General features: G+C 33.1%; 43 protein-coding genes and 2 tRNA genes (1 of these 45 running past the window's edge). 11 read left to right on the plus strand and 34 right to left on the minus strand.

What is annotated here, in order from left to right:
* From ACGH47_RS10210 to ACGH47_RS10230, 5 genes are all read left to right on the plus strand, one after another.
* On the plus strand, positions 1-1,044 hold a 1,044-nt coding region (locus tag ACGH47_RS10210; protein WP_411623357.1), incomplete at its 5' end, for a DUF2345 domain-containing protein.
* Positions 1,045-1,072: 28 nt separating this feature from the next.
* Complete coding sequence (locus ACGH47_RS10215) at positions 1,073-1,954, plus strand: hypothetical protein (RefSeq protein ID WP_411623358.1); 882 nt, start codon at positions 1,073-1,075, stop codon at positions 1,952-1,954.
* A 119-nt stretch (positions 1,955-2,073) separates the two neighbouring features.
* A complete protein-coding gene (locus ACGH47_RS10220) occupies positions 2,074-3,921 on the plus strand; it encodes a hypothetical protein (RefSeq protein ID WP_411623359.1) in 1,848 nt (615 codons plus the stop codon).
* Between the two features lie 88 nt (positions 3,922-4,009).
* Positions 4,010-4,273: a PAAR domain-containing protein gene (locus ACGH47_RS10225; protein WP_267378314.1), complete on the plus strand. Its 264-nt coding sequence runs from the start codon at positions 4,010-4,012 to the stop codon at positions 4,271-4,273.
* A 3-nt stretch (positions 4,274-4,276) separates the two neighbouring features.
* Entirely contained in the window at positions 4,277-5,530 is a 1,254-nt protein-coding gene (locus ACGH47_RS10230) for a hypothetical protein (RefSeq protein WP_411623360.1), read from the plus strand.
* Positions 5,531-5,718: 188 nt separating this feature from the next.
* On the opposite strand, the gene ACGH47_RS10235 is transcribed toward ACGH47_RS10230, so the two are convergent.
* The 18 genes from ACGH47_RS10235 to yajC all read right to left on the minus strand — a co-directional run bounded on the left by ACGH47_RS10235 (position 5,719) and on the right by yajC (position 27,133).
* A complete protein-coding gene (locus ACGH47_RS10235) occupies positions 5,719-6,681 on the minus strand; it encodes a TrbM/KikA/MpfK family conjugal transfer protein (protein WP_411623361.1) in 963 nt (320 codons plus the stop codon).
* Between the two features lie 206 nt (positions 6,682-6,887).
* Positions 6,888-7,325 carry a hypothetical protein gene (locus tag ACGH47_RS10240; RefSeq protein ID WP_065559001.1) on the minus strand — a complete coding sequence of 146 codons (438 nt, stop codon included), beginning with the start codon at positions 7,323-7,325 and terminating at the stop codon, positions 6,888-6,890.
* On the minus strand, positions 7,306-8,319 hold the full coding sequence (virB11, locus tag ACGH47_RS10245) for a P-type DNA transfer ATPase VirB11 (protein ID WP_081299148.1): 1,014 nt from the start codon (positions 8,317-8,319) through the stop codon (positions 7,306-7,308). The genes ACGH47_RS10240 and virB11 overlap by 20 nt, the downstream gene beginning before the upstream one ends.
* Positions 8,316-9,416: a TrbI/VirB10 family protein gene (locus tag ACGH47_RS10250; RefSeq protein WP_411623362.1), complete on the minus strand. Its 1,101-nt coding sequence runs from the start codon at positions 9,414-9,416 to the stop codon at positions 8,316-8,318. The genes virB11 and ACGH47_RS10250 overlap by 4 nt, the downstream gene beginning before the upstream one ends.
* Before the next feature lie 9 nt (positions 9,417-9,425).
* Positions 9,426-10,298, minus strand: a complete 873-nt coding sequence (virB9, locus tag ACGH47_RS10255; protein ID WP_267378325.1) for a P-type conjugative transfer protein VirB9 — start codon at positions 10,296-10,298, stop codon at positions 9,426-9,428.
* A 5-nt stretch (positions 10,299-10,303) separates the two neighbouring features.
* Positions 10,304-11,002 carry a virB8 family protein gene (locus ACGH47_RS10260; RefSeq protein WP_267378327.1) on the minus strand — a complete coding sequence of 233 codons (699 nt, stop codon included), beginning with the start codon at positions 11,000-11,002 and terminating at the stop codon, positions 10,304-10,306.
* Positions 11,003-11,155, minus strand: a complete 153-nt coding sequence (locus ACGH47_RS10265; protein WP_267409141.1) for a hypothetical protein — start codon at positions 11,153-11,155, stop codon at positions 11,003-11,005.
* Positions 11,152-12,021, minus strand: a complete 870-nt coding sequence (locus tag ACGH47_RS10270; RefSeq protein ID WP_411623363.1) for a type IV secretion system protein — start codon at positions 12,019-12,021, stop codon at positions 11,152-11,154. The genes ACGH47_RS10265 and ACGH47_RS10270 overlap by 4 nt, the downstream gene beginning before the upstream one ends.
* A gap of 147 nt (positions 12,022-12,168) precedes the next feature.
* Complete coding sequence (locus tag ACGH47_RS10275; RefSeq protein ID WP_267378332.1) at positions 12,169-12,921, minus strand: type IV secretion system protein; 753 nt, start codon at positions 12,919-12,921, stop codon at positions 12,169-12,171.
* Positions 12,918-15,752, minus strand: coding sequence for a VirB3 family type IV secretion system protein (locus ACGH47_RS10280; protein ID WP_411623364.1), 2,835 nt, complete (start codon positions 15,750-15,752; stop codon positions 12,918-12,920). The genes ACGH47_RS10275 and ACGH47_RS10280 overlap by 4 nt, the downstream gene beginning before the upstream one ends.
* A gap of 11 nt (positions 15,753-15,763) precedes the next feature.
* Positions 15,764-16,036: a TrbC/VirB2 family protein gene (locus tag ACGH47_RS10285; protein WP_267378338.1), complete on the minus strand. Its 273-nt coding sequence runs from the start codon at positions 16,034-16,036 to the stop codon at positions 15,764-15,766.
* Positions 16,037-16,051: 15 nt separating this feature from the next.
* Positions 16,052-16,681: a transglycosylase SLT domain-containing protein gene (locus ACGH47_RS10290; RefSeq protein WP_065559009.1), complete on the minus strand. Its 630-nt coding sequence runs from the start codon at positions 16,679-16,681 to the stop codon at positions 16,052-16,054.
* A 382-nt stretch (positions 16,682-17,063) separates the two neighbouring features.
* Positions 17,064-18,794: a hypothetical protein gene (locus ACGH47_RS10295; protein ID WP_267378341.1), complete on the minus strand. Its 1,731-nt coding sequence runs from the start codon at positions 18,792-18,794 to the stop codon at positions 17,064-17,066.
* A 1,219-nt stretch (positions 18,795-20,013) separates the two neighbouring features.
* A complete protein-coding gene (locus ACGH47_RS10300; RefSeq protein ID WP_267378344.1) occupies positions 20,014-23,148 on the minus strand; it encodes an autotransporter outer membrane beta-barrel domain-containing protein in 3,135 nt (1,044 codons plus the stop codon).
* Positions 23,149-23,664: 516 nt separating this feature from the next.
* Positions 23,665-23,740 (minus strand) — tRNA-Ala (locus ACGH47_RS10305).
* A 126-nt stretch (positions 23,741-23,866) separates the two neighbouring features.
* Positions 23,867-24,853: a protein translocase subunit SecF gene (gene secF, locus ACGH47_RS10310; RefSeq protein WP_411623370.1), complete on the minus strand. Its 987-nt coding sequence runs from the start codon at positions 24,851-24,853 to the stop codon at positions 23,867-23,869.
* A 30-nt stretch (positions 24,854-24,883) separates the two neighbouring features.
* Positions 24,884-26,740, minus strand: coding sequence for a protein translocase subunit SecD (gene secD / locus ACGH47_RS10315; RefSeq protein ID WP_411623365.1), 1,857 nt, complete (start codon positions 26,738-26,740; stop codon positions 24,884-24,886).
* A gap of 60 nt (positions 26,741-26,800) precedes the next feature.
* On the minus strand, positions 26,801-27,133 hold the full coding sequence (gene yajC / locus ACGH47_RS10320) for a preprotein translocase subunit YajC (protein WP_065558440.1): 333 nt from the start codon (positions 27,131-27,133) through the stop codon (positions 26,801-26,803).
* 515 nt (positions 27,134-27,648) lie between these two features.
* Here yajC and ACGH47_RS10325 point away from each other — a divergent pair.
* Entirely contained in the window at positions 27,649-28,713 is a 1,065-nt protein-coding gene (locus ACGH47_RS10325) for a tetratricopeptide repeat protein (protein WP_267351487.1), read from the plus strand.
* 34 nt (positions 28,714-28,747) lie between these two features.
* On the opposite strand, the gene ppc is transcribed toward ACGH47_RS10325, so the two are convergent.
* Positions 28,748-31,393: a phosphoenolpyruvate carboxylase gene (ppc, locus tag ACGH47_RS10330; protein ID WP_411623366.1), complete on the minus strand. Its 2,646-nt coding sequence runs from the start codon at positions 31,391-31,393 to the stop codon at positions 28,748-28,750.
* A 355-nt stretch (positions 31,394-31,748) separates the two neighbouring features.
* On the opposite strand from ppc, the gene ACGH47_RS10335 reads away from it, so the two are divergent.
* From ACGH47_RS10335 to ACGH47_RS10355, 5 genes are read left to right on the plus strand one after another with little or no spacing between them, the layout of a single operon-like run.
* Positions 31,749-32,240, plus strand: a complete 492-nt coding sequence (locus tag ACGH47_RS10335) for an NADH-quinone oxidoreductase subunit J (protein ID WP_267360822.1) — start codon at positions 31,749-31,751, stop codon at positions 32,238-32,240.
* A 1-nt stretch (position 32,241) separates the two neighbouring features.
* Complete coding sequence (nuoK, locus tag ACGH47_RS10340) at positions 32,242-32,544, plus strand: NADH-quinone oxidoreductase subunit NuoK (protein ID WP_267351481.1); 303 nt, start codon at positions 32,242-32,244, stop codon at positions 32,542-32,544.
* Positions 32,541-34,388 carry an NADH-quinone oxidoreductase subunit L gene (locus ACGH47_RS10345; RefSeq protein ID WP_267351479.1) on the plus strand — a complete coding sequence of 616 codons (1,848 nt, stop codon included), beginning with the start codon at positions 32,541-32,543 and terminating at the stop codon, positions 34,386-34,388. Before nuoK ends, ACGH47_RS10345 begins: the two co-directional genes overlap by 4 nt.
* 17 nt (positions 34,389-34,405) lie before the next feature.
* Positions 34,406-35,953 carry a NuoM family protein gene (locus tag ACGH47_RS10350; RefSeq protein ID WP_267351477.1) on the plus strand — a complete coding sequence of 516 codons (1,548 nt, stop codon included), beginning with the start codon at positions 34,406-34,408 and terminating at the stop codon, positions 35,951-35,953.
* 6 nt (positions 35,954-35,959) lie between these two features.
* A complete protein-coding gene (locus ACGH47_RS10355) occupies positions 35,960-37,768 on the plus strand; it encodes an NADH-quinone oxidoreductase subunit N (protein ID WP_411623367.1) in 1,809 nt (602 codons plus the stop codon).
* Positions 37,769-37,851: 83 nt separating this feature from the next.
* Here the strand turns inward: ACGH47_RS10355 and ACGH47_RS10360 are convergent, their stop codons facing one another.
* From ACGH47_RS10360 to mrcB, 15 genes are all read right to left on the minus strand, one after another.
* A complete protein-coding gene (locus ACGH47_RS10360) occupies positions 37,852-38,862 on the minus strand; it encodes a hypothetical protein (RefSeq protein ID WP_267351473.1) in 1,011 nt (336 codons plus the stop codon).
* A gap of 124 nt (positions 38,863-38,986) precedes the next feature.
* The gene (locus ACGH47_RS10365) at positions 38,987-41,683 is read right to left on the minus strand and encodes an inverse autotransporter beta domain-containing protein (RefSeq protein WP_411599811.1); all 2,697 of its coding nucleotides are present in this window, start codon (positions 41,681-41,683) and stop codon (positions 38,987-38,989) included.
* A gap of 404 nt (positions 41,684-42,087) precedes the next feature.
* On the minus strand, positions 42,088-43,605 hold the full coding sequence (gene purF, locus ACGH47_RS10370; protein ID WP_411590599.1) for an amidophosphoribosyltransferase: 1,518 nt from the start codon (positions 43,603-43,605) through the stop codon (positions 42,088-42,090).
* An 18-nt stretch (positions 43,606-43,623) separates the two neighbouring features.
* Positions 43,624-44,109 carry a CvpA family protein gene (locus ACGH47_RS10375; RefSeq protein WP_411597324.1) on the minus strand — a complete coding sequence of 162 codons (486 nt, stop codon included), beginning with the start codon at positions 44,107-44,109 and terminating at the stop codon, positions 43,624-43,626.
* 70 nt (positions 44,110-44,179) lie between these two features.
* Positions 44,180-44,773, minus strand: coding sequence for an SPOR domain-containing protein (locus ACGH47_RS10380; RefSeq protein ID WP_267351465.1), 594 nt, complete (start codon positions 44,771-44,773; stop codon positions 44,180-44,182).
* Positions 44,754-46,058: a bifunctional tetrahydrofolate synthase/dihydrofolate synthase gene (gene folC, locus ACGH47_RS10385; protein ID WP_411623371.1), complete on the minus strand. Its 1,305-nt coding sequence runs from the start codon at positions 46,056-46,058 to the stop codon at positions 44,754-44,756. The genes ACGH47_RS10380 and folC overlap by 20 nt, the downstream gene beginning before the upstream one ends.
* 3 nt (positions 46,059-46,061) lie before the next feature.
* Positions 46,062-46,967: an acetyl-CoA carboxylase, carboxyltransferase subunit beta gene (gene accD, locus ACGH47_RS10390; protein WP_267351462.1), complete on the minus strand. Its 906-nt coding sequence runs from the start codon at positions 46,965-46,967 to the stop codon at positions 46,062-46,064.
* Between the two features lie 289 nt (positions 46,968-47,256).
* Positions 47,257-48,795, minus strand: a complete 1,539-nt coding sequence (gene murJ, locus ACGH47_RS10395; protein ID WP_267351461.1) for a murein biosynthesis integral membrane protein MurJ — start codon at positions 48,793-48,795, stop codon at positions 47,257-47,259.
* A 211-nt stretch (positions 48,796-49,006) separates the two neighbouring features.
* Positions 49,007-51,121: a TonB-dependent receptor gene (locus tag ACGH47_RS10400; RefSeq protein ID WP_411623368.1), complete on the minus strand. Its 2,115-nt coding sequence runs from the start codon at positions 51,119-51,121 to the stop codon at positions 49,007-49,009.
* A 427-nt stretch (positions 51,122-51,548) separates the two neighbouring features.
* A tRNA-Lys gene (locus ACGH47_RS10405) sits at positions 51,549-51,624 on the minus strand.
* Positions 51,625-51,760: 136 nt separating this feature from the next.
* Positions 51,761-52,495 carry a tol-pal system protein YbgF gene (gene ybgF, locus ACGH47_RS10410; RefSeq protein WP_267351458.1) on the minus strand — a complete coding sequence of 245 codons (735 nt, stop codon included), beginning with the start codon at positions 52,493-52,495 and terminating at the stop codon, positions 51,761-51,763.
* Positions 52,496-52,553: 58 nt separating this feature from the next.
* Positions 52,554-53,033 (minus strand): peptidoglycan-associated lipoprotein Pal, encoded by a 480-nt coding sequence (gene pal, locus ACGH47_RS10415; protein ID WP_267351457.1) that lies wholly within the window; start codon positions 53,031-53,033, stop codon positions 52,554-52,556.
* A gap of 172 nt (positions 53,034-53,205) precedes the next feature.
* Entirely contained in the window at positions 53,206-54,516 is a 1,311-nt protein-coding gene (gene tolB / locus ACGH47_RS10420; protein WP_411590616.1) for a Tol-Pal system beta propeller repeat protein TolB, read from the minus strand.
* Positions 54,517-54,912: 396 nt separating this feature from the next.
* Positions 54,913-55,725 carry a bifunctional DNA-formamidopyrimidine glycosylase/DNA-(apurinic or apyrimidinic site) lyase gene (gene mutM / locus ACGH47_RS10425; protein WP_267351453.1) on the minus strand — a complete coding sequence of 271 codons (813 nt, stop codon included), beginning with the start codon at positions 55,723-55,725 and terminating at the stop codon, positions 54,913-54,915.
* 10 nt (positions 55,726-55,735) lie between these two features.
* Positions 55,736-57,671: the 3' portion of a bifunctional glycosyl transferase/transpeptidase gene (gene mrcB / locus ACGH47_RS10430; RefSeq protein ID WP_411623369.1), read on the minus strand. The gene runs 404 nt beyond the window's last position; 1,936 of the gene's 2,340 nt are visible here — the last part of the coding sequence; its start codon lies beyond the right edge, outside the window — the gene reads right to left on this strand; its stop codon occupies positions 55,736-55,738.

Genomic DNA, 57,671 nt, shown 5'->3' on the forward strand with positions numbered 1-57,671 from the left:
AACAAACTGCGCATGGATGACAAACGTGGGCAAGAACATATCAAGCTTGCCACTGAGTACGGTAAAACCCAGCTCAATATTGGTCATTTAGTGGATAGCGAAAAACAAAAACGTGGTGAAGGCTTTGAGTTACGCACTGATGAATGGGGGGCTATACGAGCAGGTAAAGGGGTTTATATCACAACCTATAAGCGAGAGGGAAATCAAGGGGTCAAAAAAGCAAGCTTAGATGGAGATGAAACTTCAATTTTGTTAAAAACCGGATTGAGCGTATCAAAACGATTATCGAAACGTTCTGATAGTCATCGAGCAGGTATTCTTGAAGGTTCGGATACCTTAAATGAGTTTGTTAATTATACAGTAACTGGTATGAATGAAAATTTAGCTTTTACTCAACCAAGTATAGTGTTATCAAGTCCTAAAGGCATAGCCTCAGTAACACCTGACAGTATTTATCAATTTGCTGAACAAAATATTTTATTAACAAGTAAGCATGATACTAATATTGCAGCAAATAATTCAATTCATACCAGTGCTGGCAGGGAATTTTCTGTTTTTGCAAAACAAGATATTAAAATTTTTAGTGGTGAAGCAAAAGTACAATTACAGTCTCATAATGACAACATTGAAATTATTGCAGATAAAACGCTAACCATGACAAGTAATGATGACAAAATTAATATCAATGCGAAAATAGAGATAACAATTGCATGCGGTGGAGCCTATATTCGTATAGCCGATGGAAATATAGAATTGTATGCACCGGGTATTATTAAACATGGTGCACAATCTTATCCCTATACTGGTCCCCAAAAAATGTTACCAACACTCTATTCATTTCCTAAACAGCAACCCCAACCTCCTTATGTTAGACAATTTGTTTTAGTCGAGGAAGGCACTAACAAACCAATCATTAACCGAGAGTACCAAATTTTAAATAGATCCAATCAGGTTATAGCTGAAGGTAAAACTGATGTACAAGGTAAAACTCAAGTTGTGACATCGGGATATGAAGGAGATAACGTCACATTTAAATATAAATAAGCATTAAAAAGAAGCATAGGAGTTTTTTATGAATTGCATTGGAGCAACATCACTGACTTGTCAAGCTTCAAGTGGTGATAACACAATAGAAACGACAGTAATTGCAGGGACAAGGAAATTAGAAAATATTTTAATACGGCGCATTCCTCAAAGAGGAGCGTCAGCAGGTCATTATTGGATAGAAATTGTTCACAAGGATGAAGATGAAATGGATGCTTTTATAATAGAAGCTAAACAGCAAGGCTTAAAAGAAAAAGATTTAAAAATATTTAATAAAACGCCGACTAAAATAAACGGTTTCCGAGAAAGTTATGGTTGGTATCCAATATCCAGTAACCCTATTTACAATTTTAGTTTTACAGGCCTAGTTACTTTTAATTCTAGAGCTATAAAGAATGATGGTTGTCTAAATGGCGATCATGTTGATAGAAGAGTAGAAGACAAAAACCTTGAGCTAGATTATAAAATTGATCGAGATGCCGGTAGAAGCAAACCTGAGAATGATCTGTCAACAATTGCATTTGATTGCATGCAACATCGACGTTTTGATTTAGAAGAGCCTATTGATTTAACAACCAATCCTTACTTATTACCTGATGACTTGCGAACAGAAGAACAGGTAATAGAAAGTATTAGAAATTTTGCTCAAGAATTTGAAAAAAACGAAGAAGAATGGAGTTTCAATTTTGATGGTTTTGACGAAACAAATTGCCATACTCTATTGTTTTTACTACTAGCTAGTTGTGATTTAGCAGATCCTGATGGAATCGGGCAAGGTTTGGATAAACATTTCATAAAATATAAACAGTCTTTAGATTCTAAATCAGAACTTGATGAAAAATATGAAAATAGAAAAAAATTAATTGATAATTTGTTAAAAACATCGCAATCATTAAATAGTGATTATTAGGGTTATCAATTCTATATTTAAAAATAATTAAGGATTATATGAAAACTTCCCACAAAATAAATTTATTACTCTTAATAGTTAGCATAGCAATTATTAAATCAGTTTTTGCGGAGATAACAATGAAACAACAATTTGAAATTATAAATCAATTAAAAATACAAGCAATTGAACCAGATAAAATATACTACCAGATAGATTTTAATTACTTTAGTAGTAAAGAAAATAGTTTTCCTCAACAAAAATTATATTCCACGATTGATAATGCTTTGGATATTAATTATTCAAAAAATCCTATACCAGCACAAAAGATTGCACAGATTAAGTTAAATAATAATTATCAATATTATGATGTATTAAAACAAGATAGAAATATTATAGAAATCTTATACCCGACTGAAACTTTTCAAACTCTTGACGATGGTATCCATTATTATATTTTGGATAAAGATAATCGATTACAAAAGAAAGAAAACTTTAAAGATGTCTTTGAAGAACCATGCTACCTTCGTGTTGAAAAACTAAATGGAAAAGTGATTAGTATCCAAAAGCGGCCTATAAGTTCGATTAGCCATTTTAGTTATGATTACTGGCCTAATCAAAACCTAAAATACATTAAATTAGAAATATTTAATAATCAGAATAGTATGATCTATCTATCGGAAAAATTTTATGATGAAAACGGAAATAAGTTAAAAGGTAATCAGCATAATCTATTAACTCACCAAACCATGCGTTATACCGAAATCAACAAAGATCACATTAAACGTATTGAAGAATATTTTGATAATAACGGTATTATGACCAATCATGTGACTTATTTCGATAGATCTAAACCTTTTCCTCGACTTGAAAATAAGCAATTTGATAGTACAGGGAAAATAAACAAAATCACAGGTCATAAACCGAATGAAATATTTGATGATAGCGCAAATGATTTAGTAGAACCTTCCCCTTATAATACATTAATTATGGATGTTGAAAAAACTAGCGGGTTTTTGACAAGGAAATTATTTAAACGTACCTATGATATTGATACTACACAATGGGATAAGGAAGCAATAAACCGCGCCAAGTTTTTAGGAATTAAACCCAGCCAAACCTATTATACTAAATTGCCTTACACTTATTTTTCAGATGAGCGTTATAAAAATTTTCCTCATCAAAAGCCATTAACTTTAATTGAAGCCGAACATCAACTATCTAACGCAAAATACTATGATTTAATCAAATTTGAAGTGGGCGATAACTATCAATATAAAACAATTGTTCGAGAAAAGTGGCAACAAACAGCTATCACTTTACCGTTAGAACAATTTAAACCTCTTGAAAACGATATTTATTTTTTTGTTATAGATATTAACGGGCAATTGACCCAGTTAAAAAATATTGAACAAGCAGTTGCACAAAATAGTTACATACGTGTAGAAAAAGAGATGGGTAAGGTAGTTTCGATAGTAAAAAAAACACAGATTTATAAAGTATTAAATGAGTTTGAATATAAAGATAATAATTTAAAAAGTAGTAAATTTACTGTACTTAAAAGTGTCGTTCTCCCCCATTTTGTTATCGAGTCAAAATATGAAGATGAAAGAAATATTGTAACATATCAACAAATTAAAAACTCTCAAGGTATTATTATTAGAACTTATAATTATATTAATAATGACCAACTTATTGCCGTATCAGATCACTTTGATGATAACGGTATAAGAACTAATCATCTTGAGTTAAAATTAGATGAGTCATACGATAAAATTTATGAAAAAAATCAATTTGTTGATGAAAAAGGAAACTTGATAATCACTATTGATTATTCAGATAAGGAAAGTAAAGATAACTCAATTATTAAAGGTAGAAATACGCCTCAACCATACGATAAATTACCCTTTATTCCTGATATGTTTGAGGAAGTTATTTTTGATTGTTATTTAAAACAATTGAAAACTTTGAGAGACAACAATAATTGAAAAATAATAAACTTATTAAAATGAAAAATAACAATAACTTTTGTGTAGGACGAAATACGAACCTCATAAATTTAAAGGAAATAAAATAATGAGAAATGTTATACGATTAGGTGACTCAACAAGTCATGGCGGTAAAGTTATTTCTGCTTCTTCAACACTTCTAATTTTGAATAAGGGTGTTGCCAGACTTGGCGATATGGTAGCTTGTCCGATTAAAGGTCATGGTGTAAATCCAATTATAGAAGGAGATAGCTCTTTTATTGAAAATGGTAAACCTGTCGCTTTTCATGGACATAAAACAGCATGTGGTTGCTGTTTAATCTCTTCACTTGACAACTTTGGAAAAGAATAAATTATGCCTATCGATTTAAATTTATTACCTAAACCTTTGACTTTGAAAAAAGGGTTGTCTCGTCTATTTTGGTGCATTACCTTAGTAGTATTTATAATCATTAGCGTGATTTTAATTTGCTTAAATCAACCAAATTATAGGATCGGAATTGAGCATATCATCATTGCGGTTATTTTTGCTTTTATAGGTTGGATAATACTATTATTAATATCATTGTTATTTCGTGGCTATAAAGAGTTCTATGTTGAAGGTTGGAATAAATTACGTGAAGATCGAAAACAAGAATTAATTGAATTTGGTCAAAAACCGGTTTATGTCATTTTTAATCAATTACATTCTGAATTCGGTGATGAAGATCATGCACAAGCCTTGATAAATGGTTTGCTATCCATTGACGCAAAAACAGCTTTACCATCCAGTGATTATAATAATCCTATTATCCATTCAAGATTCAAATTTAACAATCTGAAAAATAGTGATTTTAGTCTTAAAATAGATGAACTATTTAATGAATTACAAGAAGTTATTTTTATTTTAAATAGTAAAGTGTTCCAAAAAAAACAGAAGCATATTAGAATTTTTATCGATGTGCCTATCTCCTCTGAATTAATCAAACTAAGTTGGGAAAAAAAACTAGGTTTAACCTCTTTTTTTGACTCTTGGAGCGTAGTTGATGTAAAAGAGAGCTCCATATTTTTAGATAGTTGGTTAGATAATTCTGAGAATAACGATCATATATTATGTTGTATAAGTCTACATTTGTATGATTTTCCTCATTCATATAGTTCTGAGGCGATGACAAGTATGATTTGCCTAGGAAAAAATATTTTCCAATCTGATAGTACTATCCAATATATACGTGAAAATAAATTAACAGTTGCTGCTTTGCATCGTACACAAGAAAGCGATAATCTCGATGATACACTTGAATATGCAGAACTATGGGGTGATTTTAATATTGAAGAAGGTAATCAACATCCAATTGGTGCCATATGGTTAAACAAATTAACATCTGATATTAATGTGCGTGTTTTATCTCGATATGTTGATAAGGCTTGCTCTATTGACAACATTTATCATATCAATACAACATTTGGCATTCCAGGTGAGTGTGATTATTGGGTGGGTTTAGCATTTGCTATTGAACACGCTTCATTTATTAATGAAAAACAATTAGTTATTGGAGAAAAACAAAATAGGTTTCATGCAACGATTATTGAAGGAATAGATATTGAAAAAGAAAATAATATATTATAAATATTTTTTATCGAGTTGAAAAACACGTATTAATAAAAGTGTAGTAAGAAGTTAAAACCAACAAAGTTAATCCTTAGTGTTAAGGATTAACTTTTTAGTTTTCATTAACAGTCATTATCAATTTTTGGTTGTTTAAATTGAAAGTTTGCTGTTTATATTTTCATGTCAGAAATCATTTAAAATTTAGCTTAATTTTCATCTTTCCAACATTTTTTGGTAATTGGGTAATGTTTAAAATAACCATAACCAAAATTTATTTTTTCCATATGCCCTTTATTTCCTTGACTCTTCCATGCATCATATTCTTTTTTCGGATTTTTACCTCTAATTATTATCGCACTGTAACCTCGTCGCCAATCTTTGTTTGAGTAATAGGTTCCATCACAATGATAGGTAGGTAGTTTGATATCAGAATAGGCATGGTTGGCTAATGCTTCACAGTAATCTGGTAATTTTGCAATGGTTCTTATACTATCCCCTTTTTTATCTTGCAAGTTGTTTAATTCGTCAGCTGTACAATCTGTTTTTTGGTTTGGAATAATATCGTTGACTAGGTTATTTAAATTTTGGTCATCATTATCAACCGGACACATTGCTAAAAAAGATTTTCTTGCTGTTAGCGTTTTTGTCCAATTGAAAATCCCTCTGGTAATTACTTTTATTGAGAAGAATTTTTTAAGATAAGATGTACATTCACTCGGCCTTGTTACTGAAGATAAACATAAAATAACACCACAAGCTAGTGCTTGGTCATTAGAAAGATCTTTTTGGTTTATATTAAATCGATTTTTTTTGTCATTAGTAAAATGAGTCAGGTTATCTGATATTCCCACGTTTTCGCGATAGTTTATATCGTTTGTGTTAGCAGGACTTGAGCTTGTAACTATTTTTGATTCTTTAGTTTCGGCAAGCCTATCGATTATACTTCTGTCATCTTCTTTTAAAGATGGGTTGTTTTTTTCAATGAGTTGTATTTTCTCTTTTAGATCGCTAGCTTTGAGCTGATCTGTTGGCGATATATGTTCTTTTGACATAATTGTTTTATATTCAAACCGGTATCTATCTAAGTCTTCTTTTTCATCAGCAAAACTGTTTAATGAAAAAAAAGCAGTCAATATGATAATTGTCTTGAAATAGTTTATTTTTTTCATAATATTACCTGCTTTTATAGTAATTGAATGTTATCAATTTCGTTTTTTGATATACATTTGTGTTTCATTGTTTTGTTCATTGAATAACATCTTTTAATACGCTTATTATTCGTTATTTTTAGATGTTATCGCTGGTTTTATTTAGTTTTATTATTTTATTGTTTTCCTATTCCCATGTTATTTTTTAATAACATATGTTTTAAATTTTATTTTGATTTTACAATCTTATCCCCCTGTTTTCCTGAAAATATAAATGTGACAAATTCATTTTTATCAACCATTTCTTCTGTTACAAATTGGCATTTAATCCCTATTTTTCTGAAATAATTTTCATAGAGATAAATATTTTTTTTGTTGCCAATTATTTTTATTGAATCGGCATGAGTTGCTAAAAAAATGACAGTTATTTTGTCTGACTCTTTAATTGGCTCGCCTACTACAGTATAAATCACTGATTTATCTTTAAAGTCCTTTATAATTTGTTCATTAGGTGATAGTCGACTTGTCGGATATCGAAATAGTTGATCTTGATATACAGATTTATAGTTGTCACTATTCAATTTAGGTGGTTTAGGTGGATTTGAACAACCTGTTAGGTATCCTATTAATATAATTAATAACCCTTTAATTAAATAACTTTTCATAATCGACATCCTTAAAATAGACTTCTGTAATTTTTCTTGAACCAGAAAAAGCTGACATTTGAATGACTACATCAATTGATAACCCTATCATTTTGGCAACAGTTTTATCACTTAATCCCACGGCTTTAGGATTTTCCATTACATTAGTCACCATTTTTTGAAAAGTCATTTCAACTGTAGGTGAATGATAAGAACATAGTGTTCCATTGTGGCCACTACCAATTACTTTGATGAGATCTAAGGCGACTTGATCTCGTATTTCAGCCAGTAGAATTCTGGTTGGTTTTAATCGTAAACATGCTTTTAGTAATTTTGATGGCGTTACCGGATCTTCTTCTTTGTATTGGCTATCATAGAAAAGTTGGGCATAGTTACCATGATTAAAAAAGGCTAACTCTTCTGTATCTTCGATAGATATTAACCGTGCATTTAATGGTATAAACTCCATTAAGCTTTTCATAAAGGTCGTTTTTCCCGATCCTGTTTCACCACAAAAAATGATGTTTTTACCTACAGCTACGGCTTTTTTTATAAAATCGACGAAATTTCTGCTAAGATAAAGTTCTTTTAACTCTTCATCATCTCTACTTTTATCACCAAATGCTTTGATATCATTAAATAAACCTTGTTCAACATACTTTTGATACGGTACATTGGTTTTATGATTTTTTCGGATATCTACAATTAAGTTTTTAGATGCGGGTGCATAAACTAATTGTATTCTTTCACCACTGATTAATGTCCCACTTAAAAAGGGGTTAGTTTCACCTAATTTTGTATTATTGTAATTTGCCGCGGTCGTCGCAAAAGATTGTAAAAGTGAACCTGGTTTTTTTATATCGTTTTCAATCGATTCTTTTTTTATCCATTCATCGTCAGTGGTTTCAACCCACAATGCACCATCAGGATTGACACAAATTTCTTTTATTTTCGGATCTGATAGGTATTTTCCAAATAAAACTTCTGTATTTTCCCAAAAAATAGTATTCATCATTTTCTGTACTCTAATTTATAAACATCACTAAAATCAATATCTTGGTTAGTGTAAATACCAACACTATCACCATGATTACGATATATTGTTGGTGGAATATCAACATTTTTCTCAATTATCGATTTAGCAACATCCGTTCCACCTTGAGTGGTATTATTTAAATCAGTAAAAGTGTGTTCTTTTTGTAATCGTGATGCAGCAGCACTTGACAGATCACTCATCAAAGAAACTAACACAGCATTACCAAAACGAGTCCAAAAATGATTATCAACCCAACCACTAATACCTTGGCCACCTAATACATCACTCGCCCCTGAATCAATTCTTATTATTAAATTATTGGGTGTTCTGATCTCTTCCCATAAAACAAACACTCTATCGTCACCTTGATTAACACTGGCTCGTCTGAAGGCTCCATTAACTATTGAACCCTTTTCTATAAGTAAGGTCGTACCATTTGCCGAATAAACATCATCACTGATAATGCATCCAACATCACCACTAATTTGGCTAATCAATGCTGTTCTTAATGAGCATTTAATAAATGTTCCCCTATAAATTGATAAATTAGGGTTAAGTTTTAATACTTCCGCTTTAACAATTTTGGTACTTTGTTTGTTTTTTTCGTTATCACCAGAACTTTGTTGTTGAGGTGTTGGTTGAACTATTGGTTGGGTTTCTTGTTGTTTTACATTGTTATCATCACCTTTAGCTAATCCGAAACGCCCTTTTATAATTATGGGTTTTGATGGTATTTCAATTTCATTTGGGTCTGAATCTTCTGAATCAATCCCACTTTCTGGATCATTCGGGGATAAAAGATTATCAGGATTTCTAGCATTTCTTGTAATATTAAATGGTCTATTATCAACAGTAACAACTTCGGGCTCGGAGTTTTGTCTATCAGGTTGTATTGATCTTTTAAGCGATAAAATTCCCCTCGCTAACAAAAATAACACAATAGCGATGATAACCATCAACATGAAGATTGTTTTAAATGATATTCCTTTTGATTTTTTCTCATTTTTCAATTCATCAGCGATATTCGATTTCAAATTTTCTTCATTTGACTCCATATTATTTTGATTGACACTCATTTTCTATCCTTACTGGTTGATCACTCTGATTACGTTATCGCTTATTGTTGTTTTATATTCTGGTTTATAGGTTCCGTAAGACTGATTAAAAATCCCGACAACCTTGTTACCATTTCTTAAAATTAATTTTTCTGCCACTTTATGAACTACTAACGTTCGGTAATTATTTAATACATCGGCTCGCATATTGTAGGTGAGCATTTCTTCTGATTTATTTTTATTCACCAAAAATACACTTGGGATCTCTTTTTCATTGGAAAACCCTAAAAAGGTTAGTATGCCATCATCATAAACAAAATCCGGTACAATACTTTCACTTCCTTTATTAACAGATTTGTAATAATTCCAGTTCACAGGTGTACTTAACTTGCCTAATGATTTTGTTATAAGCTGTTTGTTTTTCTCTTCTTGATATATTTTTGCTTTTCTTATATTTTCATTTTTTATGGCTAAGGCTCTATCCTTCGGATAATTAAAGCGTACAATAAAAGAGTTATTATCTTGTTTTTCATCTATCATTAATTGGAATGAGTATTCCCTTCTATCCGTAATCACAATTAAATTAGTATTCCAATCTGGTGATGAAGGTTTATAAAAAGTCCCTTCCCCATTGTCGATAGGTTTGGGCATAATGATTAAATAATTATTTTGTATTTTATGTTGCCAACCCTCTTCAAAACCTGTGGTTACATATTGTATGTATTCATTATCTGAAAATTTTATAGTTGTGGTGTAACCATCTACCGCAATGATTTTAGTTACATCATCATTATTATAGTCAAGCTCTCGAACACGATAATCAAAATTAGATTTTGGGGGATCGGTTTCGGAATATGCATTAAACGTGATTAAAACTATTAGAAATGTAATCAGCTTTTTCATTAAAATTACCTATTTTCTGTATCAACGGTGTAAGATAAAATTTGAAATCCTAACGGATTGGATGTTCTATGATTTAACGCTAGTGATAAATTTGGTTTATAGTCATACGCTATGGTAGCAAAGATTCTTTTGCTCACTCTTTCATTGTTAGCTAGGTTTACCCTAGTCAATTCTGCCCGTGCAATAGCAGTCTTCGTGTTAGTCTCTCCTTCACTTACCCCCAAATTTATAGACAAAATTTTTACTTCGATAGCATAACCATCCCCATACAATTTGTAGGGTGCATTATCTGCGTTAAATAAGCCGATGTACTGCCGATTAACATTTGCTGATCCATATAATTGCACTCTTTCATAATCTTGTTGAAGAGTTTCATAAACATATTTTTCACGTAATTCAATATAATGGGCTATCCAAAATCGATCGAGTGCTTCATCAGGGGTAAAGGATTGATCCGTTAAGGATGGAATAATATCGGTATAGCCTGTATTGTTATCGACTCGAATAACATAGGGTTGAGTCTCCTTCAGTGGTAATAAAAATGCAAATGACCCCGTTAACACTAGCGAATATAAGATAAAAATACTTGCCACTATCCATGCTAATTTTTTAGATTTTTCCTGATTCTGAATAATATTTTTTTCAAAAGTTAGACTTTCTTTTGTAAGTTCATCTATAACATGTATACTTTTTTTGTCTGACATTTACTTCGCCTTTATATTTTCTATTAGTTGATAAGTAATAATGTCACTGTTTACCGCTTGTAATTGGTTATTTTCTAGAGGAACAGTATTTTTTCTTTTAACACAGCCAACTACTAACGTTAATAAAAATAGAGAAATTATCATTTTTTTCATTTTTTGCTTACCTTATCTTTTAATTTTTTTAATGCTTGTACTGCTTTTTGAGCATTTGCCATATTGAAGGTATTAGATGCATCCATGAGAGAGCCACATGTAAATCCTGTGATTGATTCGGCTAATCTTTTTACATCTGACATAATGTAATAAAAGAAAATAGCAAAGAGTACACATGCGCCTGAGGCTATTGAAGCGGACAAACTTTTAAAAGTTTCAGTGTCGGATATTGTTTTTACAAATGATGACATTATCGACATCATCATCCCTGCTAACATCATACTGACCATTGAACCTACTACAGAAGATAACCATCCTTCAAATACTTTTTTCGTACTTTGAAACGATAACGATAAAATTGCTAGCGGTGTAAAGAGCAATGCTAAAGCTAAAATGATTTGTGCTGTCAATAACATAAAAAGACAGCTACCAGCCATAATAAAAAAGCCAGCCCAAAATAGTACTAATATAAATGGTTGTACAAAGATGCTTGTATCATCTATGATTGGGGAAATTGTCTTATTATACTCATCTGTCAGTCCATCTAGCTGTGCTATTGCACCTCCTTTTATTATCAAAATCTTTTTAACTTCGTCTACAATATCTAATATAGTTTTTATCCAACCTGATGCGTCAAAAGCAATGGTTGTCACAATAGATACTATTAATATTTTCTGATAGCTCTCTGCTATCACAAAGGCCTTGTTCCCTATAGCAATATCAATACACTTAAACGTAACCCATAACAGCATAATTGATCCAAATATTTCACTAATTGCATCAAGTAATTCGGTTATATTAGGGGCTTTAACTTGCTCAAGCGTTGTATCAACTAGTGTTTGTAGCGAACTAAATACTCCAGCCATCTGAAGATATCTCCCGTCTTATTCGACTTTTTCCAACAACAATCAGGCATTCCTTAAATTTTTTAAAATAATATTGATATCTATATTGTTAACAATAATAAATAGCAAAATGATAAAGAATACCTAATCTAACTTTATTTAGAGTTTTTAAAAACCATCAAAACTAACGATATTTTTATTTTTTCTTTTCAGCTCATTTTCCAAACGTTGAAATGCTTCAGTACTCGGACGTAAATTGAGTTCTTTTCTAATTTTTTCCTTTTGTTTATCGATTAACATTTGATTGGATTGGAATTGTTTTTGTGTAAGTTCTAATTTTCGATCTAATAATTCTAATTGATTGTTAAATACTGTGATTTCATTATTGATATCTGTACTGTTTTTAACAGTATCAGATTGTGATACTTCATCAGCTAGTTTTCCTATTTTTTCCGAAATGACATTTATTTGTTCATTGACTTTTTCCATCGCAATATAGTTAGCCGCTAAGTTCAAATTCTCTGATTTACAAAGATTAACCAATTCTTTATGGTTATTTACACATCGACCATTAAGGTCCAGTTTTGAAGCTAATGCATTAGATTCTTTTGAAAATTTTCCACTAACTATTGAGTCATAGTTAGGCATAATTTTATCAATTGAACTAATATCCTTGACCAATGTTTTGACATTGAAATTTTTAACTTGATCTTTCACACCGCTTAAAGTACCTAGTTGAGCCTGACCTAAAGTAAGATTACTATTATGGAAGCTGTTTGTTGATTGCCATTGTTGTAGTTTTTCTTGCCACTCATTGAGTGCTCTTATACTGGCTGCGCCATCAAATACAGGAACACCTCCAGATAATGCGTTATAAGATATAAAGCATAAACTTAACATTAATAATTTTGTTTTTTTCATTGTTTCCTCTCCCTTTCTTGATTCATATTTTCAGCTTGTAATAATTGACCTAATTTTTTAATCCAGATTTGAGCGTCATCTGTTTCTGCTATTAGTTTATCGGCGACTGCTCGTTCTGATGAACCAATGCTCAATATACGTAAATTCTCACCTAGGCAACCTAAATTTAATCGACAAACGATACTTTCAGGTTTTCCGGTATCGACACTGGTTTTTTTCACTAAAAATTCTCTATCTGCTTTTTTCAAAGTCTTTAGCAATTGAAACTCTTTTTCAGTAAATTTTAGACGTTCAATAAAATAATCTTCCCGATATACTTTTTCTGGCATAACTATTTTAGTTTCTGTCTGTGTTAATAGTACTTTGTATGTTTTGGTATGTTCAATCGAAGTCAGATCTTGTGTTGCCCCACCAATAAATCCTTGTAGTTTACGGATAACCCTAAACAGATCGTCGATCATGTTGTCAACCGTAGGACATTCTGCATATTTTTGTATTTCGTCGATAAAAACACCAATCCGTTGACCATTTAATAACAATTTTATTTTGTGGAGAATGTAAAACATTAACGGATCCAAGATTTCCTTATCATCTAAAAACTCTGTGCCATCAATGCCAAAAGTATTGTATTTTTCGATATCAAGATCATCTATTTCATTATCAAATACCCAACCTAAAAAACCATTTCGGCTCCATTTTTGCAGTCTTTCATGAATTGATTTTTCTCGTTTATCCTCTGCCTGCTCTATGTCCAATGTTTGAAGTAATAAAGAAATACCAAAACTTCTTTTGCTTCTTTCTCGGGACATGACTTGATTAACGGCTCTATATATCTCTTTATCTTGTAATACAGATACAGGACCACCGTCTAATGAGCAAAGTAGTTTAATAAATGAAACTAAAAAATTAATGTTTTCTTGCGTGCTTTCAAGCGCAAAAGGATTTAGATTGGTATTGAAACCTTTTCTGAGACTAATGTATTTTCCACCTAAGGCTAACATATGCATTTGAACAGCCCTATCTTTATCAAAATAGATAAATCTAAATTTTTTGGTTTGTTCTAATACATTGGTTTTAAACGATGTTGGACTATTAAATTTTAAACTTTGTTCCAATATCCAGGATGCAAGAACTGTTTTACCGGCACCTGTTCCACCAATGATCATAAAATTACCGACTAGATCTTTACCCAAATCATTAGTAAATGCGTTTTCTTCATGAATATTGAAATAATAGGGTTGTCCGCTTCTAGTTTGTAATACCGTTAGCGCGTCTCCCCAACAATTGCCGATTCGTTTACCAGCTAAAAAATTGTGTAATCCTGTTGTTCCTGCAAAATTTTTACTGGTGATTTCAACAACGCGTGTTCGATATTTAAAATTTGAAGGCAACTGCGCAAAGAAATTAGGTTTTAATGATATTGTGCTATCTTGTGCAATAAACCCTTTATTATTTAGCGATTGTATAATTTCTTTTGATTGATTTTGTACTTGCTCAAAAGAATTGGCACGGATAAATACATTAAAATGGTATTCTCCAATTGAAATATTGCCACTTGCTAAATCATCAATAAATAAATCAAGGGTCAATACTTGTGAAACACCATCATCGTTTGATGATTCAAATTGATTTTTCTTCCTTTTTATTAAATCCACTCCTTTTTTGGCTGATAAAATAGAAAAGGATTGCGTTATACAAATATCTATCGGTAAAGCGAGAAGAAAATCAAAGATACCTTGATTGGTTTCGTTAGAATAAGTTTTTATTTCAACGCATTTTATATATTTAGTTTGATTATTTGACTTTGCGATAACTGTCTGTTCACCAAAATAATAATCAGACGTGGCTAATAGGTTGGATAACCTTGTCGGTTCGATTATTATCGGTCGATCAATACCACTTAATATTAAGTTATATAATTCAATCAATTCTGAATAAACATAGTCATTTTTGCTATATAACCCTAGTCGCCTTGAGCCAAATTCAGATAATCCTTTATCAAATCTGAAACAGAGATCTTTCATTTGTAATAAGTTATTATCAATGAAATCCTGTTTTTCTTTGACATTAATCGATTTTTTCCCTATCAATTTTGTAATTATACTGGTAATGAAGCTATCTGCTTTATCTTGTAAATCCGCGCCTTTCATCACCAAAGAAACATAAATAAAAGTCTCTTTATTTTGCTGACTTTTTAGGTAATCGAGATATCGATTATTATTTTCTTCAGCAAACCAAAACCCCGTAAAATCACCGCCTATTTTGATATCTGTATTTTTTTTGATGACATTTACATATATTGCTATGTTTTCATTTGAAAATGAGCGAATAAAATTATCAAGTTCATTTTTTCTGATATCAAGTTCATCATCACCTTTTGTTTCAAAGGAAATACCTTTTACTTCCCATGTCGCCACTAAATCACCATTTTTGTTAATAATAATGTGATTATCGATATGACTTGAGTAAGGTATGTTTTTTTCGATAGTTGAAAAATGTTTTAAATTAATATTATTATCCACTTTTATTGCCCGATAAGACGATGATGTTACATAATCTATATTATTGCCATATAGCTTTTTACTTTGTGACAAACTGGCCGTTCCGCTTGAAACCAATAATTTCTTTCCCAATATAGAAAAAAACATTTCATCCTTTTTATTTAAAGCAACACAGGTAATAAAAAGAAAAATACCTAAACCGACAAAAAAGTATGAAATAAACATACATAACATAACAGTTAACCATGCAATAAATATGATTAACTGCAATGGTAATCCTAATATTAATGCAGGTCTGGTTAATGCCTTGTATAAAATATCTTTTTCCATTTATTTGACACTTATCCAAAGAAAATCGTAATGAATTCTGCCGCTCCACCTGCAAATGCGACTCCAATCACCCATTTAGAACACTCTTCCCATGTTTTTGATCCTCGCCAAACTAAAACACCAACAATGAGTCCTGTTATAAGAAATACAATTCCTACAATGGCATGTATCGAACTTTGCAGTTCTTTCATACCACTTTCGGTTTTAGAAAGTCCGGCAGCAAAACTTGGATTAGTAATCAAAATCCCAATTGACAACCAAAATAATTTTTTGATTAATTTCATTTTATTCTTTCTCCTTTAGTTCATATTGATTGTTTTTTTCAAAAACGATTCTTTTTTCTTGTGATTAGAAAAATTTTTTACTTGATTAGTATTTTTAACATTTGATGATCTGGCAATTTGTGTTGATGGTTGATTGTGATGATAATTTTCAACTTGATTTTTGAGTTGATAAAATTGGTCATAATCAAAATTGATAACAACATTTTCTTGCTTGTTAGCATAAGATGTTAAAAATCGTTCAACATAGCTATTATTAAAATCACGCTTAAAACCAGTTTTATCATTGCCACTGTAATAACAGCTCAATGCTTTTCCTATATCTTGATAATTTGAGTAACAATCTTTCAATATGACACTTGATAATTTGATGTTGTTACAAGGCTCTACCGCATCAAGAACAGGAATATTAAATCGATGAAGATTTTTGATATTGATTTGAGCAAGACCTACCGAATAATTTTTGTTTCTTTTTTCTAAATCATTAATAGTGTGCCAAAAATCATTTAAAGAGGTAGGTTGAGGAACAGAAGCGCCCACAACACCTATAGCATAAGGGTTATAACCGCTTTCTAATTGAATTAATGGTTCTAATAAATCAGAACTTACATTTAAAGCACAAGCTGTTAAAAGCGTAACTAACTCCACTTCCTCATTTCCTTCTATTCCTAATATAATGATATACGATTACAAATTATTGTAATTTTTTATTATTTTATTTTTTGTTTATAGTTATATGATTTTTATTAATTTATTTTTAAAATCGCACAAATCGCTAATTGAAACGAATTTGTAAAGATGGGTCGTACTATAATAGCTATTTTCGATATTTTCAGTTCTAATTTAGTAAATTTTGTAATTATAATTGTTGTTTGTTAATTATTATCTTTACGAAATATAACGATTTTTTTTGGAAAAAGATAACCAAAAACTAGACAGAATAAGCTTTTCACTATAGTTATTGAAACGTAAAAATTTTTTAGTACGTACGTTACCATTATGTTTTTTTTGAAATCGTTATCACAAATTGTTAATCTTTAATCACTTCATGATTTATAATCGTTGGTTGAGCGGTAGGATTACTTTCGATGTCAATCATTATTTCATCAGATAGGTTTTTATCTTTTTTAAGTTTGGATGCTAAAAAATCTTCTAATCCTGTAGTTTGATTAAGTAATTCTTTATCGACAGTGGTCTCATTTTTTTTCTGTTTTTTGACTGGTTGTTTTTCAACCTTGTTTTTTGGTGTTGTTTTTTTGTAGGTAAGTTCCAATCTAGGTGCTATCTGTAATACTTTATCTAATTTAGATACGATTATTGGGCTACTGTAAGCTAACTTAGGCAAGCCTTCTAATCCAATAATCAAGCCACAGCGTTTCGGTAAATTCTGTATAACACTCGTTTCAATATAATTGGCTTTTTGTTTAAAAATGGTTGTTTCTTTGCTTGCCATTTCTACGTTTGCATCATTTAAGCTTAAAGTTCTTCTTTCTACATCTTTTAGCGTTTCTGAAGTTAAATTACTTGCCCATTCCGCACTGTCTTTTATATCAAGTTTATATATCCATCTTAGTCCAACATTGTCGAGCATGATATTTTTGGTCGATGCAGGATCAAGATCTTGGCTTGACCCAACTAGATCACCTAACGATTGGTGAGTATAGATAATATTTGCTTTTTTATCTCGTATTGTTCCCATCATTTCTAACGTATTTTTAGATAAAATATATCGAACTTCATCAAGCATGATATTAATGTGTGTTAAATCTTGTTTTCTGTCCCTTTTTTCGATGATCTGCGTTATTCTCAATAGCAACATTTTTTGTAACATAACAACATTTTCATCTCGTAATGATCCTGTTATATATAACATGCCGGGTTTATTGCCTGATATAATGTTTTTTAAGTTAATCCCTTTATCAGTTTGAATACACTTTAATTCAGATAATTCTTCAAGCTGACCAAAAAAACTTGAACCTTGCTGTTTTAGGTCATTAGGTAGTTTATTCCATTTTTCCATAATCGTGTTGATGTTGATATTATCTGGTTCATCCTCAAACTGATTAGCCAATTCACGACATACTTTTCTATCACCAATTTTATAAAAGTCAGCATTTGTTCCTGTTCTGCCAAGTCCAAAACCGGCTACAAATAATTCATTAAGTTCTGTGACGGTAATATCTTGGAATATATTAAATTGAGGCTCTGCATCTCGATTAAGATCTATATAAAAGAACTGATCTTTCTTTGATTTATTCTTGAAAACACTATAAGCCCATTCGTCGTTTTTAGGATCGAACCATACATTGAAATCATTATAGTTTTCGTAACATTGGATAAATACAGATGTTGCTAATACACCTTTACCACTTCCCATTTTTCCGATTATTTGTACGTTAGTTTCATTCCATACACTTTTTTTATAAAATATGGGGGTCGATTCATCATCAATACCAAGAAATAACGAATCTTTTTGTTTCGCTTCTTGATAATAATCTGATGGATCGTAAATATCGACTTCATTAAATTTTAAATCTTTAACATCTAATAAACTACCGCTTCTTAAATCAGATTTTTTAATATTTGAAATCATTGATTCATTAACTTTTTTATCTAATTCTGAAAAAAACTGTTTTGTATATTTATGGTAGATAATCAGATAACAAATGACAGCTAAAGCAAATGCGACTGCTATCCATGCGATACCATAAACATTATATTCACTAAAAAGATAGTATTTATAGTATTTTAAGTTAATCATTTTACCTAAACTTAAAAAGTAAAAGATTATATTTAATAATAAGTTAGCAAAAATGATAAAACAAAAAACAATTGATAAATAGTTTAAAATAACGCCAAATAGTCTGATGAAAAAGATATTGCTGACAGGGTTATCATAATTGATATATTTGAACGCAAACTTTTTTCTTTTTTTTCCATCGACTGAAAGTTCAAACTTCCCTTCATCTCTTGTCGTAGAAATCATGCCTAATTGATATATATTTTGAGTGATTTTTAATGAAAAAAATATGAATGAAAATAGGAAGAACCAGATTAAAAATAGCATTTCTGCACTATGATAAAAGAAATTCGTTGAAAAAAAGTTCAGAAAATTGGCTAGTTTTATACTGTAAAAAGATTTCATACTTTTACCCATTAAAGATTTAAAACAACTTCAATACTGCTGTTTAATGATTTTGTTAGAACGGTTATAAACAATTGTTCATTTCACTTTCAATTTATTATTTTTTTATTAATTATTACCAAATTGGTTAGCTAATCTATTGACGTAAGTCGGTTATTTTTTCGAAAAATAGGATAGGCATCAAGCTGTTTTTGGATAAGATTTGTGATGAAGTGAGTGATAAAGTAAATTTTAATGCAGTGAAATTTACTTATATTAACCTTTTGTTTTTCATACAATAGAGTTAATTTCTTATTGTCATTGATAAAATTACGATATGATTATTTTGCTAGATTATTAACGTATTTCAATGCTTCCTCAATAAAATGTTGTACAAGATTAGCGTATAAATGTTTGATGATTTCATCATTTAATCATAATTCATTAGCTTGTTGTTCTCGTTTTTCAAGCATACACTCAAAACCTCCATTTGCGTAAATATCAGAAGTCTTCTTTTTAAATTACTGGCTTGTTTGACCTATTCAAATCGATATGCCAAGAATTTAATGATAGTGTTATCAATATTGTTGATTTTGTTTCGAACATCATGAATTTTAATAATTATTAAATCAATAATAAAGGGAACATTCAATTGTCAAGAATAAGATCCTAAGGTTGATATTACTTTCATCGTACAAAAACCAATAACTTTGCAGTAGTAATTAAAAAAATGATTTGTTCAACTGATCGCTCATTAAATTTCAATTAGGGGGAATATTTGGTTACGACATATATAAAAAAAGCTTATCCAATAAGGATAAGCTTATAAAGTTAGTTTGTTAGGATTTTATTGTTATTAAAAGTTGTATCGGTAACCCAGGTTGATCTGCTTTTTGTTAAACTTATTCCCTTTAGCAAAATCGACTTCACTGTAGATATGATGATTATTTTGTATGGTTGCGTTTATACCAAGTGCATTTTCAAACCAATGTCCACGATATTGATTAGATTCCTTGATATGATTTAATCGGTAAGAAGTATCACCATCAAACTCTTTAACATACCCTGTTTTTAAGTAAATATTGGTTTGATTTTTGATATTCGGTATCGCATATCCCATTATGACACTTGTACGTCCTATCAATGAGTTATAGCGATCATATTTAACTTTGAGTGCATTGCTCGCTTTTGTTGAATCAGCGCCATTACGAGTATAAACAACTTGTAGCTGAGGTTCTGCATATATCCCTTGTTTTGCCTCAGCAAGGTAAAAACGTTTACCCGCTTCTAACGATAAACTTAGTGCGTGGGTATTCCCTTTACCAGATATATTTTTACCTTGGCTATCACTAACATTAAATTGATTTTTTAATTTGGATAATTTGAAAATACCGTCTAAGTAAAAATCGTTATTGGTGATATAAGTAGAATAGAGACCAACATTATAGTTTTTTCCTGAACCACTTCCTTGTTTAAAATCTTGATCTACATCATAGTAGCCAATCATTCCACCTAAATAGAAACGACCATTTTCAGATTCATAAATAAGTTTATCGATACCACTTTGTAGCCCCCGATAATTGATTTTATAATCATTATAATCAACTGATGCAAATGAGTTTAATTGACCAACGACGCCTCTCATCCAAAAATCGCCTTGATGATCCGATATATTCCGTAAATCACCTATTCGTTGTAATAAAGTTTGGATATCAATATAAACAAGCATATAGTTAGTATTTGCAAAGCTTAGCGTTGCTTGAGCCGTTGAAGTTTTTGATGGTTTTGAAGGTTTCTGTTTTGAACCTGTACTATATAACTCCCAACCACCAAGATCGTCTGAATCAGGATCAGTAATTTGTCTGATATCATATTCATAACCACCTAATTCAACTTTATTGATTAATTTGAAATCGGCATGATTTCCATTAGTTTCAATGATGTCAATTTTTTCTGTTCCTGTCGTACTTTGCGATCCATCATTTTTTACAATGACATAATGTTGCCCATTCGTCCCATCTTTATCGGTTATTATTAATTTATCTGTTTTTTGGTTAACAATATCCGTTTGGAAATAAAAGCGACTATTATTACCCGTTAATTTATTTGTCTCTAATACAGTATAATTTGAAGGCTGGTTAGCATTTTCAAGTAATTTACCTTGCTCATCTTTCCAATTGTCGTAGCGATTGAGATAAATTTCACTATCTTGGACATTTAAATTAGTCACATTTGAATCACGTTGAATGTACCATGTAGATTGATTATTCAAGCTTATGTTGGATTGACTTGCTTGATTGTCTTTGTCTAAGGTTTTATCCGTAAAGATACTCCCTTTTAAGATCGATGCATTAGACGTCAAATTAAAACTACTTGAAACCTTATCAGTCACTTTAGCCGTTCCACCACCATAAGTAACATTTAATAGATCGGTATTTTCAGCCGCTGTTGCCGAACTATTTTTTAATAACAGCACACCATTTTTTACTGAATCAGCCACAGTCATAGCTAAATTATTATCGTTGATATGCGATAACATACCCACATCAAGGCTGTGATCCCCGACCTGAATTAAATTACCGCTAGCATAGGTATTATTTCCATTTTTGTCACAACCACCAAGTTTACAGATAAAACTGTTATTATCACTGGTATTAATCAATTCGAACTTGCCTGATTTTCCATCACTGGTAATGTCTACATTTTCGAGCATCATATTTTGGGCAAGATCTTTTGCCGAAGAACCATCTTCATTCAGACTGTAACCATTGCCAAAATTAAAACGTATTGCTGTGGTCGCTGAATGAATCGTACTACGACCTTGTCCATCCAACGCATGCATTTTTATGCTTGCTCCATCACCAATAAGTCGAAGACCATAAGAATTTTCTGAATCTGTTTTTATATGAGTTTCACCATAAGTTTCAATGCTTGAAGACGCGAGTTCCGATCCTATTTCACCGCCATGCTTAAAGATTTTTCCATCCTTATGCATTGTCCCTAATCGACCAGCGTTAATACCATCAGAAATGCTTCCTGTAGTATGAATTTGCGTGACAAAATTACTGTGTTTGTCGTTATTTAAAATGACAGATGAACCACCCGTTGCTCGAATACCCCGTGAATCCGTTCCATTAGTCTGTATAATTAAAGATCCTTTATCATAACCTTTGGCAATAACCTGTGACTGTTCCAATGTTCGAATTGCTGAACCGGCCCGACTAGCAAGGCTACCAATTTCACCTCCAGCAAATGTGACGGTTGACCCTTTATTTTTAGTATAAACCCCCATGACATAATCTTGAGAAGAATCAGTATTAATTTTAACAAGATCAAGATCTATCGTTCCTTTGCCTTCTGCCCATATGCCGGCACTTGATGCACCAGTGTTAGAAATTGTCGCAATTGACAATCCATTATTACCTTGGATTTTTATACTACCGTTGTTGACACCAATTGTTCCATAAGGTGTTGTGGCATTTTCAACTGATAAATCTAATTTATCAGCAAAAATAGTTAATTGACCGCCAGAGCCTGCCCATAATGCATTGTTTGCATTCCAATCGTTGGTATATTTATCCTTTGATTTGATTGTCACGTTATTTGCTTTAACGGTTGCTGTGGCACCTTTTTCAACAGAAATACCTCGACCTCTTTGATTTTTATTGTCGCCGATATCGATTGTTATATCTTTTGTTGTATCGGAAGCGTTTAATAAATAATTCGCATTACTACCAGTTACATTAATTCCGTTACTATTTGACTCAATCCCAGGATTATTGATAATTAAGCTACTAGCGGTATCATGGTTAACTGTCGCCCCTGCGTTAACATTAATATTGGTAAGATTATTCTCATTCGTCTCGCAAGAGTTAGTGGCATTAATTTGACCATTTGCGATACTACATGGTAAAGCATTAACATAAGTCGCGCTGGAAAGCGTTATTAATGCTATAGTTTGATATACAACAGAAAACTTATGATTTTTCATATAAATTAATAGCCTATAAAATATTTAACCTAAAATTAAATCAAAAAAAACATGATGTAATTTTCATTACATCATGTCGTTCTATTTTTTATTTTTCATAAAAACAGAATGTCAGTTTTAAAACATATTGATCTATTCATCGTTTAAAATAGATGTTTTGTCAGGGAGATTCACAAAATCAACCTTACATAATTATTATAAATTAAATATTATTTACTTACTATATACATTTCTTTACTATTCTTTAACTTTATATGATTTTCTCGCGAATTTTGGCATAGTAACGGTATATATAATCTTTTAGGATTATTAATAAAGCCTTATGCAATCAAGATAGTTAAATTTTCGTTTTAGCTTTTGCCTATTTTAATTATAGATGTATTCAGATATTTACTTGTAGGTATATGCCTTTAGGAGAATGAGTAACGCGATAACAGGAATGATAATGAAGTAGGATTTAATATCTTTAGTGTCATCGTTTGTGTTTGATTAACATTGACACATGAATTTAAAAAGTGGTGGAGCCAAGGGGGATCGAACCCCTGACCTCAACGCTGCCAGCGTTGCGCTCTCCCAGCTGAGCTATGGCCCCAAGTAGAAAGGGATAAAACTGTGGCTAATAATATTCAACTCGATTATAGGTGTCAATCTATTTAATATCATTTGTTTAAATAACAATCTGATATAACTCTGCTGGGCATCCAGCAGAGTGTAAAAGTTAGCGCATAATTGAAGGTTGATCAGCACCCTCAGCTTCACTTTTTTGCGGCATAAAGTGTTCTCGTTTAACGCCTAATTTTAGTGACATGTAAGCTGCTACATAAATTGACGAAATAGTGCCTAAAACAATACCAACGCCCAATGTTTCTGAAAAACCTTTTAGCATTGAACCACCGAAAATATAGAGAATAATGACTACTGCCAAGGTTGTACCTGATGTCATTAAAGTTCGGTGTAAGGTTTGAGTCAATGAGATATTAATCACATCATAAGGCGATGCTCGACGAATTTTCCTGAAGTTTTCACGAATTCTGTCAAATACTACAATGGTATCATTAAGTGAATAACCGATAATTGAAAGCATGGCAGCAATTATGGTGAGATCCAACTCCCGATCAAACAGTGATAAATAGCCCGCAGTGATGATGACATCATGCGCAAGCGCAACAACCGCACCTGTTCCAAATCGCCATTCAAAACGAAATGCAATGTAAATTAATATGCAAACCAATGCCGCGCAGATAGCTAATATCCCATCTTGAGCAAGCTCAGAACCAACGGTTGGTCCAACAAATTCAATTCGTTTTATCTCTGCATTTGCATCAATATCTTTATGAATTAACTTTGAAATGTTGACTCCTAACGCATTATCAATAACTGAAGATACGCTACCGTCATCCTTTTTTTCTGAAGCAAGTCTAATGATAATATCTTTACTGCTTCCATAATATTGAACAACGGGCTCATGATAGCCAGCATTACGTAAACTGTCACGGATGTCGTCAAGATTTACTGGTTTGGTTACCGTAATTTCGACTGTTGTACCACCTGTAAAATCTTGTCCCAAATTAAATCCTTTGGTCAAAATTACATAAATTGATCCAACAACAAGTAACATTGATATTGCAAAAGCAATAAAACCAAACTTTAAGAAGTCGAGGACTCTGCGACCATGATTTAGTTCTTTAACATCATGATTTTTTATATCATTACTAGTAACAATCACAATAAACCTCTAAATTGATAACTTGTTGACGCGACGACCGCCATAAATAAGATTTGCTAATGCTCGAGTACCGACGATAGATGTAAACATTGATGTTACTATACCGATACCTAATGTAATCGCAAAACCTTTGATTGAACCGGTACCGACTGCATAAAGGATAACCGCAGTAATTAATGTAGTGATATTTGCATCAAAAATACTGCTCCAAGCACCTGCATATCCTTCATTAATCGCATGTTGAACATTACGACCGTTACTCAGTTCTTCTTTTATTCGTTCATTGATCAGTACGTTTGCATCAACAGCCATACCGACAGTTAATACAATACCAGCTATACCCGGCATACTTAACGTCGCACCAGGCAATAATGACATCGCACCAACAATTAATATTAAGTTAGCAACTAACGCTAAACTCGCAAATACTCCAAATAGTCGATAAACCACTAACATAAAGATAACTGAGATTAATAATCCCCATACACAAGATTCTAACCCTTGAGTAATATTTTCTTGCCCCATTGATGGACCAACGGTACGCTCCTCAATGATTTGAATTGGCGCTATTAATGCGCCGGCACGTAGTAAAAGTGACAAATTTTTAGCTTCATTAATGTTACTAATGCCTGTAACCTGAAAACGATCACTGAAGATGCCTTGAATTGTTGCAACATTGATAACCCGTTCAAGTCGTTCAAAAATTGGTTTATCATTTTCATCACGTTTACCAGTATCTTTATATTCGACAAATAAAGTAGCCATTGATTTATGCAGATTTTTTTGAGTAAAATCGAGCATAGTTTTTCCCCCTGAACTATCAAGGGTAATAGAAACCTCTGGTTGGGAATATTCATTCAATCGGTAAGAAGAATCCGTTATATGGTCACCAGTCAGGACAATGCGTTTATATAACAGTACCGGACGCCCGTTTTCCATATATTTTATTTCTGAACCATAAGGAACACGCATTTGACCGTTAATGATAGCAGCCAAATCCGCTGAATTGTTTTCATTTACTTGTCTAAACTCAAGTGTAGCGGTTGCACCAATAATGCGTTTAGCCAATGCGGTATCTTGAATTCCCGGTAATTCAACAACAATTCGATCCGAACCTTGACGTTGTACAATCGGTTCAGCAACACCTAGTTGATTAACTCGGTTACGTAAAATCGTTGTGTTTTGCTGAACAGCATCGTTTTTAGCTTGTTGTAAGCGTTGTTCACTTATATTGATTATGATGCTGTTGTCGTTTTGAGAGTCAATCTTGTAATCTTGTAAATTATTGATTTTAGCAATGGCTTTGTTTCGATCTTGTGTATTAACAAACTCCATGACGATTTGTTGCTCACTATTGCGACTCAAGGATTTAAAGTTTAGTTTGCTATTATTAAAATCAGACTTTAGGTTTTCAATTGATTGCTCTACGAGTTTGTCTAATGCCGTTGTCATATCCACTTCCATCAAGAAGTGAACTCCCCCACGCAAATCTAGTCCTAATTTCATAGGTGAAGCACCAAACATGGAAAGCCACTTTGGCGTTGCGGGCGCTAGATTTAAAGCAACAATATAATTTTCACCTAAATCTTTTGAAATAAGTTCTTTGGCTTTAAGTTGCGTATCGTTATCAGCAAATCGAATTAAAATGGTTCCATTTTCGTAAACAATTGACTTGATATCGATGTGATTTTCAGCTAGCAATTTTATTACATTGCTTTGCGTAGCCGTTTCAATTTTGGCACTATCCGAGCCAGAAATCTGTATAGCTGGATCTTCACCATAAATATTAGGAAGCGCATAAAGTAGGCCGACACAAATTATGACGACCAACATAATGTACTTCCACAAAGGATAGCGATTTAACACGACATATTCTCTTGTGGGGTTAGACTATTAACACAATGAATTATCATAATAATATTGTTATTATAATGATTTCATTGTACCTTTTGGTAATACAGATGTAATAAAATCACGTTTGATTATTACTTCAGTTGAATCATTTAATTCTAATGCAATATAACCATTTTCGTTCACTTTAGAAACACGACCGATCAATCCACCATTGGTTAACACTTCATCACCTTTTGAAATGGATGACATTAATTCACGGTGTGCTTTAGCACGTTTTTGTTGTGGACGCATGATCATAAAATAGAAAAATAATCCAAAAACAACAAGCATGATCGGTAAAAAATAAGGATTGCTTTCAACGGCTTGTCCGTCAGCTGCGTACGCTTGATTAATAAAAAAGTCCATATTGATCCTCTGAATTCAAATTTATTTTATAAAGGTCGAAATTGTATCATAAAAAAAAGGTTAAATATGTACTATTTGTTGCCCCTATGCCTAAGAAAGCATAAAGATTAAAATATATTTAAATTATTCACTACTAAATATTTTAAATAGAATAAATAAGTTAATAAGGTAATTTATACCTAAAACAAAGTAATATTTGTCGATTTTTTAATTAAATTTTATCAGAAAGTACTTGAATTCTTTATCCGATCAATAGAAACTAAACAGAAAGTTAACCCACCTTTTGTATGTTAGTAACCGTATTATGTACGTTTAAAAGTTATGTGATTTGATAACTAAATTTTTGAATTATAATATAATAGTATGATTTAATTGATTAATAATAAATTAATTTTGCTCAGAACTTAATTTTTTTATATAGAATCTATCGATTATATCTATCAAAAAACATATAAACTATTTATTTTTATCTTGTTAATATATACTTAATAACACTTTTATTATGAATAAAAACTATGAAGACATTTCAATTATTATTGGTATTAATGTTATCTTTTTCATTTAGTGTCAAAGCTAATGAAAATGGTGCATCAAAAGCTCCAGAACTAATAATGACTGATCCTAGCTCATTGATTCCTTCTTTAAAGCTTTCGGCAGAAAAAGGGGATGCACAAGCACAATACACTTTAGGTAATATTTATAAACAAGGTTTAGGCGGTATTGAAGTTAATCATGTTCGCGCGCTGTTTTGGTTTAAAAAAGCGGCTGACCAAGGATTAGCTAAAGCCCAAAATAATTTAGCATATATGTATCAAAATGGTTTAGGAACTAAGCGTAATTTATCGAAAGCATTTAAATATTTTAAATTGGCAGCGGATCAAAATTACAGTTTTGCACTTTATAATTTAGCTTTAATGTACAAAAATGGGGAAGGTGTCGCCAAAAATAACGATAGTGCTATTAACTATTTTATTTTAGCTGGTGATCAAGGCGTGTTTGATGCTTACCTAAACCTAGGCATTATGTACTTTTTTGGTGATGGTGTAGAAGAAGATCGTATGCAAGCAGCCGATTGGTTTAGTAAAGCAGCGAAATATAATGTGCCTGAAGCCTTATATTATTTAGGATTAATGTCGGAACACGGCGATGGTCTGACTCAAGATTATGTTGCTGCAACCTATTTTTATACGCAAGCGGCAGAATATGGTAATGTACTTGCAATGTATAATTTAGGCATTATTTATGCCACAGGTACAGGCACTAGACCTAATAACCAATTAGCAGCCCATTGGTTCTCTAAAGCAGCAGAAGCGGGTAATGCAGATGCACAATATAATATTGGCGTAATGTATGATGTCGGCGGTGGTGTTCCCAAAGATATTAAAAAAGCGATTGAATGGTATATTAAAGCCGCTGAACAAGGCAGTGCTGATGCTCAATACAATTTAGCCATTAAATATCTTGAAGGTGAAGGTATCAAGAAAAATAAAGATACGGCAATTTACTGGTTTACTAAAGCGAGTGAGCAAGGTGATCGAGATGCTAAAACGTATTTAGATGAACTTTTAGCAGATAAATAAAAAAGGGCGATTGCCCTTTTTTATTTTTATTAAGTTATCCAGAATTTCTCATTCCAGCAGCAATACCTGATATTGTGATCATTAATCCTTGTTCAACTATTGTATTTTCTTCATCATTACGTTGACGAGAACGATTTAATAGTTCTGCTTGTAATAAATTCAACGGTTCAATATAAATATTTCGTAAAGCAACGGATTGCGCAATCCAAGGTAGATCGGCCATTAAGCTATCATCGTCAGTAATGGTTAAAACGGTATTAATATCATCCGTTAATAAATTACGTAACTCTTCTCCTAATGGCCACATGCTAGCATCAACTAAACGTTGTTCATAATACTCATGAATTTTTGGTGCAGCTTTAGCGTATACCATTTCTAACATACCTAATCGTGCATTAAAGAAAGGCCAGTTGTGATACATGTCTTTGAGCAAATCTTTTTTCCCCTCTTCAATCACTTTTTTTAAGGCACAGCCAGCACCAAGCCATGAAGGAACCATTAAGCGATTTTGTGTCCAAGCAAAGATCCATGGAATAGCTCTAAGACTTTCTATTCCGCCACCTGTTCGCCGTTTTTGAGGCCTTGAACCAAGAGGTAACCTTCCTAATTCTGCTTCGGGGGTGACCGTTCTAAAATAATCGACAAATTCTGCTTTTTCACGAACATAACGTCGATAGCACTGACATGAAATATCTGACATTTCATCCATGATATTGCGCCATGCTTGTTTCGGCTGTGGAGGAGGTAATAAATTTGCTTGAAGTATAGCTGAAGCATATAACATTAAGCTACTGAGCGCGACTTCCGGTAAACCAAGTTTAAACCGAATCATTTCACCCTGTTCAGTGACACGAAGCCCTCCTTTTAATGAACCAGGTGGCTGAGAAAGGAGTGCCGCATGTGCTGGCGCCCCACCACGCCCTATTGAACCGCCTCGCCCATGAAATAAAACAAGATTGATATTATATTTTTCAAATAAGGCGACTAATTCTTCTTGCGAACGATATTGTGCCCATGATGCCGCAAGGGTTCCTGCATCTTTAGCTGAATCCGAGTAACCTATCATGACCATCTGTTTACCTTGGATTTTTTGTCGATACCAAGGAATATCCAATAATTTTTGCATGACAGTCTTCGCATTATTCAAATCTTCTAATGTTTCAAATAGCGGTGCCACGGGGATATTTTTTTCACAATCGACTATTTTTAAGAGCAAATATACCGCTAAAATATCCGAAGGTGCTTTTGCCATTGAGATAACATAAGAAGCAATCGACTCTTCACCAGCTTTTTTAATTACACGACAAGTGTCAAATACTTCTTTAACTATTTGACTAGGTTGCCAATGATAGGGTAATAATGGACGATTAGATTGAAGTTCGGTTAATAAAAATGCTTGTTTCTCTTCTTCAGACCATTGTGCATAACTTCCTAGATTAAGTTCTTTCGTTAATTCATCAAGTGCTTCAGTATGAACAGAACTATCTTGACGTATATCTAATTTGACTAACTGTAATCCAAAGCTTTTTATTCGACGTAATGTATCAAGTAAAGGTCCGTGAGCAATAGTTGACATCCCATTATCAATTAATGATTGGTAACAAATATAAAGTGGATCCCAAAGTTGGTTATTTTTAATTAAAATATCAGCTGGAGCTAGGACTTGTTCATTATTGAGTACTGATACTATGTAACTGTGCGTTTTAACTAAACGGGCTCGTAGCTGCTTCATCACCGCTCGATAAGGTTCTGATGCTGTTTTATTTGGCTCATCTAACAGATCAATAACAGATTGGTTACACTCTGTCATCGATAACTCTCGCACTAATATTTGAATATCTGCTAAAAATAATTCAATTGCTTTTAATTTAGCTTGTAACATGACTTTTTCTGTCACATCAGCTGTGACATTAGGATTACCATCACGGTCTCCCCCCATCCATGAGGTAAATTTTATTGGAACATGTTCAACAGATAGTTGTTGATTAAACGCATCAACGAGTTGATCATTAAATTCCCGTAAAAAGAGAGGAACACCTTGCCATAAACTGTCTTCTATAACAGAAAACCCCCATTTAGCTTCATCGAGAGGTGTAGGCCGTTTTTTACGTATTTCATCCGTATACCAGGCCTGACAAACTAGCTGTTTTAATCGGCGCATAATACGTTCAATTTCGTAATCAGCAAGATCATTATGATCCAATTGCGATAAGCAATTGTTTATTGCGGTATAGGTATTAATCATTGTACGACGATTAATTTCGGTTGGGTGAGCAGTCAATACTAATTCAATCGATAAATCGTTAATGGCTTGTGTGATAGTTTGCTCAGAAAAGTTTAATTTTTTTAGGGTAGTAAATAAGTCTGTCATTTTTTTTGGACTGCTCGCCGCTTCCCCGTGCGGCGAAATGCCATAATATTCTGCCGCAATATTTACTAAGTTTAGAAACTGGTTAAATGCTCGAGCAACATGTAATAAATCTTCATCATTGAGATGTTCTATTAATTTGAGTAACTCTTGATGAGATTGCTTATTTCCTTGTTGAGCCGATTTTGATAGCTTCCTTATTTTTTCGACTAAATCAAAAGTTTCGTTACCGGTCGCTCGTTTTATTGCATCGCCAAGGAGGGTACCTAACATATTAACATTACTTCGCATAGAGGAGTATTCACTGTTCATTTTGATCTCATTTTATGTATTTAAAAATTAGGGTTAAGCAACTTTAAGCTGTAAGGGCATGTTCACAATTTAAAGAAATAAGTATAAATAATGGCTAATTTGCTCAAGTTATATACTTTATATCAATGCTTAATTGAATTTAAATAATAAAATTTTATGGTTTTTATTTTTTTTTATGTTTTAATTATATTGAAAATATAATGCACTTATCTTTAAATTCTTAGCTAATATTAAAAAATAACGTTCTATTTTTTATTAAATCACTGTTTTTCAATGAATAGCTCGCCTGTAATCTGTATCTTGCTTTAATTTGGGTATATACTAATAAGATTGAGAATATATATTGGATTATTTAATGATCGCTGTTTTTTATATTGCGTCGATTATAGCTATTTTTGCTAGCATGAAAGTGATTAGTTGCTTACAAATAGATAAAGCTATTTTGTACCTTATTGTTTCGCTTTTTGCTTCAGCGTTGATATTGATTCTACTTAATACTTATTTATCAGCTGTGCTTTATATCGTGTTCTTTATTGGCGGAACAGTAACGCTTTTTTTATCCATTGCAAGTATACTTAAAATTCGTAAAGACAATGTAGAAAATGATAAACATGGTATTAGCCCTAAAATATGGTTAGTCCCGCTAATGTTAGCTTTTGTTTTACTGGTCATCCTTATTTATGGAGTAGTAAGCACTGACTATTCACAGCTAAAAGAGCCACATGAATTAACCCATGAAATTTCAATATATGCCTATATTTTAATGGCAGAATTGGGAATATTTTTATTATTAGGTGCAGCGGTCATTGCTTATCATTTTATGCATCGTTTGTCGTCGGAGAGCTAATATGATTCCATTAATGCATAGCCTTATTTTAGCTTCTATCTTATTTGTCCTTGGTTTACTAGGCGTGATGATTCGGCGCAATCTCTATTTTTTGCTCCTTAGCCTAATCATAATGAATAATGGTGCCATTATTGCTTTAATTGCTGCAAGTAGCCACTGGCAACATACAGATGGGCAAGTACTGGCTATTTTAGCGATTGTAGCGGTACTTGCCGAAGTGTGCGTTGGACTTGCCCTTTTTAGAAAGCTAGTTTACCGAAAGAAAATTTTTAACATTGACTCATTAAGTGAAATGAAAGGATGAATTTACTCTATTTAACTATCATTGTTCCTTTGCTTTCTTTTTTAGCCCTTGTTAGCTTAGGAAGACAAATACGATCAATTAATATCATCATTATCGGCATTAGTACTATGCTGATTGTGGTATTAATTACCATATTTTCTTGTATTGATTTTGTTACTAACTCAGTCCCTGATATGTCATTAATTTATAGCAGACCATTATGGAATTGGTTTTCTATAGGGGATTTTGTTGTTCCTATTACTTTAACCTTAGATGGTTTGTCATTAACTTTTCTTGTGTTAATTGCTTTTTTGGGCATGCTTATCTATTTTTTTGCTGCATATTATTTAACATCTCAAAAAGATATTTATACTTTTTATGCTTATAGCAATTTGTTAATAGCAAGTATGTTAACAATTATTTTAGTCGATAATCTGTTGGTCATGCTAATTGGTTGGGAAGGTGTTACATTAAGTATTTACTTACTTATTGGCATTTACTATAAACAAATCCGTAATGGTTTTGCAGCTGTTAAAGCGTTTGTGATCATGCATTTGACCGATGTTTTTTTACTCATTGGTGTGTTTTTAATTTACCAAACGCTTCATACGTTAGATATTCGGAATATATTGACTCTCGCACATGCTAATTTAGCTATCGATTCAGATATCATCTATTGGATAACATTAATGCTATTGCTTGGTGCAATGAGTAAATCAGCGCTGTTTCCAATGCAATCATGGTTTACTGAAAGCACCTTAGCACCCATGCCTGCAATGGCGTTAATGCAAAGTTCAACGGTAATCTTAGCGGGTGTTTATTTAATTTTAAGACTCAGCAATTTGTTTATGATGTCAAGCGATGTACTTTCTATCATGACAATAATTTCATCGCTAACAGTTTTATTTGCGAGTTCTATTGCTCTTGTACAATACGATATTAAACGCATAGTCACTTTCATAAACCTGACACAAATTAGTTATCTGTTTTATGCATTTTCAACTCAACATTGGAGTTTATCACTTAATTGTTTAATCAATTATACAATGACAAGTACGTTACTCATATTAGCCTCGGCAATACTTATCAAAAAATGCCAAGGTGAGCGTGATATAAGTAAAATTGGTGGTTTATATAAAAAATTCCCCGTTTTGTTTATCATTTTTTTAGTCATTCTGTTATCGCTTAGTGCAATGCCATGGATTTCAGCTGCCTTTTACATTAAAGGTGACATTATTTGGGGATTAATGGCTCAAGATAATTTAATGAATGGAACCATTGGGTTATTAGGTATTTTGCTCTCGAGTGTTAGTATATTACGTTTAATATTTATGGTGTTTTATCATAAACCTAAAATTAAACAATTTGCCAAAACGAATTGGATGAGTTATTGCCCTATTTTCTTATTGTTAATATTTACCTCATCATTAGTTATCTATTTTCCGTTACCCATAAAAGGAATAATTCCAATTGCTGCATTAGATACTAATGTAAAATTGTCATTCCAGCTTCTTTTTGCTGCGGTAACGTTACTTAGCATTATCATCGCTTATACACTATTTGCTCATCCTAATAGTGAAGTGAAAGAAGTGTTAAACACGCCCATAGTGAAATTTTTTACACGACTGTGTAAAGCAGAATGGCGATTTGATTATTTACTCAATATTGTTTTTGTTAAGCCTTTCATCTTTTTAACCAGTAAATTGAAAAAGGATCCATTAGCAACTTGGGACAATTGGGTTATGCTGGGTATAAAAAAAATCAATTCATATATTGTCGGCTTCGAAAATGGACATCTCAGATGGTATATGGTTTCAATTGTAATGGGTAGTATTATTATATTAATGTTACTTGTGTTTATTTAATAAAGGTGCAATCTTTCATGTTGTTATGGCTTATTTTCTTACCTGTGACAGGTGGATTTATCGGTTGGTTATGTCATCTTTTTTTACAACGAATGGTAGCATCTGTTGATGCGCAATCACGTTGGAATAAACTGCCAATTTGTATCGCATTCATGACGATTATCATCTCGCTAATATTGGTGATCAATTTTTGGCTGGATGCGCAAGCTATTATGGATCAAGGAAATAGTTGGGTAGAAGAAGTCAATTTTGAATGGATTCCGTTATTAGGTATTCGTTTTCACTTAATTTTAGATGGGCTATCTATCATTGTTATTACTTCAACACTCATTATTGTTTTATTCACTATCGCCTATTCAAGCAAAGAAAGCATTAATAATACTGGATTATATTATCTGTGTATTTTAGCAATGACATCAGCTGTCATGATGTTATTTACAGTTACGGATCTCTTTTTGTTATTCTTTTATTGGGAAGCTGTTGCGATTCCTATCTATTTTTTAATTTCTTTATGGGGAAGACGAGATTCCAATTCTCAGCTACGCTTTAATGGTGCAAGTAAATTTCTTATTTATACGCAAATCAGTAGTTTGTTAATGTTAATCTCGATTGTTTCATTAGCTCTCATTAATTGGAATTTAACGGGTCATTGGACTTTTGATTATCAAATCCTAACCAAAACGCCTATATCAAGTAAAACAGAATATTTATTAATGCTTGGATTCATGGCTGCCTTTATTGTGCGTATTCCTTTTGTTCCATTTCACAATTGGTTTATTGAAGCACATATCGAATCGTCAACAACCGGTTCAATGATGATTAGTGGTTTATTACTTAGTACTGCCACTTTTGGGTTATTGCGTTTTGTCATACCATTATTTCCTAATGCTTCTGCAACAATTGTACCTTTAATTTTAATACTTGCATTAATCACCGTTTTTTATTCTGCACTACTTGCATTTAATCAAACGGATATTAAAAAACTAATTGCTTATGTTCATATTGCATTGATGGGCTTTGTGACCGCTATCATATATAGTGGTTCATTAATCGCCTACCAAGGAGTGGTCATACAAATTATTGCGATTAACTTAGCGATTGTCGGTATGTTCATGATTAGTGGTTTATTAGTTGAATGTTATTCAACACGTAACATCAGTCAATTTACTGGATTGAAAGAGCGAGTCAAATATTTATCATCATTTACGTTATTTTTCATATTGGCCGTATTGGGTATACCTGGCACAGCTAACTTTATAGGAAATTACCTGATGTTACTTGGAAGTTTCACAACATTTTCTTATTCTACAATTTTATTAGCACTAGGATTACTTATGCTATCTATTTCATTCATTATTCGTATGCAACCTATTTTTCATGGCGGTCACGATAATAATGAAACCATGAAAAAGTGTTTTCTTAATATCAAAGAGCTTTTATTGTTAAGTAGTTTATTGGCTGTTCTTATTTTTATCGGATTATATCCTAAAGTCATTTTAGATATGTCATATTCTGTCATGAATCAAACTCAACACTATATAACAACAGAGCGCATGGGAGAGTAATAAGATATGATAGCTTTATCACCTATTTATATATTAAGTCTTACTATTATTGCGCTAATGTTTGCATTATTTCGTTTCAAAGTAAGTACAAAATACTGCGCTATTTTATCTTTATGTGGTTTGATATTCGCATTAATTTGCGCTTCTGTCATGGGATATAAAATTTCAGCCAATGATCAGAAAATTTCAGATATCAGCAGCGATAATATGCAAATATTTATCTCTTCTTTGCCACTGACTTCTCCTGATTTTCAGAATGCAAAATTGTTAGCAGTGGATGCCGCACCAACTCAACCAGATCCACAAACTAATCAGACAGAAGCACTGAGTGACAATAATAATGATGCAAGCGTAGAATCAGCGACTCAAGTCCGCCAACCTCAGTTAGACGAATCCAATTCGGAACAGACTATAACATCTGAAACACCGAAAAATGAAAACATTGCGGATAACCAAGAAAAAAATCAATCCCATTCAGATATTCAACAACCGAATAATGTAAATAATTGGAACTCCCAAGAAATTACAGTACTTTTCACCTGTGATGGCTATGGTTTACTTTATACCAGTTTGATTTTATTAATTTCAATTATCGTCAGTTGCTTAGCATATCGTTGGTTTAAGCAAGAACAAAAGTCTCATGGATTATTTTATATAATATTACTTTTCATGGCATTAGGTGGAGTGACCTTAGTCTACGCCAGCCATTTAATCGCTTTCTTTATTGGTATTGAGTTGCTTTCCATTCCTTTTGTGGGTTTAATAGGATATCAATATATTCAAACCCACTCCCTTGAAGCAGCAATTAAATATATGATTTTATCCGCCGTTGCAAGTGCTTTTTTGCTAATGGGTATTGTTTTTTATTATGCATCCACTGGTGAATTAACGTTCAGTGGTTTAAGTTATCAGTTATCCACTATGACCTACCCAAGCACACTGTTATTAATGGGGGTCTGTTTAATGCTTGTAGGTGTCGGTTTTAAATTATCACTTGTTCCTTTCCAACTTTGGTTACCCGATGTTTATCAAGGTGCACCAACGGTTGTCGCACTTCTTTTATCCACAGTGGGTAAAGTTGCGATATTTTGCGCTATCGCAAGACTATTTTTATTAGCTCCTATTGTAAACAATGAAACCATCCGAATTATTTTAGTTGTGATGGCATTTTGTTCTATTTTATGGGGTAATTTATTTGCTTTTATGCAAAGTAATTTAAAACGTCTTCTTGCATATTCCTCAATCGCACATTTTGGTTATTTATTAATTGCATTAATTGCTGTGCAATATCAAGTTTTGGCCTTAGAAACAATCGGCGTTTATTTGATAGGTTATATTCTTGCAAATATTACTGTTCTGGGCGTAATTAGTTTAGAATCTCACTCAAATGAGCTTCAAGATCATGAAAATGAGCTAGATTTGTCTGGATTATTTTGGCGACGCCCTATCCTTGCATTATCTATGGGAATAGGCTTGCTTTCATTAGCTGGCGCACCTTTAACTCTCGGTTTTATTAGTCGATTTTTATTAGTCCTATTAGGTGTCACCGCTGAACTATGGTGGTTAATGGCAGCAGTTGTAGTCGGTAGTGCGCTAGGCCTATATTTTTATGCTCGTTTAGTGATCAACCTTTATATCAAACCAACTTGTCGAGATGATCAATTTATCAATAATTCAGTAGTAAGTTTTAAATGGCATAAAATTGGAATGAGTGAGTTGCTCATTACCCTTTCTGCGTTACTTATTATGATTTGCGGAGTCTATCCTAAATGGGTATTTAACTTAGTGAGTATGGCACAATACTTAACGGCTTAAACTAATTTAAATAGATGTTCAAACTAATTTATTTATAAAAAAACCACTCCTTTGAGTGGTTTTTTATCTGTCTTAAATAAGCATTATTTTGCGGTTGCAGTAACTTTAAGTTTATAACCTTGAGCACCTGCTTTGTAGGTCGTACTGTACATTGAATCGTTGTTAAGTTGACCTAATGTTATATTTTGATTTTGTGCTAACGAATCTGTTGTCGCTCCAACACCGGCATAAGTACCGTCTAACTCCCAAGTAAAGTTGTAATTTGCAGATAAGTCAGCTTCACCACTATCTAAAGCACCATTGCCATTAGAATCTAACCATACCACAGCTCGATATTTTCCGCCTTGTTTAGGTACGAAAGTACTACCCGCTATACTATAGTTATCATTTGAATCAGCAGCTAAAATGTAGACCCTCATGTCATCAGATTCAATTGGTCCACTTGTAATTTTATTCGGATCTTTTTGTTCACCTGGACCATCATTAGGGTTACTACCTATTTCGTCTTTATTCGGGCCATTAGTATCATCAGTAGGGGCTTTACTTGGATCTGTCGGATCTAATGTATCCACTTGTCCTGGTGCTTGCGTACTCCAAATATCAGCAACTTTTAACCATTTATTTGTATATGGTAAACCAAACTCAGTTTTTTCTAATACTTTGAAACCAATTCGTGTTGCACCAGCAAACTCATTTGTGATTTTAAACGTAATTTTACCATTACTGAACTTAATATCTGAGTCAGCTAAACTGGCTTCTTTCCATTCACCAGACGCACTTTTATAAAATGCTTTAAACGTTTCTTTTACTACTTTACCTGAAGGATCGCTGTCACCATCTTCATCATGTAAAGTATACTCGATAACGACATAATCATTAACTTTTGCAGCTCGACCACCCACGGTATTGTTACCATCAGCATCAGAGGATACTGACACTGTTAAACTGTGATCTTGACCGCCAAGACTTTTAATTACAGGTGCATTACCCACTATATATTTAGCACTCACACCGCTAAGTGCATATGCGTTACTTGCTGCACATCCAGCGATTAACAGACCTAAAGCAATATTTTTTATCATTAAACTTTTCATGTTTAACTTCCTATTTTTCATTTATTAATTATTGTATATCAAAAATAATATACACCGTTTTGTATTTAACTTTTAGATAACCCTTATAAATGGGTTATCTAAAACACTTTTTTAATTAACCATTCTATTTAACAAATACTTGTAATCTAAACCCTTGATCACCTGCACATGCTGAAGGCGTTGCGTTTATCGGATCAAGATTTAACTCTTGTGGAGCATCAGCATTAGCGATAATGCTCGAACCAGAAGTTGCATAACTACCTGTTTTTATACTTCTAATTTTATAATGTGCGTTATATCCCATTGCGACATTAAACCAAGGCCCATTTGGTTTGTTGCTTGCATCAGGTAATGCTGCTGTTGCCGCTCCATTAGGACATGCAACCGCATTAGACCCCACAAGAGACCAAATCACATATGGACTATTCATTTCAGTGACACCATCTGCTGCATATGCTTTGACATAATATTCATTATCAACTTTCCACTCTTTTGAACCATTAGGATCAAACTCTAATAAGTTTCCAGCTTGAGTCGCAACCAATACCCCATCACTTCGATAAACTTTAATTAATCCAGCTTGACCACCAGCAAAATCTATGGATACTTTATTGAACGATGCACCAAATTGATCTATCGAAGTGGAAAATTCAACCACCCCTTCAATATTAGAAGCGACATCTAATGCATAACTATCACCAATTGCATCCATGCCTCCAGCAGTAGCTGCCTTAGCAGAAATTTTTTGACCCATTTTGATTTTTTCAAAGGATTTCACAATGACACAAGGTTCTTGTTTAGGACAAGACGTTACTTGACCCGAAGTACCATCAATTAAGGTGATTTTTTTACCATTACTTGTTGCTGTCCAGCCTTTAAGTACAGAATCAAATGAGTCTGGAATTCGGTTCATGAGTTGTTCATCACTAAACCCAACTGCATCCTCTATTGCTGAAATTGTTCCATTTGGTACCTTCGGCTTTACAAGGCTGGCAATCAATGTTATAGCACTGAGACCATCGGCTGAATTAGAAGCCATTGTGGTTTTATTGCCGTTACGATCAACAGCCCAAAGACCAATCTTACGCATGACAGGATCGGGGATAACTTCAAATGACACTTGATTTGATGTTGCTGAACGACCTTTTTTATCGGTAACGGAAACAGATAAGGTATATTTACCATTAGATTGAATTGGATGACGTTTACCATTTTCATCTACATAACTTGGTGCAACAATTTTCCAATTTTGAGTATCTGCTTTTGGTGTAGCCCATGATGAAGATGTACAAATACCTGTTGTATAACAAAGGAATCCACCATTTGCATCAATTTCAAACATATCACCATTCCATTTTACACTGCTTAATCCTTTCGCATTATAAACAGCGATACTAACATCATAACTTTGTCCTTCAACGAGTTGTAAAGATTCAAGTCCTAAATCAACACTTAATTTTTTCTCTTTATATTCAAGAACGATATAGTTGTTACGATCAACTAAGTCATAACGACTACCAGCTAATGAACGTGCTGCTTGAACCATATCGGGATCTAACTGATCTTTTAAAGGAACCCCCATACGATAATTCATCGTCAATGAAGCAGAAGTGGCTTTTTGATTATTTTGTCCTCGCTTATGTTCCGCTTTGAGGGTAAAAAGTGGCACTGGTGTGTAATCAACGCTTGCTGTCACTGCTCTAGGATTTTTTTGTAGGTTATCTTTACCAAATAATGCCACTTTATCACCAAAGTATTGTTCATACATTAATGAACCACCTAAATGAGGGTACTGTGGTAAATAACCTTGAAAACGAACATCAAAACCTTTTGCAGCACGTTCTAAATAATCATCAAAATCACGAGATTGTTTCCAATTTGATAATGGATGATAATAGTTAGCTGCAAGTTTCATGTAGTCACTCCAAGCCTCAACACCTAAACCTAAACGATTGTGTGAACGTTGAAAGTCATGATCCAAAAATACGTTATAGCCTAATAACCATTTTTTATCTGCAAAGTCCCAACGTTGACCAATACCAATATTTCCAATACGTCGTTTATGTTCATATTCTTGAAATGATATTTGACTAAATATCAAGGTATTTTCTGTATCATACCAAGGACTAAATAGTTTAACGTTGACGTTACTAAATTGTCCTTTATCACTAACGTCAAAAGATAATTGAGCCGTACCAAAACGCCCTAAGAAGTCTTGGGCAGCGGTACGAAGTGGATCAACAACATGATTTTTCACACTACTGCGTAAATAATCCTCTGCGTAATCCTTACCTCGATTGGCCAATTGACTTGATAAGCCACCATTTTCAGATGATAATAGTTGTTTCCAATCTTGTGTTGCTAATGTCTGTAAAGCATAAGCAACATGAGTTGCAAGCTTATCTTTATCTGCCTGTACATCATAATTTTCATCTGATCCTAAATCCGGTAAATTTGTATATTTGTTTTGTTTAGTATCTTCAGCTTTACTTGTACTGATGGCAGGTAGTAGTGGGGAGTTTTCAGGAAGCACGAGAAGCTCACCTTCTTCAATCACATCCTTTTTATCAAAGCGCCCATTGTTCATTTTGCGTAGTTGGTCAACATTTATACCACTTATTAATGCTATTTGGTAAAGGCTAGCCTTTTTATTGTTAACCATTTCTCGAACTTTAATACCATTTTTAAGTTCAATAACTTTACTGTTGTCTACAGCAACAGTAGAAGTGCCTTGTTTCGAATCCAATGCCATAGCTGTCTGGCAATTTAATGCCAGAACAACTAAGGTTGAAACAATTTTTAAATTAAGATTTGTTTTCATCTTAATCATTCCTCATATTTCACTTTATTGATAATATATGTATCAAAAACACGTTTTATTCAGCTTTTTGATAAAAAAGCTTCTTTGTTTAGAATAAAAAAACGATAGCATTTTTATTGTCTTTAAAATTCTTTACAAAAAATTACTTTTTTTAAGATTATATTACAAAGAAGTCATTGTTCAATAACTTTTTTAAAATATTTGTAAAGATTTGATGAAAATGTCTTCAGAATATGAGGAGAGATAGATTAAAATAAAACGTGGGATTTATTTATCAATTTGATAATATTAATAATACATTAGTTCTCTTTATCTAATACTAAATAAAGCAGATAAAAAAGATAGAAATATTAGAATATTAGTATCTTTTTTTATAAAAATGTCATTTTCAGCAAGAATACTAATTATTGTTCTTCATTATATATTTCAAGATTTTCTGATTCTTTACTATTAAAAGCTTTTTGATTTTGATTTCTTGTTTGTTCTAATTGAAGCAAATAGCTTTCATCAATACCGTCTGTAATATATTGCCCATCAAACACTGAACACTCGAAATGATGAATCTTAGGGTTCTCTTCACGGATTGAGTCGATTAAGTCAGATAGATCCTGAAAAATAAGTCTATCTGCACCAATATCTTTAGCAATTTGCTCGACGGTGCGATTATAAGCGATAAGCTCACTGGCTGTTGGCATGTCAATTCCATATACATTAGGATGCCTAATCTCTGGCGCAGCCGAAGCTAAATAAACTTTTTTAGCACCAACAGAGCGAACCATTTCCAAAATTTTTTCCGAAGTTGTACCTCGAACAATAGAGTCATCGACAAGAAGGACATTCTTTCCTTCAAATTCAATGCGATTAGCATTAAGTTTACGTCTTACAGAAAGTTTGCGTGTAGCTTGACCTGGCATAATAAATGTTCGTCCAACATAACGATTTTTGACAAAGCCCTGCCGATAGGGTTTATTTAAAATTCTAGCAATCTCAAGCGCAGCATCGCAAGATGTTTCAGGAATTGGAATCACAACATCAATATCAACATCTTTCCATTCTCGTGCTATTTTTTTACCTAATTTTTGTCCCATCAATATACGTGATTGATAAACCGATACCCCATTCATGAACGAATCGGGTCGTGCAAAATAAACGTATTCAAAGATACATGGATAATATTGGGGATTGTCTGAACATTGTTGTGAATAAAATTGCCCATCTTGTGTAATGTAAATCGCTTCGCCGGGTTCGACATCACGTATAAATTCGAAATCAAGTATATCTAAAGCAACACTTTCAGAAGCAACCATATACTCCACTTTTTGATTATTTAAAATGCGTTTACCAATAACTAAAGGACGAATGCCATAGGGATCACGAAATGCAACCAATCCATGCCCAATAATCATTGCGACACAAGCGTAAGCGCCTTTAATAATATTATGTACATGACGTATAGCGGTAAAAATATTATCTGCAGAAAGGGGATAAGTTGGAAATTTGTCTAATTCACTGGCGAAAATATTAAGTAGCACTTCTGAATCAGAATTAGTGTTAATATGGCGTCTTGCTAATTCAAATACTTTATTTCGTAATTCGTTAGCATTGGTTAAGTTACCATTATGTGCAAGTGCTATGCCATAAGGCGAATTAACGTAGAAGGGTTGAGCTTCTGAAGGACTTGAACTTCCTGCTGTAGGATACCGTACATGTCCAATTCCTAATGTACCTTGCAAACGTTGCATATGATGTTCTTGAAAAACATCTTTAACTAAACCATTAGCTTTACGTAAACGAAAGCAGTTTTGTTCATCAATGGTTACAATACCCGCTGCATCTTGACCTCGATGCTGCAATACAGTCAATGCATCATAGATAGATTGGTTAACTGTACTACATCCTAAAATACCAACAACACCACACATACAATGATTACCTCAAAATTACTGCACTAAAAATGAAGACGAATGTTGTATAAAATCAAAAAACCAACGAATAATAACATGAAAATGAGGAATAAGTTGTGATTCTTTCCAGTATTGCGATTGCGAGAAGGGAGTGAAAGTATCAATAAAAAAGAGAACAGCTGCAACCACTAATATTCCACGTAATGCACCAAAGCAGATGCCTAATACTCGATCTGTCCCGGATAAACCTGTTTTTTGGACTAATAAGCCAATAACATAAGAAATAAATGAGCAAACGAGTAATGTCGCTAAGAAAAGGATAGCTATTGCGACAGAAGTACGGATCAATTCGCTATCAAAATAGGTTAAATACTGAGTAATATAAGCATAAAATCGGCTCGCAATGAAAAATGCCAGCACCCAACTAATCAGAGATAATGCTTCTCGAACAAAGCCCCGTATTATACTGACCATGGCGGAAAAAATTATTACGCCAATAATAGTAAAATCAATCCAATTCATCATAGTAACTCACAATTAATTATTTATAGGAGATATTATTTATTACTTTTATTTTTGAACAAATTTTTTTTTAATTAGTAATAATAATGCTTTTTTGTTTTGTTAAATTATTAAGATTATCGATTACTTGTTCTGCTTGCTCCCTTTTAGCATAAGGCCCAACTTGTAATTTTATTAATTGGTTAGGTTCTGGCTTTTTAGGAATAACTTTAACGTTATAATTGTTTAATCGTAATAACGCAACAAGTTCTTCAATCTTTTGCTTGTTTCTTAATGCCGCTATCTGAATCATATATAATTTTGAATCTTGCGTAGTTGTGACCGTTTGATCTGTCGTTATCGGTTCATTGACATCTTCTGCATTGATTTCAGGTGAGATTAATGAACTTGGATTTTGGTCTGTGTCTAGTGCATAAGGAAAATTAGCAACCTCACTTGAGTTATTTTGTGTAAAGCTGTCATCAGGAGTATGTTCGACAGATTGAAACTGCTGATTCACTATGTTCGGTTGTAAAATAGGCGTAGTCGATGTTGTTGTATTCGATTTATCGGTGATGATCCATGGTGCTATCAAAGCTAAAATAAGTAATAAAGTGGCAAAACCAACAAGTCGATTTCTCATTCTATTCTGATTATTTGAAGCGTTATTTTTGTCTTTCGTCATGATTAATTTCACTTAATTCATATTGCTCTAAAACTTCAGCTACCGTATGAAATGAACCACATACGACGATAATATCATTATCTTTGGCATCTTGCATTGCTTTTTGATAAGCATCCGCCACATGATCAAATGTTAAAACACTGGTTTCTTCTTTATCAAGCAAGTATTGCTTTAATACTTCAGCTTTGCAACCTCGCTCACCATAGAGTGTCGCGCAATACCATACATCGCCTTGTAAAATGGATAATGTACTTTTTATATCTTTATCTTTCAACATGCCAATAACAAATCTTATTTTACCTGTTTTGGATTGTTTAGCTTTTAATTGAGCTAATTGTTTAATTAAATAAGTTGCAGCATGTGGGTTATGAGCAACATCAATAATAACCAATGGTGAATGTTGTAGCGTCTGAAATCTGCCAACTAAGCTTGCTTGTTTTAATCCTTTAACGATATCGTCTTGGGTAATATTTAAAGAAGAATAACTTAATGCTGCAATTGCTGTCGCAGCATTAGCTAACGGAACATTGGCTATCGGTAAATGATGATAATTTGCCAAGGGGGATTCAAAAGACCATTGATTATCATTAATTTGTTGATAAGACCAATCGCTATTTACCGTATAGATAGGACAGTTAACTGATTCTGCCACCAATGGAATGGTGACAGGAACATTTTGCTCACCAACAACAGCAATGCTTTTCGATTTAAAAATACCGGCTTTTTCACGCCCAATACTTTCTCGAGTATTTCCAAGATAATCTACATGATCAATGTCTATTGTTGTGATAACAGCAATATCTGCATCAACAATGTTGGTTGCATCCAGTCGTCCACCTAACCCAACTTCCAACACAACTACATCTAATTTTGCTTTTTTAAACTGATAAAGTGCTGCAAGTGTTGCATATTCAAAATAAGTTAAAGAAATATCACCACGAACTTTTTCAATTTCTACAAATGCGTTAACCGTTTCTTGGGCTGTTGACTCTTGATTATTAATTCTTACCCGCTCTGTGAAACGTAATAAATGAGGAGAACTATATACGCCAACTTTTCGTTTTGAAGCGAGTAAGATCATTTCCAATGTTCGGCAAGTTGTACCTTTACCATTAGTTCCTGCAACCGTAATAACATAGGGAGCGGGTTGCAAAATATCTAAACGCTGAGCAATGATTTTTACTCGCTCTAATCCCATATCAATAGTAGTAGGATGTAGTTGCTCTAAATAACAAAGCCATGTCTTTAAGTCAGACATGGCATTAGGTTTTTCATTTTGCATGATCAATTAAACTGTCTCATCAATTGTCATTTCATCGTTATTCACATCATTAAATGGATCGGGAAGTTTCATTAATTTTGCAATTAGGCTGGCAATTTTAGGTCTCATTTCTTTACGATGAATGATCATATCAATTGCGCCTTTTTCCAGTAAAAACTCACTTCGTTGGAATCCTTCTGGTAAAGTTTCCCGTACAGTTTGTTGAATAACGCGTGGGCCTGCAAAACCAATTAATGCTTTGGGTTCGGCAATGTTAATATCACCTAGCATCGCTAAACTAGCTGAAACCCCACCCATAGTCGGATCGGTCATGACAGAAATATAAGGTAAACCTTCATCTTGCATTTTAGCAAGTATTGCACTGGTTTTAGCCATTTGCATCAATGAATAAAGTGCTTCTTGCATTCTTGCACCGCCACTTGTTGAAAAACAAATTAACGGGCATTTATCGGCTATCGCTTGTTCAGCAGCACGGGTAAATAAAGCCCCAACAACTGATGACATCGATCCACCAATGAAAGCGAATTCAAAACAGGCAACCACAACAGGAATACCAAGTAATGTTCCTTTCATGACAACCATAGCTTCTTTTTCGCGTGTCTCTTTTTGAGCCGCAGTTAAACGGTCTTTGTATTTTTTAGTATCTTTGAATTTTAAAATATCTTTTGGCGCAAGATCAGTTCCAATTTCTACATCTGAATCCTCATCTAAAAAATGGTATAACCTGACGCGCGCAGGGATATGCATATGGTGATCACACTTAGGACAAACCTCTAAATTACGATCTAATTCAGCTTGGTAAATGACTTGTTCACAGTTACTGCATTTTGTCCAAACGCCACCGGGTATATTCGCTTTTTTATGATCTGATGATATATTATTTTTACTTAAAATCTTTTCAATCCAGCTCATTATGATTCTCTCATTGTGCTATACTCTAGAAAATATCGGGCTATTGTATAATACTTTGTGCTAATTCTTAATAGTTGTTTTAAATTTATCTTATTTGTTAACCATGTTTGTAAAAAATATTCTTTTACCAAACAATCGTATTTTTTCATTTTAACGCTGATTTTAATATCCAACCAACTGAATATTTTAGATTAAATTATTGCATTTAAGTCATAAAGACAGCCTCTACTTCAATTAAGCGGTATGCTTACAATAATTCGGTTTATTCATAAAATTTTGAAAAAATCATTTAATCAATTCGTTTAATGAAATGCCTGATTTTAAACCCCATTGCAATCAATGATGCAAAATAGATAACGATACCTACCGTGACCAATAACAATAAACGACTTATTCGCATTAACATTGAACCCGTTGACCAATCTGGTAATAATTTCGATCCAAACCATAACACTAATGACATTAACAGTACCGCTATCACAATTTTAATTAAAAATTTACACCAACCTGGCTGTGGTTGATAAAGTTCCTTTTTACGTAATTGCCAAAATAATAATCCGGCATTAAAACATGCTGCCAGCCCAATTGATAATGAAAGACCAGCATGTTGTAGTGGACCAATAAAAACCATATTCATTAGTTGCGTTAAAATTAATGTGACAATCGCAATTTTGACAGGTGTCTTAATATCTTGTCTGGAATAGAAAGCGGGTGCCAAAACTTTGATTAGAATAAGTCCAAGTAAACCGATAGAATAAGCTATTAAAGCACGTTGTGTCATTAATGTGTCATTAATTGTAAATTGTCCATATTCAAAGAGTGTTGAGATAAGTGGACGAGAAATCACACCTAATGCGACAGTGCTTGGCAAAGCCAATAAAAAACAGAGACGTAATCCCCAATCTAATAATTCCGAATATTGTTTATGATCACCATTTGAAAAGCTTTTAGCTAATGACGGCAATAAAATGGTACCCAATGCGACACCCAGTACGCCAGCTGGGAACTCCATTAATCGGTCAGCATAATACATCCATGAAACCGATCCCGAAATTAAGAAAGAAGCAAAAATCGTATTAATGATAAGAGATATTTGCCCAACGGATACCCCTAAAATTGCAGGTCCCATTTGTTTCAACACTCGCCATACACCACTATCTTTTAAATTGATACGAGGTAGCACTAGCATACCTATCTTTTTTAAAGTCGGAAGTTGATAAAGCAATTGTAAAATGCCGCCGACTACGACAGATACCGCTAATGCCAGCACCGGTGGATTAAAATAAGGCGTTAAAAATAGCGTAAATACAATCATGCTAATATTAAGCAATGTCGGCACGAAAGCAGGAACCGAAAAGCGATTCCACGTATTAAGTACGGCACCAACTAATGAAGCAAGTGAAATAAAAAAGATATAGGGGAAAGTGATGCGAAGCATGATGGTTGCAAGTTCAAATTTATCGATAGATTCTTGCATAAAACCTGGCGCTGTCAGCATAATGATAAAAGGTGCAGTCATTACCCCAATTAACGTAACGATAGCCAATACTAATGTTAATAGACCGGCAACATACGCAATAAAAGTCCGTGTTGCCTCGATCCCTTGTTGATTTTTATATTCAGCCAAAATGGGGACAAATGCTTGTGAAAAAGCCCCTTCAGCAAATATTCGTCTCAATAAATTAGGAAGTTTAAAAGCCACAAAAAACGCATCGGTAGCCATTCCTGCACCAAAAAAACGTGCAATTATTGCATCTCGAACAAAGCCTAAAACTCGAGATACCATTGTCATTGAACTTACAGTGGCTAAAGATTTTAATAAATTCATAGATAAGATAGGAGCCAAAAAACAAATGATAGGCATAGTCTACAAATTATTCATTTATTTCACCATGCTTTTTTATAAATAATAATGTTTATGAATTGAAATATTGTTACTATTCAAACAATAAGCGGATTGAAATACTAATCAGACAAATATTATCATCAATTATTCAATATAGAATTTTTATTTCATTCCGCTTTTATTTCTTCATTGGTTATAATTTATAACTTGCAGTTAACAATACAGCTCTAGGCGTGCCAGGCATACTACTTGAACGCCAATATTCTTTTCCTAATAAATTTGTTACTGCAAAAGTCATTTCAAAAGAAGAAGATTGATACCCTATTGCAGCATTCCATACAACATACCCAGGACGTTTATATTGATTTTTATCATCATTAAACATTGATCCCTTATAATTAACCTCAACTTCAGAAAACCAATTGTCATAAGGCAAATAACGTATATTTAAGTAACCGCTATGCTTAGATGTATTGGGCAAATATTTTCCTTGATTAACTGGCATTTTTTTATCTTTATGAACTTTAGCTTGCTGATAACCAATACCGCTGTTAATGTACCATTTTGGTGTTAATTGTCCGATGATACTTAGCTCGATACCTTGACTACGGTCACTGCCTTTTACCTGCCAATTATAAGGATCGTTCACCGCATCGGGTTGATAACGAACGTTGTATAATTCAAGATTATAAAGTGCAATTTGAGAAGATAATTTATCATTTAACCAATCACTTTTTACGCCTATTTCATATTGCCTTGAATATTGTGGTTTATTATCGTAAACCGTTTTCGAGTCTGTTGAAATGGTAATCAGTCCTCGTCCACCATAAGGTGCAAAATTTTTACTATAGGAAGCATAAAAACTTTGCGATTCGATAGGTTGCCAAATTAAACCGATTCGAGGGCTTAACGAGTGACCATTATATGAACGGCTTTGATGTTTAATTTTATCATCTGATGCAAATTCGTAATTGTCATAGCGTAAGCCCATCAACAATTTCCATTGTGATGTAAAACTCATTAAATCTTGCCAATAAATCCCTTTTGAAGTCGCTTTATGATTCGTTTTAGTATTTAGCTTATTGTAATGTGGTTTTTTAGAATTCCAGTGTGGATGGTAAGGCTCAACGACTTCAGGGTAAACACTCGTTAATGCTAATCTAGGTTGACGTTTTTCTATATTATATTCAATGCCGACTAACATATCATGACCGATACTTGCTGTAGTAAATTTGCCTATTATATCGAGTGTATTACTATAGGTTTTATTATCAGTTTCTTGCCAAGCTCGTCGAAATTGTAGTTTACCTGCATAGTTACACGTTTTTCCACTATTTGTTTTGCCATATAAATGGCAATAATCACCACCATAAATATGGTCAAAATTTTGACTCGCTTGACGATAAAGGTTAGTCAATTTTAATGACCAATCATCATTAATTTCAAAACCTATCACCGAACGTAATGATTTAAAATTATCTTTTACGTAATCATCAGGATGCGCATAAGTTGTTTTAATTGAAACCCCTTTTGGTAAATTATAGTAAGCTGGTCCTCGGTCTGGTTTACGCCATAAGTGATCATGAGTATATTGTACTAACCAATTAAACCCGTCTAAATTATCATAGAGTATACTTGGCGATACCATGGTGTCTCTTTGTTTAATTCCTTTGCGAAAACTTTTTTCTGATTGGTGATCAACTGTCATTCGGATCGCTAGTTTCTCATCGACAACATGATTAATATCGACCATACCGCCATATTTATCCCATGAACCACTACGTAAGCTTAAAACAGTAGGTGAATCAAAATTAGCTTGTTTACTAATCATGTTTATCATTCCCCCACCAGAACCACGACCATAGAGTACCGAAGCGGGACCTTTTAATATTTCCACGCGTTCAATATTAGCTGTACTTTGCCTAACTTGCCCACTTGCACGGACACCATCCCGATAAATATCGCCAGAACTTGCGGAAAAACCGCGTATTTTTATGCCTTCATCCCGCATATCATAAGTAGTATCAACACCGGGTATTTTATTGACGATTACACTTAAATCATTTTGTCCAAAAATTTTTTCTTGATCAATGTTAACAGAATTAATGGATTGGGGTATATCTTTAATATCAAATGGCATTTTTGTCGCGGTTGATGATTTTTTTATTCGCTGGTCATTGATATCGGTAATGTTGGCAACAACCTTCATTGTTTCGATGTTTGCAACATCGTCTATTTTATCTTGAGCGCTAACAAAGGGTGCTGTACTTATTAGCCCCAAAATAGCGAATTGATGACTTAATTTCATTGTTTTTCCTATCTTTTATCGTTTTATTATAATTTGTTTCAGTTGGCTAAAGTTAAAGCAACAATAAATATGATAATGATTATTATTTACATTTACAACTTATTTTCTGTTTTATAAAAATATTGCGACAAAGAATATTAAAATCTAACTGAAATTAAGCGTTATTCAATGGTGTTTAAATGGATTGCGGTTTGAGTATAATTAATTAAAAGGAGGTCTCTGTATTTACCCTATAGATAGGCTGTAAAATAGATTGCTTTAAAATCGAGAAAATTTAACAAATGAACATAATTTTTTAACCCTTTTGTTGTGTTAACCCATCTTTTAAGCTTAACAGAATAATGGTTTAATATTATTTCCGATAAATATGATCACTAAGATTTGTTAAATTCAATTGATTGCTAATTTGATTTTGAAAGAGAAAAAGTGGTGGGTCGTGAGCGATTCGAACGCTCGACAAACGGATTAAAAGTCCGCTGCTCTACCGACTGAGCTAACAACCCATTATGAAGAGACGCTTTGCACCTTTTTTGCTATAGGTACAAGCAATTTCGGGTTGCTATATTACTTATAATTATTAGGTAATGCAACCCTTTTCTGAAAGCTTTTTTTCAAAAGCTGGTTTTTCATACGTTTTGACTAAAGTGAAGCGAGTTTCTTTTTGGCAAGGTTCACTGCATTTTTATCTTTAGGGTATTTATTGACTACTTGTTGAAAAACAGCTTTAGCATTCTTATTATCTCCTTTTTCAAGTAAAATCAAGCCTACTTTATAAAGACTATCTGGTGCTTTCGCTGAGTTTGCAAAATCTTTCACTACCGTTGCATAATGAAACGTCGCATCATCTTTTTTACCTTGCTTATAATAAACTTGACCAAGCCAATAATTCACATTAGCACGATATATCGATTTTGGGTAAGTTTCTAAAAACTTTTTAAAAGCTAAAATGAGTTCATTACTTTGATTAGCATCACTAATAAATTGCATAATAAAATTATAATCGGTTTTATCATTTCCTGTGGTTGTCCAATTTATTAAATTTGATGAAGTTGCACTCGATTCAGTTTGGGTAGTTTGTGATGCTGATTGATTAGATGAGTTGTTAGTTTGATTTGATGAGAATTCGGTACCATTGGTCATCTGTTGTAAAATCATTTTTTGACGTTCAATAGTCTGATTTAGTTGATATTTGGTATCTTCCAATTGACCACGTAAGGTATCCACGTCTGATTGTAAATCACTAATCTTTTGCTGACTCTCAATCAATAACTGTCCTTGTGCTTGTATCATTCTTTCTAATTCAGCATTACTTGCTGCATAACCGTAACCGGTAAACAAAAGCAATATGAGTGATGTAATTATTTTTTTATGCATAAATGAAAACTCAATATGAAAAATTAACGGCTGAACATTCAGCCGTTATGAAATATAATTAATATACAACAACCGCTCGACGATTTTTAGCGTACGCAGCTTCATCATGACCTAATACGGCAGGTTGCATTTTACCAAATGATCTTATCAGCATTTGGCTAGAAGAGACACCATTCGCTTGTAGATAAGAAGCAACAGCTACAGCACGGCGTTCACCAAGTGCAATATTATATTCTGGTGTTCCTCGTTCATCAGCATGCCCTTGAATCACAACTTTCATTGAAGTATGAGCACGTAAGAAACCTGCATGAACATCTAACATGCGATTATATTCAGGTTTAACATTATATTTATCAAAATCGAAATAGACAGTATTCATTTCTTGTTGTTGTAATCTTGCAAGCAAAGCACGATCTTCTCTTGTTAAAGTATCGCTAAAATTACCATTCGCGTCGGTACCATTTTTAGAAGAACATGCTGTCAAAGCAATTAATGGTAAAGCTATAGCTGCTACCTTAAGATATTTAGAGAATTGCATTGTAATAACTCCTTTGTGTTTTTAAATAAATTAATATTTATTTTTAGCCGATCCAACTGATTTCAAATATCGTTTGTTACCAGTTTGGAAATAAAGTTGATATATTATATTTCTTAACTCTTCAGTATAAATTGAATATTTATTATTTTAATTTATCAAGTTCGACAGTAATTTATAAATAAGGTGACCAAGATGGAAATTTCACTTGTCCATCTGATACGGGTAATTCAGCTTTAAAAAAGCCATCAGTCGATACAAGATTCAAAATCGACCCTAATCCTTTCGTCGAACTGTAAATAATCATGGTACCATTTGGCGCAATACTTGGAGTCTCATCCAAAAATGTATCAGTCAATCTTTGGTAGGTTTTGGTTGCCATATCATATTTCGTGATGTGTTGTTCACCATTGTTAGTTGAAATCATTGCAATAAACGATCCATCTGGAGAAACACGAGCATTCTGATTTTGAGTATTATCCCATGTTAATCTTTGAGGTGTACCACCATTTATATTGATACTGTAAAGTTGTGGACGTCCAGCTTGATCTGACGTATAAACAATTGTTTGGCTATCTGGCATCCAAGAAGGTTCAGTATTATTACTTCGACCAGTTGTAATTTGAGTGATTTGTTTAGAATTTAAATCTTTAATATAAATATTTAAGTTACCATCTTTAGAAAGTGCAAATGCCAACTTTGTACCATCTGGCGAAAATGCGGGAGCACCATTATGTCGAGGGAAAGAAGCAACGGTTTCAATGGCGCCGTTTTCTAAATTTTTCATGACCAATGCAGAATTTCCACTTTCGAAAGTAACAAACGCTAATTTTTTACCATCCGGAGACCAAGTTGGTGACATAAGTGGGGCTTTAGAACGATGAACGGTTACTTGATCATAACCATCATAGTCTGACACTCTTAATTCATGCGTGTACGGCCCTCTGTTGGTCTCTACAACATAAGCGATGCGTGTTCTAAAGGCACCTTTAATTCCAGTAAGTGATTCGAATATCTCATCACTTGCCGAATGTGCGGCCAAACGCACCCAACGTTGACTTATTGTAAATTGGTTTTCAGCCAAAATAGCACCCGGTTTATCAACGGTGTCGATTAATTGATAAGTAATGTGGTATTTCCCTGAAGCATCAGGTTGAATTGAACCGACGACAACAGCTGAAACGCCAAGATTTTTCCATACAGCAGAATTAACTTCAGATGCGGTTGTCGGTTTTTGTGGCATATTTGCGATATCGATTGGATTAAATTTACCGCTATTGCGTAAGTCAGATGCAATAATATTTTCAATTATTTGGGGTGGTTCTCCCGATCCTGTCCATTTAAATGGTGAAACAGCAATAGGCTTTGCGGTACTGACACCTTCAGTAATATTTATTTGAATCCCTGTATTATCTGCCCAACTATTACTGATTAAAGCAAATAAAAATATAGAACAAATTATCAAAAAGCGAGAGGCGTATTTGATCATCTTAAATTCCTTAAATTAAACATAAATAACTACGTTAGATTCACTATATATTAGTAGTTGGAGAAAAGTAATAAAAATTAAAACATACGATTATTATCACTTAAAAATGGCAATTTTTATATTTCAACAATTTCTACATACTTTTTCATTAAGAAAGATAGCTGATATTAAATAACAAGTCTATAGTATATGGAATAAAAAGGTTAATATAATTTTAACGCTTTTTTTGTTAAAAAGATTGGTTATGCTAATTTAATTTTTGAGTTATCAAAAAAAGAAAAATAATTGTTTTAAAATTAAAAATTTTCTAACTGTCTGAAAAGATGTTTTAGCCTAGTGTGTTTATTAACATATTTATTGTTTTGAAAAAAATAAGTATCCATTTGTTTTTTACTATTTTTGACAATTATCACAAAAAAAAGTATTCCGCTGACCTATTTTTTGCGATTTTATTATAGTTTTGCAATTATGGCATTCTTGACCTTCTCGCCCATATACTTGTAATTTTTGAGCAAAATAACCAGGCTTTCCATTAGATTGAAGAAAGTCTTTTAGTGTCGTTCCACCTTGTTTAATCGATTTAGTCAGAACTTGCTTGATCGCTGAAACTAATCTTTCAAACTCGACTAATTGTAATGAATTCACTTTTCGATTGGGATTAATTTTTGCCATATGCAACGATTCCGATGCATAGATATTTCCTACACCAACAACAATATGATTATCCATAATCCAACTTTTAATTGGTATTTGACGATTTTTCGCTTGCGCCAACAGATACTCTGCTGAAAACGCATCACTCAAAGGCTCAGGCCCTAAATGGTTTAATTGAGAAACCTCTTCAAGCGAATTAGCCCAGAGCCATGAACCAAAACGTCTTGGATCAGTATAACGCAATACAACACCATTTTCTAAAACCAAGTCTATATGATCATGCTTTGCTACTTCCTGTTGTTCATCAAGTAAAATACGCAAACTACCTGACATTCCCAAATGAATGATAATCCAATTATGTGCTAGTTGTATCAACAAATATTTTGCACGTCTTTTGACATCCAAAATGACTTCTCCATGAGAACGATGAATGAGTTCATCAACAGGCCAACGTAAATTTGGTTGCCTAACTACTATTTGCTTTATAGTTTGCCCTTTTAAATAAGGCAAAATACCTAGGCGACTTGTTTCCACTTCGGGTAATTCAGGCATTTTATTTCACCTAATTATTTAACATTTCAGTGACCCAAGTTGGTACTTGCTGACTTGGAGTCGGTTGATTATTGTTGTTACATAAGCTTTGTGTATTGGTTGTCCAAACAGGTAATTTTCGACCACTACGATCATCACATTGCCACTGACCATTATCATCTATCGATAACATATAGATATTTTGAGGTATCGGGAGCGATAACCTTTTAGGTGGATTATTTTGTAAGTATTCACTATATATTTTTAATGCACCTGTTGCACCTGTTAATTTCATTGGCGAATGGTCATCCAACCCAATCCAAACAACAGCGACATTTTTACCATCAATTCCTGTAAACCAACTATCACGAGAATCATTACTGGTTCCGGTTTTAGCAGCTAAGTTAAATGATCCATATTTTCGTTTTAGAGACCGTGATGTCCCCGATTCCACAACTTGTTGCATAGCATAAGTTGTTAAATAGGCTGATTGCTGTGAAACAGCTTGAATCTGTTTAGGATAGTTTTGATATACCAATTCTCCCTTATCCGTTAGTACATATCTTAAAATAGATAACGGCGAACGTTGTCCATTGTTTGCAATCGTTTGGAACATTTGTGCTGTTTCTAAAGGTGTTAACTCTAAAGCACCTAATAACCGTGAAGGTAGATTCGTAATACGATCACTTGGCACACCCAATGCTTGCAGGGTATTTTTAGTCGCATCAAGACCAAGAGCCATCCCTAAGTTGACGGTTGGTACATTTAACGAAAGTGCTAAAGCATCCACTAACATGACACGATCACGAAACTTACGATCATAATTTTTCGGTTGCCAGTACGAACCATTATCAAGCTTTATTGAAAGTGGTGAATCATCCAACCACGTATTAAGTTGAAAACGATCCGGTTGCCCTAATGCTGTTAAATATGTTGAAGGCTTAGCAAGTGAACCAATTGCTCTTCGGGTTAACCATGCACGGTTGTAACCAGGATAACGAGGCTCTGCACTACCAATAATTGCACGAATTTCGCCGGTTTCTCGGCTAACAATAACCATGGCTGTTTGTAAATCTTTATTAGTTGATTTACGTAATTTTTCAATTTCATTCGTAACTGATTGTTCTGCCGCTGCTTGGGCAACAGGATCAAATGTCGTAAAAATCTTCATTCCTGAAAGGTGATCTGCTTTATCACCTAATTGCTTTCTTAATTCACTACGAACAACTTGCATAAAAGCAGGTTGTGGCGAAATAACACCACCTTTTGGTAAAACAGATAGTGGGCGCTGACTTAATAGATTATATAACTCATCATCAATAATTCCTTGTTGCTCGGTCAGCTTTAGAACAACATTTCGGCGTTCTAAAACTTGTTTAGGTTGCGTCCAAGGATTATATAACGAAGCCCCTTTTACCATTCCAACTAGAACTGCTTGCTGATCGAGCGTCAATTCATTAACAGGACGACCAAAATAGTAAAGGCTAGCAAGTGGAAAACCGTGGATCTCCTCACTCCCAGCTTGTCCAAAGTAAACTTCGTTTAAATACAACTCTAAGATACGTTCTTTACTATAACGAGCATCAAGAATCATCGCCATATAGGCTTCGCGTATTTTACGGCTTAAACTACGTTCATTAGTTAAAAATAAGTTTTTTACAGTTTGTTGAGTTAACGTACTTCCACCTTCAGTACGGCCCGTGGTAAGGTTGACATAAATTGCTCGCCCAATCGAATATAAACTCACGCCATGATGATCATAAAAACGTTTATCCTCAGTAGCAACTAAAGTTTTAATCAATGAATCAGGAAATGCTTTGAGAGGAACAAATAAACGTTGTTCTCCATTAGGTGAGTGCATCATTGTAATTAATTTTGGATCGATCTTAAGTAATCCAAAATCACGTCCTGTATCTAAATTAGTAATACGATCTATTCGATTATAATAGAACGTAATTCTAACTCGA

Source organism: Gilliamella sp. CG16 (assembly GCF_046635785.1).
Classification (GTDB): Bacteria; Pseudomonadota; Gammaproteobacteria; order Enterobacterales; family Orbaceae; genus Gilliamella; species Gilliamella apicola_I.

Coding starts and splice junctions, on each gene's coding strand:
- ACGH47_RS10215 (WP_411623358.1), top strand. CDS start 1,073: ATGAATTGCATTGGAGCAACATCACTGACTTGTCAAGCTTCAAGTGGT.
- ACGH47_RS10220 (WP_411623359.1), top strand. CDS start 2,074: ATGAAACAACAATTTGAAATTATAAATCAATTAAAAATACAAGCAATT.
- ACGH47_RS10225 (WP_267378314.1), top strand. CDS start 4,010: ATGAGAAATGTTATACGATTAGGTGACTCAACAAGTCATGGCGGTAAA.
- ACGH47_RS10230 (WP_411623360.1), top strand. CDS start 4,277: ATGCCTATCGATTTAAATTTATTACCTAAACCTTTGACTTTGAAAAAA.
- ACGH47_RS10235 (WP_411623361.1), bottom strand. CDS start 6,681: ATGAAAAAAATAAACTATTTCAAGACAATTATCATATTGACTGCTTTT.
- ACGH47_RS10240 (WP_065559001.1), bottom strand. CDS start 7,325: ATGAAAAGTTATTTAATTAAAGGGTTATTAATTATATTAATAGGATAC.
- virB11 (WP_081299148.1), bottom strand. CDS start 8,319: ATGATGAATACTATTTTTTGGGAAAATACAGAAGTTTTATTTGGAAAA.
- ACGH47_RS10250 (WP_411623362.1), bottom strand. CDS start 9,416: ATGAGTGTCAATCAAAATAATATGGAGTCAAATGAAGAAAATTTGAAA.
- virB9 (WP_267378325.1), bottom strand. CDS start 10,298: ATGAAAAAGCTGATTACATTTCTAATAGTTTTAATCACGTTTAATGCA.
- ACGH47_RS10260 (WP_267378327.1), bottom strand. CDS start 11,002: ATGTCAGACAAAAAAAGTATACATGTTATAGATGAACTTACAAAAGAA.
- ACGH47_RS10265 (WP_267409141.1), bottom strand. CDS start 11,155: ATGAAAAAAATGATAATTTCTCTATTTTTATTAACGTTAGTAGTTGGC.
- ACGH47_RS10270 (WP_411623363.1), bottom strand. CDS start 12,021: ATGGCTGGAGTATTTAGTTCGCTACAAACACTAGTTGATACAACGCTT.
- ACGH47_RS10275 (WP_267378332.1), bottom strand. CDS start 12,921: ATGAAAAAAACAAAATTATTAATGTTAAGTTTATGCTTTATATCTTAT.
- ACGH47_RS10280 (WP_411623364.1), bottom strand. CDS start 15,752: ATGGAAAAAGATATTTTATACAAGGCATTAACCAGACCTGCATTAATA.
- ACGH47_RS10285 (WP_267378338.1), bottom strand. CDS start 16,036: ATGAAATTAATCAAAAAATTATTTTGGTTGTCAATTGGGATTTTGATT.
- ACGH47_RS10295 (WP_267378341.1), bottom strand. CDS start 18,794: ATGATTAACTTAAAATACTATAAATACTATCTTTTTAGTGAATATAAT.
- ACGH47_RS10300 (WP_267378344.1), bottom strand. CDS start 23,148: ATGAAAAATCATAAGTTTTCTGTTGTATATCAAACTATAGCATTAATA.
- yajC (WP_065558440.1), bottom strand. CDS start 27,133: ATGGACTTTTTTATTAATCAAGCGTACGCAGCTGACGGACAAGCCGTT.
- ACGH47_RS10325 (WP_267351487.1), top strand. CDS start 27,649: ATGAAGACATTTCAATTATTATTGGTATTAATGTTATCTTTTTCATTT.
- ppc (WP_411623366.1), bottom strand. CDS start 31,393: ATGAACAGTGAATACTCCTCTATGCGAAGTAATGTTAATATGTTAGGT.
- ACGH47_RS10335 (WP_267360822.1), top strand. CDS start 31,749: ATGATCGCTGTTTTTTATATTGCGTCGATTATAGCTATTTTTGCTAGC.
- nuoK (WP_267351481.1), top strand. CDS start 32,242: ATGATTCCATTAATGCATAGCCTTATTTTAGCTTCTATCTTATTTGTC.
- ACGH47_RS10345 (WP_267351479.1), top strand. CDS start 32,541: ATGAATTTACTCTATTTAACTATCATTGTTCCTTTGCTTTCTTTTTTA.
- ACGH47_RS10350 (WP_267351477.1), top strand. CDS start 34,406: ATGTTGTTATGGCTTATTTTCTTACCTGTGACAGGTGGATTTATCGGT.
- ACGH47_RS10355 (WP_411623367.1), top strand. CDS start 35,960: ATGATAGCTTTATCACCTATTTATATATTAAGTCTTACTATTATTGCG.
- ACGH47_RS10360 (WP_267351473.1), bottom strand. CDS start 38,862: ATGAAAAGTTTAATGATAAAAAATATTGCTTTAGGTCTGTTAATCGCT.
- ACGH47_RS10365 (WP_411599811.1), bottom strand. CDS start 41,683: ATGAAAACAAATCTTAATTTAAAAATTGTTTCAACCTTAGTTGTTCTG.
- purF (WP_411590599.1), bottom strand. CDS start 43,605: ATGTGTGGTGTTGTTGGTATTTTAGGATGTAGTACAGTTAACCAATCT.
- ACGH47_RS10375 (WP_411597324.1), bottom strand. CDS start 44,109: ATGAATTGGATTGATTTTACTATTATTGGCGTAATAATTTTTTCCGCC.
- ACGH47_RS10380 (WP_267351465.1), bottom strand. CDS start 44,773: ATGACGAAAGACAAAAATAACGCTTCAAATAATCAGAATAGAATGAGA.
- accD (WP_267351462.1), bottom strand. CDS start 46,967: ATGAGCTGGATTGAAAAGATTTTAAGTAAAAATAATATATCATCAGAT.
- murJ (WP_267351461.1), bottom strand. CDS start 48,795: ATGAATTTATTAAAATCTTTAGCCACTGTAAGTTCAATGACAATGGTA.
- ACGH47_RS10400 (WP_411623368.1), bottom strand. CDS start 51,121: ATGAAATTAAGTCATCAATTCGCTATTTTGGGGCTAATAAGTACAGCA.
- ybgF (WP_267351458.1), bottom strand. CDS start 52,495: ATGCATAAAAAAATAATTACATCACTCATATTGCTTTTGTTTACCGGT.
- pal (WP_267351457.1), bottom strand. CDS start 53,033: ATGCAATTCTCTAAATATCTTAAGGTAGCAGCTATAGCTTTACCATTA.
- mutM (WP_267351453.1), bottom strand. CDS start 55,725: ATGCCTGAATTACCCGAAGTGGAAACAAGTCGCCTAGGTATTTTGCCT.